Here is a 42,003-nt window from a genome sequence, read left to right on the forward strand (position 1 = left end):
AGGTATACGCCCTCAGGGAGGGCGCTATTGATACTATCTAAACGCGCTTCAATACCATCGATAACAGCCTTTGTATTCGCACCTGTCCGCTGCAAAATAATGCCAGCAACCACTTCGCCCAGAGCCTCGGTCTCACCTGACTCATTTTTTTCAGTCATTGTGACTGCACCCACTCGGATTTCATGGCCAAAACCTACCGATGCAACATCGCCAATTCGCACCGGAATTCCCTGACGTTGTATAATTGGTAGTTGACGAATAGCCTCCAGCCCAGCATCACCCGCTGGCAGCATACCTGCACCACGAACGACTAACTGATTATCACCCTGAGGCATAAACCAGCCACCAGCATTCAGGTTATTATCGGCCAATGTGCTAAAGACCTGCTCCATAGTCAGGTCATATTCTAGAAGGCGTACGGGATCAATTTGCACCTGGTACTGCAGAACTGGCCCACCGAAGGACAAGATTTCAGTGACTCCATCCACGGGCATCAACAGTAACTTGACCAGAAAATCATTCAATGTGCGTAAAGCAGCCGCATCGTACGCCGGATTATCTGAGCGCAATGTGTATTGGAATACCTCACCAAGGCCGGACGTATTAGGCCCCATTTCAGGTATTCCAAGCTGTTCAGGAATCATCTCGCGCGCTTCACTAAGCTTTTCAAATACTTGCTGGCGGGCAAAATAAATATCAGTACCGTCTGCAAAAACAACAGTTACCACCGACAAACCAGTGCGGGATAACGAACGCACCTCTGTCACTCCCGTTAAAGCGTACATTGATGATTCAAGCGGATAGGTAATCAACTGTTCAACTTCTTCGGCTGCCAGACCATTGGCCTGAGTGTTAACCGTCACCTGTACATTGGTTACGTCTGGAAATGCATCTAAATTTAGTCGAGGAATAGTAAAAATTACCCCGCCAATAAAAACACTCAACAGGATGAATACCATTAAGCGGAACTGAATCAGACGACTTAAAAGTGTAGAAAACATTGCTTAGCTCCTTAATGGTTGTGGGTATCGAAACCATCTTTTGCCAGTTCAGATGCGATAAAAAATGCACCTTTCATGACCAACCTGGCACCTGGTTCAATACCACTGACAAGATGAAGTCCACCTTGGCTCTCCAACACGGTAACCTCAACAGAACTAAACGTATTTTGTTCATTTTGCACGAATACGCGCCATTGATTACCCTCCTGACGGTGCAATGCTGCATTAGGTACGAGTACGCCCTGCTGTTCAGCAGACGGTAAATGAACTTCAGCAAACTGTCCGGCATGCCAATGAGTCGAACGGTTATCTACAGAAATAAGGATCTGCTCAGTTTGGGTCACAGACGACACGTAATGACCTCGGCTCAACACCTCTCCGGTTACCAACTCTCCATTCACGTTAACAACAACAGACTGCCCCGCTTCCAGGGGCAACCGGTGTCTTACCGGCAACTCTGCGGCCACCCACAGCGTTGATTCATCGTTAACCCGCAAAAGAGATGTTCCGCCTGATAGAGCCTGCCCGGCGGAGTACTGTAGTTGTTCCGGTGATAACTGCACTTTCCCGGCCATCGGTGATAACACCTGAACCTGACCAATACAGTCAGAACAACTAAGCAATGCAGTGATTTGTGCGTCCGTCATAAACACCGAGCGCAACACGGCACGCCGCCGCTCGGCCTCAATTCTGGCCTCTTCCCGAACTGTATCGCTGACTACGCCTTCTTCCATACGTTGAATGCGAGATAACTCCTGCGCTGCCAGTACGAAATCTGCCTGAGCGTCAGCAATCTCTCGCCCACCAATGGTCAAAAGCGCATCTCCGACAGCTACACTTTGGCCGATGCTTGCATCGTAATGGATAATTCGTACGTCCAGTTGTGGGGCAATCACAATACTGCGCGCCCGGTCATTCAAAAGTTGCCCGGGCACCGTTGTCTGCAGTGAAAACCCTGAACCCACTGCCTGTTCAACCTCAATCCCAGCAAGTCTTTGCTGCTCATTTGTCAATGTAACTTGGCCGCTTTGTTCATCGTCGTGATTATCATCATGTGCAACCGCAGCCCCAATAAAACACGCACTGATTATCGTGCTCAGCACAACGGCGAAGGTACATTTTGCTAAGATACACTGGACCACACGCCCCGCTATATAAGCAGTGCTTGATATGATTTTCATAAAAATATTTCCGGTAAGTATTTAGTACACAAATCCACCCGCTATATAAGCGAGTTCAAGTAATCCTAGATATAGAAGAAATAAAGTTATGCGATGGGAGGGCGAAATGAGGGATCAGGAAAGAGAGAACTGAAACGCACCGGTAACAGCACGACTCTAGAAGGCAGTAGCGCTATGTCTGTCGTTTGAGAATAATCAGTCATCATCGAGATACCGCCATGACACTGGCAGTCGAGACATAGCTCGTTAAAGTCTGAATCGCTTAATTCTGCTGAAATTGCAGTGGTTGCCTGAAGCTCAAGGTGTATATGGGAGGTTTGACTGTCATCATGTCGTTGTTCACTCAAATGCAACTGATGCACAGCCGTACCAGCCAAAGAAAGCTGAGCGAGCAATATCAGAGTCATTATTGATAAAAGTGCGTGACGCATGGAAAGTCCGGTTAAGCCTGAGCTAAAATTTAGGCTCAGTGTAGCAGATTATAACCGGTAATAATAGATGAATTACCACGCTAAAAGGCCATGCATAGTACACAGTAACTCTACATAGTTAACACATGGTCGGTTTGACAGAACACCCTGTTTTCAAATTGGGGGCTAACAAAACCATTCTAAATAATACGGGTTGCACGTTTGCCGGTATTTGCCGGCATAACGGGCGTGTGCAGAACAATGTGAAACATCTTTTCTCCGCTGATAAGAGACCTGATAAAAACATCGGCATTATACCTCTTTTAGTTCGAAAAAGAGGTAAAGAAGCCAGTGAAGTTGCCGATACTTTTAGAGTAACTGTGCTGATACTAAAGAAAGCCGGAATTTAAAAAATGTTTAATCTGGTTAAAATTTTGTAATCGAATGGTTGTTTCACCCGATAAATTCAGGTTGAATAGATAAGAAGCGACACATATTGTCGCAGAGTAATGAAAAAGGAATCGAAGTTTCCGTGACCTATAACTCCCGAACCGCTGCTAGCGCTGCTTACTACTTTTCCGCGATTTCGGCGGCCTTACTCGGTATTATCGGCTGCTTTTTCCACTTTGTGGTCACTGACCAGACCTTAATCGACATTATTCCGCTCCGTACACCGCTCGCAATTTTCTTCACAGCGGTTGCTTTTATTATCGCTGGCCGCGGCTACAATCTGCTCTTATTGTTGTTCGGTGTTGCCTTCATGCTGCTCGCCTCACTGTCGTTTTATAGCAACATCACCAGTGAATATTTTGGCATCGGCGACTTTTTCGGTTGGATCGTCGTCCTCGTAGCTATCCACTTATTTCTTTTAGGCTTGTCTCTAGCGCTTAGTTTAAAGCGGCCGCTAGTGCGCGCATTGTGGCGCTTTACCGGTTGGTTATCGTTAGCCTTAACGGGCGCGATTCTGGTTTATAGTTGGATACCGAATACCGCTAACTTATACGCGCCGGGCTCGGTCATATTCATTGCTGTTGCGCTCATGTTATTGCTCACCGGCATCATGATGTTGATTCGTTCGCATTGGTATCGGGAATCGCTGCATTTCGACTACAAGCTGCTTACACCTTCTGTTGTCGTCAGCTTAGTGACGATACTGGTGTGGTTTTCGCTTTCGGCTGCAGCCGTACGCGATGTGAACGAGCGCGGCCAAATTCTGCAAGAGCAAATTGCTGGCCAAATTAACAACCAACTATTGGAATTACGTGATGCCTTGAAGCGTGTTTCCAACCTCATGTACGCCGAAAATGCTGATGCATTTAGGCACGACGCACAATTGTTATTGCGTGATTTCCCTGCGGCTTTAGGGATTAGCGTACACAACCCAGACGGCGAATTTAGCTATTTCGTCAAAGCGAATGGCAACGTAATGGGAACCGACTTGTATACGCTAGCAGTGCCACCCACGCCTTGGCTGCAACGTATGCTGGGTCAAGAGGCGTATACGGTAACTGCTTCTTCGGTGTATGCAGAGCGTCCCATTTTATTCTTTACTGTTCCCATTCGTTCACAAAACGGCGCACCGCAAGCGACTATGGCAGTCGACCTACAGAAGCTGCTCGACTACACCCCAATTGAGTTTTTGCGCTCGTTTGAAGTGCATATTGAAATCGCTCAAAACTTTATTTTACCGGCGAACACCCCCGAATTTGCTTTATATACCCGCGATAGCTTCCATGCAGAGCACCCGTTCTCGATTCGTCACGCCTTCGAGATTATCGACGCACCCCTGACGTTTTACGTTACGTTGCGTGATACGGATGAGCTGTGGCGCAGCGCACGAGTGAACAAACTGGTCTTTCTCATTGGTGGCATTGTTTCCTTCCTATTGGTGATTATCATCGACGCCAACAACCGCCTCCGCCAAGAAGAAATAAAGCTCAAACAACTAGCCACCTATGACGGTGTGACCAACCTAATTCGCCGCGACGTGTTTGAACAAGAACTTGCTTTGCAATACAGCGTGGCGCGGGACGTCACGGCTAACTTTGTCCTGTTTATAGATCTCGATGGCTTTAAAGCGATTAACGACACCTTAGGCCTGAAGGCGGGTAACCAAATATTGCTCGAAACCGGTCAGCGCATAAAAGCTGAGCTGCCGAAAAACAGTATTGTGTCGCGCTTCAGTAGCGACGAGTTTGTGGTGATGGTGCCCAACGCCAATAAAGCCGTGGTGACGAAACTTAGCAGTACTTTGCAACAGCAACTACGCAAGCCTTATATGCTCGATGGTGTCGAAGTGATTGCGCCCGCCAGTATCGGTATTGCCCAAGCCATGCGCTTTGACGACAGCGCCGATGAGCTGATTCAACGAGCAGATATTGCCATGACCGAGGCGAAAAGCTCGGGTGGTAATAATGTCACGTGGTTCCGCAAAGACATGCTATTGAGTTACAACGAGCGCCTGAGTATGCGTACGCGAATTCAGCAGGGAATGAATAGCCAAGAATTTAGCGTGCATTACCAACCGATTGTCGGCACACAGTCGAATGTGATTTCCGGTTTTGAAGCGCTGGCGCGTTGGCCACAAGAGGACGGCAGTTTTATTCCACCGGGCGTGTTTATTCCAATTGCTGAACAAACCGGTCAAATTGTCGAGCTAACTGAACAAATTTTGGCGCGGGTAAGCGATGACATTCCGAAACTTGCGCAAATTGGCCAAGAAGAAAAAACCTACGTGTCGGTGAATATTTCACCCTTGTGCTTCACCCGTGGCATTGTCATGGATCTGTTAAAAGAAGTGCATGCCCAAGCCCAAGAGTCGAATGTGGTGTTACAGATTGAAGTCACCGAAAGTCTTTTCCTTGACGACAAGACCAGCGCCAAAGACACGCTTGAGGCACTCCGCGCCTTAGGTATCCAAGTCGCAATTGACGATTTTGGTATCGGTTATTCAAGTTTAAGTTTGCTTTATAAGCTGCCTGTTGATGTAATTAAGATCGATCGCGCGTTTATTAGCGACCTCACCCCAGGTACCGATGCCTTTAAAGTTGCTGACGCAGCAATTTCATTGGCACTGAACCTCAACAAGAAAGTTGTGGTCGAAGGGGTAGAAACAGAGGCACAATTAGCCTTCTGTCGCGAAAAACAGTGTCACGCCATGCAAGGGTATTATTTCTATCGCCCGAAAGCATTGGCCGAATTGATGAATTTACAACACAGGTAACCGAATCATGAGTAGTTTTTGGTCCCGCCTCTGGAAAGTTACGCTTTCCAGCGCCTTCGCCCTGTCTGCGAGTGTCCTCGTGGTGCTAGCGCTCGTGCAAAGTGTGACACCCGCCCATGCGCAAAGCAGCACTGACCCGCAATGGAACGTGATGCTCACCGGCAGCGAATTGCGCCTGTGTTCCAGTATGAATTCCGACTACTGCAGCAGCACCGACTGGATAAATGCCAATGAAATGCGTACCGCACGGTTGTTTCAATTAACCGATGTGCGCCGCCGCGAAGCATTGCGCCGCGCGGTGTGGCCGCGTGAACGCGATGAAGTACGCGAAGAATTGAGTGTAGTGCTCGAAGAAATGGTCGACTTCTTTGCTCGTGGCGTGGTGCCTGAGTATCGCCTCGTCGAACGTTTTCGCTCGCGCGCCTACCTTGATTTATTAATGCGCTTGTCGGAAGCCGAATATGATCGCGTGCTCGATAACTTGGAAATGCCGCGTTTAGAAGGCCTCGACGAACACGTCAATTTGGCAGCCAATGCGGATTACAGCGCCGAGTTCGTCACTCGTTTTGTGGCTATGGCGGAAGACCAACAGCAACGGAATGGGCGCGAAGGTAAACCGTTAATTCTGGTAGTGACCGCTGGTGAGCGCGATACATTCCGCAGCGTCGACTCGCACGTTGCCGCATTTAAACAAGCGGGAGCCGATGCGGTGTGGCTGCCGGCTGACGTCGCCGTCCGTGCTGCTCGTGAAGCCAATGAATGCCGGGCATTAGAGAGCTACCGTCGCCAGCTCAGCGGGAACTACGACCGTGATCGGGTGCATCCGAGTCGGCATGCCGAGCAACTTGCTTATTGTAGTAACGTGGCCCAGGCCGAGCAGCTGATTCAACAAGCTAGCGCAGTGTTTTTCACGGGTGGTAGCGCACAACGTTTGTTCCGTGCCCTACAAGGCAGCGCCGAGTTAGCGCTGCTGCAGACACGCTTTAGTGAAGGCAAGCTTGCTGTCGGTGGCGCTGGTGCAGGTGCACAAGCCATGGTAGCGACGAATATGCTCACCAATGGCCATAGCCGTGACGCCATTCGCAACGGCGCCTTTGCGGCAACTGCACCGATGCCAGGTTGCGACCTCGACAACACCTGCCCGCGCGGTTTAAACCCGAACAGCCTGACCTATGAGCCGCTTGGTGGTTTTGGCATGCTGCGCAACCTTATTGTCGACACAGATGTGTCACACCGTGGCCGCCAAGGTCGCCTGCTGCGCTTAGCCGCAAGCACCAACGCACCATTAGCGATTGGCCTCGACCGTGATACCGCTATGCTGATGAATTCGGCCAGTGGCGCGTTTGAATTAATTGGCCAAGACGGCGCCTTGTTCCTTGAAGGGGCGCAAGGCAATGACAGCATGCTTGCTGCGACATTCCATTACTTACGCTCAGGTAGCATGGGTCGCATTGAAAGTGGGCGCTTACATACCGCAGTGTTAGCCGCACAGCAACCACAGCGCCTCGAAAGTATTACCACCCGCTTTTTAGGTGACACCGGCGTGTATGACAACCTCGACAGTGTGTGTCGTGGCAGTCAGCAATTACGCTTGTTGCAGGAAACATTCGTGCTGCAAATGCTCGCCAGTGAAGACAGCGAAATTGAGCGCACAGCCGGCCGTTGCCAAGTTACCAATGGCGTGATCGGCGTTGCAATTCAAGCGCCGTAAAATTGTAACAAATTGTCATTTTTGCCAACTTGTTAGCGCAGCCCAAGCCGACTTTTGTTAGAGTTAAAACAAGTTAGAGTCGGTTTGGGAAAGGAACAAACTTTGGCCGTCAAAACCAGAACTACTGCGACAAGAACGACCGTGTTCAGCATGATTTTCGCCAGTGCGCTACTTGCGCCGCTGGCGTTTGCGCATGGGCAAACCCATTCCGAACTTACGCCTGAACTTGCGGCAGAACGTGCGGCCGAACCCGAGCACACTCAGTCCACCAACGACACGACTCTTGCGCAGTTTAACGACAGCCTGAAAGTATTCATTAACCAAATAAATGTGCGTGTGGCCATGGGTTATGGCGAGCGCTCGTCGATTATCCGTGGCACCGATCCGCTGTCGTTTTATGTGTTGCCGGACGTCAGCTACTACGGTGAAAAATTCTTCTTCGACAACGGCATGCTCGGTTACAGCATTAAACAGTCACGCCGCCACGAAGTGTCGATATTCACCAAGCTCAACACCGAGTTCAGCTACTTTACCGATAGCATTACCGGTTATTGGTTTGGGGATGCCTATAGCGGTGGTTTGTCGAGCACCAGCATGCAACCAAGCGGTGGTTGGGGTGACTTTACTGACGATGAAGAAATCTTGCCCGATGTCGACAATGTAGCCAAACGTGCATGGGCAATCGACGCCGGTATTCGCGTTGATTATTACCCAGCAGAGCGCACCCATGTGGGCCTTGCTGTGCAGCAGGACATCCGCAATAAACATAACGGTTATTCGGCCGCATTCATGGTGAGCCAAGGCGTGCCAACAGGGCTTGGCAACTTCCAAGTGAAAGGGGAGTTAACCTATAAGAGCGATAAGCTCGTTGATTATTATTACGGTATTTCGAGTCGTGATAACGTCGCACCGATTTATCACTATCGCGGTAAGGCCGTGATGCAACCGGCCATGTCGCTCCACTGGCAATACCCGTTGCGAGAGCGCTTAAGCTTAGTCAGCTCCGCCCGCGTCATGTGGCTTGGTGACGGTGTCGCCGATAGCCCATTGGTGACCAAAGACACCACCACCACATTTTTTCTGGGGGTGAGCTATGCGTTTTAATTACTTAGCTAGCCTGCTGCTCCTCTCTGGGGTATTTACTTTTACCGCGCCGACATCAGCGGCAATGCAGGAAACGAGTTCAGCAGAACCAACGACCCTTTCGCCTGACATTGACGAACAGTTGTTATGTACCGAACCGTTTTGCTTATGGGTACAACCGCAAGTGTGCGTCACTGAAAACGCACCCGCCGTGTGCGAGGAAACCGTGTCAGTGAGTTGGCGCAGTGAAACCCCGCTCAATGCTTGCTTAGCTTTCGACGAAAAAGTCTTGACTTGCTGGCGCCAAGAGGAAGTCGGCACGTGGCTTGGCGACCTAACTTGGTTCGGTGACGAAATTCTTGTCTTATTCACCGTTGAAGACAGCGAACTTAACGCCGCCGGTGAATGGCGCGAACGCCCAAGACGAACCGGTCGCAACAGCCGCCAACAGTTTTTAAATAGCGTCGAGATTCTGGCCAGCACAGAAATGCAGATTCAAAGCCTGTTTCCAAAAGCACGTCGCCGCCTTGGTAGCCCATGGAGTGTGTTTTAATGAGTACGCGTATTCTGATTGCCGAAGACGATACCCGTTTGGCAAACCTAATTAAGGACTACCTGACCCAGCAGGGTTATCAGGTGTTCTGGGAAGCGAATGGCAGTAAAGTCGTCGCCGCCGTGAAGAATGTGAACCCCGACCTGATTATTTTGGACGTGATGTTGCCTGGTCGCGACGGTTTTGAATTGTGCCGCCAGCTGCGACCACAATACCCGGGACCGATACTCATGTTCACCGCTCGCAAACACGACGTTGACCAGATTACCGGCCTTAGCATTGGTGCTGACGACTATGTAGTGAAACCGGTAGAGCCACAGGTACTGGTTGCCCGCATTGAAGCCTTACTGCGTCGTTTTCAGCCACGTGATAGCATGGAGAACAGCAAAGCGCTAGAGTTTGGTCGCTTAAAACTCAATGCTAAATCGCGGGCTGCGCGCTTTGCTGACGATGAAATTAAGCTCACCAGCCACGAGTTTGACCTTTTATGGTACCTCGCCCAACACGCCGGCGATTTAGTCACGCGGGAAACCATTCACTTCGACGTGATTGGCCGAGAGTATGACGGTGTCGACCGCACCGTTGATATGCGGGTGTCGAATATTCGCAAAAAAATGGCCGAATTCACCGGCCGCGACGACGCCATAAAAACCGTGTGGGGGCGTGGCTACGTGTTTGTTGCCGACGCTTGGGACTAACCCATGCGGCGTCTGGCGTTCCACTTTTACGGCTTTTTGTTACTTGCAGTGGTCGGCCTTGGCTGGACCATCGAGCAGCTGTGGAGCAGCCAACAAAACGACATGCCGGCGTGGGTTGAGCCCTTGGCCGAGTCGTTTGTGAACTTAAGCCAGTATATCGAGCGCCCCGAACAGCTTGAACAGGCGCTTGATTTGCCGGTGCAAGTAGTCAGTGCCGGACAAGTGCGCTGGCCGAGCGCGCAACAAAGTAAGTTTGCTGCGGGTGAGCCGGTGATTTTGTTTGGCGACAGCACCCAGCTGTATGTGTATATCCAACACCGCGACGATATTTGGCGCATTGGCCCAGTGATTGACGAGACCGAGTCGCCGACGTATGCCTACCATTTGCTGTTCTTTTTACTTCTCGCCGCCGTCACAACGGTCTGGCTATGGCCGTTGTCACGCGACCTCAAACGACTTGAGCATCATCTGCGCTATGTGTCTCAGCCGGACCAAAAGCCGTTAGAACTGTCGAAGCGTTCGCTGGTTTTTCCGTTAGCGTCGAGCTTTAACGCCATGCGCGAGCGCATTTGGTACTTACTCGGTATTCAGCGCGACCTGACCCATGCCGTGTCTCACGACTTACGCACGCCGTTAGCACGGATGAAATTTGCCTTAGCCTTGCCTGACTCGCCAGCCAAAACCGAAGCGCTGCAAGAAGACGTGGCCGAGATGGAAGAGATTGTCGACACCTTGCTTGACTACGCGCGCATGGAAGCCCAAGAAGAGCTGATGGAACGCGAAGACGTGGATGTGAGTGAGCTGTGTTTGCACGTGGTCGAGAAGTACCAACGCAATGCCACACAGAAAATAGAACTCGAATGCCCGGAGCATGCAGTTTTTCGCTGCGATGGCCATTACATTGAACGGGCGCTAAATAACTTATTACAGAATGCTAGTCGTTATGCGACCAGCTGTATTCGCGTTGTTGTGGCTTCGCCAAGTGTGCCGAACGGTGGCGGATTGACTATTCACGTGGATGATGATGGCCCAGGGATCCCCGCCAGTGAGCGGCAGAAAATCTTGAAGCCGTTTGTGCGTTTGGAAGAAAGTCGCTCGCGAGACAGCGGTGGTGCCGGTTTAGGGCTAACCATTGTCAGCCGCATTATGGAGTGGCATGGCGGGCGTATCGACATTAGCGATAGCCCGCTCGGTGGCGCTCGGTTTAGCTTAATCCTGCCCGAGCCACCGAAGATTTAAATCCCGTATTGCTGGCGATACTCGCGCACTTTCTCAAGCATGGCCTCTTGGCCCGGTTGCTCGCTTAAGTACTCGATAATGTCGCCAAGCGTCACAATAGCAATGACTTTGGCATTGTAGTCGCGCTCCACTTCCTGAATTGCACTGAGCTCGCCTTTGCCTTTTTCCTGCCGGTCTAACGCAATCAACACGCCCGCAAGGCTAGCGCCATTGGCTTCAACAATGTCCATCGACTCGCGAATGGCAGTGCCGGCGGTGATGACATCGTCAACCAACATAATCCGACCTTTGAGCTCGGAGCCGACTAGATTGCCGCCTTCGCCGTGAGTTTTGGCTTCTTTGCGGTTAAAGCAGTAGGGCACGTCTTTGCCATGGTGCTCGAACAGACTTACCGCCGCTGCCGTGGCAATCGGAATGCCTTTGTAGGCCGGCCCAAAAAGAACGTCGAACTCAATGCCCGAGTCTTGCAACGCTGCGGCGTAATAACGACCGAGTTTGGCCAAGTCTGCACCGGTATTAAATAAACCAGCGTTGAAAAAATACGGGCTAGTGCGGCCTGATTTTAAAGTGAACTCGCCGAATTTGAGGACGCCTTTACCCAAGGCAAATTCAATAAACTCGCGTTGATAAGCCTTCATGAATTCAAAGCCTCCTTTTGCAGGTCGTTAAGTTCACGAATGGCGTGCTTGGCGAGCTCGACCATGTCGTTCATTTCTTCAAAACTAAATGGCTCGGCTTCTGCCGTCCCTTGAATCTCGATGATTTTACCCGTGTCCGTCATCACCACGTTCATGTCGGTGTCGGCTTCCGAGTCTTCTGGGTAGTCTAAGTCGGCCACGGCTTCACCACGATAAATACCCACCGAAATGGCTGCCACCATGCACTTCAGCGGGTTCGACTTGACCATGTTGTTCTTGCGCAGGTAGTTAATCGCGTCGACCAAGGCCACACACGCACCCGTGATCGAGGCCGTGCGCGTGCCACCGTCGGCCTGAATAACGTCGCAGTCGACGGTAATGGTGTTCTCACCTAAGGCACTTAAGTCCACCGCGGCACGCAGTGAACGAGCGATTAAGCGCTGAATTTCCATCGTACGGCCACCTTGCTTACCACGCGCTGCTTCACGGTCAGAACGCGTATGCGTCGCCCGTGGTAGCATGCCGTATTCGGCAGTGACCCAACCTTGACCTTTGCCTTTCAAAAAGCGTGGAACCCCTTCTTGGACCGTGGCGTTACACAACACCTTGGTGTCACCGAACTCAATCAGCACACTCCCTTCCGCATGACGGGTGTAATTACGAGTAATGGTAACAGGGCGAATTTGTTGAGCAGTACGGCCACTTGGACGCATGGGAATTCCTCTTGCTTAGGTGGGTGAATCGGCTGGGGGCATAGTATAAGCGTTTTGGCGCATTTTCGCCACGAATGGTCGAGGCGGTATATGGGTGATTTCGCTGCGACCATTTCCCAGTAGACATTTCCCAGTAGCCATTTCCCTGCGGCCATTTCCCAGTAGCTCAGCGAAACGCTATACTAAGCGGACATTTTGCTGCTTCTGAATGCGAAATTGACAGCAAAATGGACCTTTTAATTGAGCACGACAAAAAGAGAGCCATTTTATGATTTACAGTATGACCGCCTACGCCCGTGAAGAAGTGAAAGCCGACTGGGGCACCGCCGTTTGGGAACTGCGCTCAGTGAACCAGCGCTACCTTGAAACCTACTTCCGCCTGCCAGAACAATTCCGTGGCGTCGAGCCCGTACTGCGCGAGCGCCTGCGCAAAGCCTTACAGCGCGGCAAAGTAGAATGCGGATTACGCTTTACCGCCAACCCTGGCGCAAGCAGCGAATTGAAGGTTAACGAAGCGCTAGCCACTGCCTTATTGCGCAGCGCTGAGTGGGTACAAAGCCAAGGCGCGAAAGCCTCAATTGACCCGATTGACGTACTGCGCTGGCCTGGTGTTCTGGAAGCCGCCGAAGCCGACATGGACGCCATTCAAGCTGAACTGATTGCCGGTTTCGACCGCGCCATGCAGGCGTTCATCGACGCCCGCGCCAGTGAAGGCGCCAACATGCGTGATTTAATCGAAGCCCGCCTCGACGGCATTTCTGACCAAGCCGCGTTTGTGCGCACCCGCATGCCAGAAGTACTCGAATGGCAGCGCGAGCGCCTGCGCAGCAAATTCGAAGAAGCACAAATGGAACTCGACTCCGAGCGCCTCGCCCAAGAAATGGTATTACTGGCACAAAAAACCGACGTCGCCGAAGAACTCGACCGCCTCGACAGCCACATTAAAGAAACCCGCAACGTCCTGCGCAAAGGTGGCGCCTGCGGCCGCCGCTTAGACTTCATGATGCAAGAATTCAACCGCGAAGCGAACACCCTCGGGTCGAAATCGATTAATGCGGACATTACCAATGCAGCGGTGGAAGTGAAGGTTCTGATAGAGCAGATGCGGGAGCAGATCCAAAACATCGAATAATGATTCCAGTTGTTTTTATTTGTTAAATATCCCTCTAAAATCAATAGCTTGGTAGATTTAATGGGTTGTAGTTGTTCGTTGTCGTTCGTGGCTGATAACTAAAAAGTGGTGGGTAAAGCGGTGGGTATGCTATAGTTCGCTTTAGTTGTGGTGGTGGGTAAATTGCCTTCACCAAAAATACTAAAGGAATCATAGCTTTGGCCAAGTTAACTGCTACTCAGGTAACAAAACTCGCGAAATCCCAGGTGGGTCGACACGCTGATGGTGGTGGGTTATATCTCGTGGTACCCACCACTACCTCTGGCGAGCCTGGCATTCCCTATTGGATGTTCCGTTATAGCGTCGGCAAAAAACGTCGTGAAATGACACTTGGCAAGCTGAATGACATTTCGCTGGCGCAAGCACGTGGCCTAGCAGCTCAGCAGAGCGTTTTAGTGAGTGAGGGGCAAAACCCAATTGCCCTGAAGCGTAAGGCTACCGAACAAGAGTTCGTTACCGTTGACGATCTGTTTGAAGATTGGCAGAAAACCAACGAGAAGCGCTTAAAGCACTCGAAAATTCCCGCACGTGTGTACCGCAAAGATATTCAGCCTCATATTGGTGATCTTCCTCTTGATCAAGTAACGGCTCGAGACATCCGTAAAATCATTACCTCGATCAATGACTCAGGGCGGCCAACCATCTCGAACGATGCGCTCATGTACTGCAAGCAGCTTTTCAATCACGGAATAAAGCTAGACGTCGTCGGGGGAAACCCGGCGAGCGCCTTTCAAGTGAGTGATGCAGGAGGTTTAGAGGCAAGTAGAGACAGAGCGCTCACACTTGATGAAATTAAGCACGTATTCAAAGTGTTTCGTGATAACCCGATGGTGTTCACCCGCGACAATTACTTAGCGTGTGCATTGTTGTTGCTGTTGGGGGTAAGGAAGTCTGAGCTGTGTGAGGCAAAGTGGGCAGAGTTCGACCTTGAAAAGGCTACATGGGAGCTTCCTAAAGAACGAAGCAAGTCGGGCGTAGGGTTTGTTATCCCACTACCTGAATTGGCCGTAGAGATGTTTAAAGAGCTTAAATTGCGGGCCTGTGGTTCCGAGTACGTGTTACCCAGCAGAAGACTCGCCAAGCAACCGCACATGGGTTCTGATACCTTAAACCGAGCCATCGCCAAAATGTTCGGCAAAGATCCCGGTAAGAAAAAGCAGCCGGAAAACCTTATGGGCGATATCGAGTACTTCCGAGTACACGATTTGCGACGCACCTGCCGTACCCTGTTGGCCAGTTTAGGCGTTCCCGGCCACGTGGCCGAGCGTTGCTTGAACCACAAGCTGAAGGGGGTAGAGGGGATTTATGATCGGCATGATTACTTTGAGGAGCGGAAGGGGGCTTTGGAGCTTATATCTAATCGATTAAAAATAGTATTTGTTAACTAAAATTCTCGCTTTGGTATAAATCGACGCTATTCTTCTGCTACGCGAAAGGTCAGACTTAACATTTCCTTCGAAATTTCCGCCAGTAATAGCCTCAAAAGATTCGACTTTGAAATTACTTAGCGTCATACGGTCGGAAGTTGACGAATTAGCACAGGCTATGCTTAAAAATTTATCGATACAGTTATTTTGGTGCATTAGCATAGTTCTTATTTTCTTTCCTAATATCAGCCTTTCAGTTTTGTCCATCTTCTTTGCTGACCAGTATAAAATCGAGTCGTCCATTATCTCTATTAAAGTGTTTCGCAACTCAATTTTTAAATTGAATTTCTTTTTGTTTGACTCTTTAATTTGCTCCATTGTAAAGTTTGAGACAAACCCCAATATAGAGCCCGTCACAACACCTATAAATACAGTGAGGACATAAGTTTCAGGGTTCATTGACTAGACCGTGTGTATTTTTCAGAGTTAAATTTAGATTCGTTCACATATGTAATAATGCGATCTTTAAAAAAGGCGAACTCCTCGTTACTAAATTTAATCTCTATTAAATTTAGTAACGTTTTTGAGTCAAAGTATCCATGTTTAACTATCCCTCCAAAAGCTTCAGACAAAAACGATGAGCCGTAGCTCTCTATGCCGTCATCTAAAATAATGGTTAGCTTTTCGCCTTTCTCCAGTTTCCGCAAGGCGGGTAATAAGTATTCCTCGCGAAACGCCTCTCCACTGGCATCCCCATCCGAATAGTATCTTCCCGCAGGGTCGACTGAGAATTCAGCACCAATATTTATTTTCATTGCGCTCACCAATCAAGGAACTGTTACTGACCAGATGATTAAAGTTCCGGGCAAACTCTGGTCGAAATCAACCGTCTTTATCGTTTGCACCCCAGACTCAACCGTGACTTTACATAACCCATGAGAACTGATAATCGAGAGATATCCGTTACCCCGCTGTTTGATAAATTGTAGCATGTCCTGTAAACCTTTACCTCTATCTCCCTTATTAGTCCGTGTTCTGCCGTATGATAGAGCGGCTCTTATCATCATTGAGTCAAAATCGTCTGAAAGGCGAAGCCTTCTCAAGTATCTCTTGAGGTACTCCCGAGCGTGAGAAGTAGGTAAGGTTGCAGGAATACCTACCCCCTGATCATAAAAGGAAACTTTTAGTTCTCGAGAGCGTTTATTGAAGGACGCGGTAAGATACCAATCCTTTTCATGGGTGCGTGTTTGTTCTTCAGGGTAAGCATGATGAGTTACGTTTAGTATTGCTTCTCCAATACCACTGTGAAGAAAGATCCATTTGTCGAGCTCCTTCTTCCCTATGAGCTCCTTTATACCTTTCTTCAGTTGGCGAGTCTTATCGTGCTCACCAATGGTTCCTTTAATATATCGCAAGATATTGTTATCTCCGGAGTTTTTCTCACAGTTAAACTTATCTTTTAAGGAAGGAAATATTTCAAAATAGCCGAGCGATGAAAACTGCTGGTAAATTAAAGGATCCCAGTGATGGACTGTAGGAATGAGGCGATGGTTCACTCTGCCGTCCCACTTTGATATTTCTGACGTTAATACTAAAGCGGCGGCTGATGATGCTTTTTTGATCTTATCAAATCGAATGCTTCTAAGTCTAAGTTTTGACTCTCTATTGCCTATCATCTCGACTAAGTATCGAATTGAATTTATATAAAGGGTTGTGACCTCAAAGTCAGTTGAGAAGTTTAATTTTTCGGGAAGCCATATAGTTAGATATCTTTTTTTTGTTTTTCTTATGTCGACTCCTTTTGAGCGAAAGTAATCTATTTTTTTTAAGGCCTTATTATTTTCTATTATCTTCTGATTACTTTTGTCCTTGATCTGAAATTTCTGCTCGAAAGAGCGTTGAGAACGATGAGATATATTTAATCTTACAATGCGAATCCTGAACTTAGGCGACTCTTTTTTCAACTTAGCCTCCAATATCCCGCAGCATCGTCAATATCAATCGCGAAAATTTAGAAGCAATAGTCGGATTTTCGAGAACTTCCATGGAAAGCTTCTCATGCTCAGTCATTGCATCCAGTACGCGGTCAGTTACACGCTGAGGGTATAGACCATGCATTATCTCATCCTCTGAGTGCCGCTCTATCTGAGCCATTACTTCTTCATCCCGTTTTATGCGTTTGGCTATGCCTTCTGCGAACTGTAACTTGTCCTCGTCACTGACCTCGGCACCAAATAAATCATTGAGCGTATCAATAATTTCCTGAAGCTTTTTCTTTTCTGGATCATGAGGTTTACCACTACCAACGGCTTTAATTGACGCTAGGTATTCCGTGTCACCTTCGCCGAGTTTAATCTGTTTCTCAGCCTTCTTAGTCATGCGGTAGTGGGTAAGGGTGAGTCCTGACACGTCAACGTCGTCTGAATCGTCCAGACGCTCGATACGCAGCAGTGGTAGCAAGTTTTTAGCGTACACACACAAAGCTTCAAGGTCGCTGTCGTTGTAGGGTACGATTTGGGATAGAAATTCGTACACTCGCACGTAACTGCCAAGATTCTTTTTGAATAGCTCGAGCTGGTCAACCATTTCTCCCGCAGCTTTTACTGAGTCTTCTGCCTTTGTTAGGCTGCTTTTATCGCAGTACTGCGCTGCTTGGGCTTTCATAGCCTTCGCATCACGTAGTGTTTCAACAGCATGATTGTAGCGTGACATAAAACGTTCTTTAGCAGGCTTGCAGTAGTATCCGAGCTTTGTAGCGTTAGCTTTCGGGTCAAAGAACGCAGTCGCAAAAGCCTTTACCTCGGTCCATTGGTAAATGTGTTCTTCATCTAGTTTACTCATGATGTCGAATAGAATGTGTGGATCTGTAACCGAGTCTAGTTCTGCGGAGGTGTAGTAGGGCTTAAAGGATTCAAGTATGTCCTCTTCACTGTTGAAGAAGTCGAGGATGAAAGTCTGGTCTTTACCGGGAAAAGTGCGGTTTAAGCGCGATAGCGTTTGCACACACTCAACACCTTGAAGCTTCTTGTCCACGTACATGGCGCAAAGCTTGGGCTGGTCAAACCCAGTCTGATACTTGTTGGCTACTATCATGACGTTGAAGTCATCGGTATCGAGTGCTTTGTCATGGGCGCGGCCATTGAGACCTGGGTTTAGTCTGGCACTGGTTTCTGTAAAAGTTTCTGCTATGTATTCGTCTTCCGGGACTTCGCCAGAGAACGCCACCAAGGCGTGCACATCCTGATAGCCTTTATCTTGGATGTATTTGCTCATAGCAAGTTGATAGCGCACTGCTTCTTGTCGGCTACTAGTCACCACCATGGCTTTGGCCTGGCCGCTTAACAGGTGACGGACGTTTTCACGAAAATGCTCAACGATGATTTCAACACGTTGGTTGATGTTGTAAGGATGCAATCGCACCCAACGCGCCAGCTTCATGCGCGCTTTCTTGCTGTCGACCTCTTCATTTTCGCCATCAGGGTGGGCAATCTTCCATGCGGTCGCATACGTAGTATAGTTTTTCAGTACATCAAGAATAAAGCCTTCTTCAATGGCCTGACGCATGGTGTAAACGTGAAAAGGTTTCGGCTTATTGTCGTCGCTTATTGGTGAATGCGGATCATCTGGACGACCAAACAACTCGAGGGTTTTGCCCTTGGGGGTTGCGGTAAACGCGTAGTAACTAATGCGCTCGTTCGGCATTCTAGCTTGCACGGCGGCATCTAAGAGGTCTTGAGCGCTGATGTCTTCGCCTTCTGGCCTGTCTGAGCCAAGCAGTGCTTTTAGCTTGCTGGCTGAGCTGCCTGTTTGTGACGAGTGCGCTTCGTCCGCAATGATTGCATAGTGGCCGGATTTGAGAGCAGGGTACTTGTCAATGGCATCATACAAAGCTGGGAAGGTCTGAATGGTGACTACAATGATGCGGGTTTGCTCTTGTAGAGCTTCAGCCAGTTGCTCAGATTTGCTTTTATTACCCACGTCACGGGTAATGGCGCGAATAACACCATCTGCGTGCTCAAACTGCCGAATGGTTTTTTGTAGTTGCGAATCAAGCACGGTGCGATCGGTAACGACAATAATTGAATTGAATAGCTTGCTGCCATCCTCTGCATACAGTGACGATAGCTGATGCGCAGCCCAAGCAATGGAGTTTGATTTGCCGGAGCCCGCACTGTGCTGAATCAAATATCGTTGACCAGGGCCTTCTTGCTTGGTGGTGCCAACCAGCTGGTTTACCACATCCCACTGATGATAACGCGGGAAGATCATGGTCTCTTTGCGTTCTATGCGCCCATCAAAGCCATCTTTTTCTTCAACCTGCAAGTGCATGAAGCGACCAATCACCTTAAGCCATGCATCTTTATTGAATAGGCGCTCCCACAGGTAACTGGTGGCGTAGCTGTTTTCATGCTCTGCTCTTGGGTTACCTTTGCCGCCGTCTAGCGTGCCTAGGTTGAAGGGTAGGAAAAAGGTGTCTTTACCGGCCAGCTTAGTTGTCATGGCAACTTCTTCTTGGCTAACAGCAAAATGCACCAAGGCACCGCGCTTAAACGTTAATAGCGGCTCGGGCATCCGGGTAATAGGGTCTTTGACTGGACGGTCTTTCTTATACTGGCGCTTGGCATGTTCAACGGTCTGTTTGAACTCGCTTTTAAGCTCAAGGGTTGCCGTTGGAATGCCGTTGACGAAAAGTACCAAATCGATGCGCGGGTTATAGTCACCGTCGCGAGCGTAAGGGGAGTAGGAGACTTCTTCGACTACGCGCAAACGATTGGCGTGATAACGACGCTCGGTATCGGGGTTCATGCCATGGTCAGGTCGAAAGGCACAGGCCTTAATAGTACCGCCAATGGCTTTAAATCCGTGTCTGAGCACATGCAAGGCACCATCACGAGCCATACCCTTAGTGGCAGCTTGAACTAAAAGCTTTTCAGGATCACCGGCGTTGAGCTTACAAAAGCGCTCCCAACGGTCCGGGTAGGCTTCTTTAACGAAAGCAATTAAGTCTTCGGTGTAAAGGGCATTTAACTTGTCGTACTGGCTGGCAGAGCCAACTAACCAACCGCTCTGCTCAAGACTGGCTAAAATATCCTTTTGAAACTGACGCTCTTTGGTGTCAGCCATGTTGCATCTCCGTTTGTACTAATTCTTTTTCTCCACTGTATCGGAACCTTGCGGCGGTTGCCAGTCGCGTACGTCAATTTTGCCGGTAACGGCTGCAGAGATTAGGGCGGAGCGGCGCTCTTTAAGTTTTTCTACTAATTTTATTGCTTCACCAGCGAGCTCAAGAAGTTTCCAATTCGCTTTAACCACTTTTTCCACTATTTGATGTTGTTCCTCCATTGGTGGGCATGGAAAAGGCATCTCCTTAATTGTTGACTGACCAATGTTTAGCATCGAGTCACTTGCCCCGGTAGCTGCAAGCTCGATTTGTTGCCGCGCCACCCCTGTGGTAAGAAAAAAGCATAAAAATTCTGGAAGAGCTTGGCTATTTAATCTTAAACGAAAGATTTTATCGCTAATCATTAGGTTTTCGTGATTTACCGATGGAACACCGACACTCCCTACTAGTTCGCGAGTATTGGCTCTTGATATCAAGAGGTCGCCCGCTCTCACTGATAATTCGTTTTTGAATGGAAGACCTGGGGGTAGTCGTTTGTTTTCCTCGTGAATAAATCTTCCATGCCTCACGCATCCTACCTTTAATACACCTAGTTCACTCTCATCAGAAACAGGCTCATTAAAGCATTGAGGACTCCAGCCTTGTTCGAATGAGTTAATCACATATTTAATTGGTAACGTGTGCCAATGTTCTGGTATTTGTCCAATCCACTCAACACCAGAATCTTTCATAGGTACATCAGGATTCAAGCCTTTGGTAACAGCATGACTGATAACTGCCTGACGCTTTTCTCTTAATAACTCTATCAACCGCTTTTGCTCGTAAATCAGCGCGTCAATTTTTGCCGTTTCGTAGTCGAGGAATTGCGCTATTTTTTGTTGCTCTGGATAGCTAGGAACACCAATTCTTTCTTGTAAATAGGCTTCGCTGTCTAAATTTTGGATGCCTGTAGTTTGCTTGATTGAGCAGTAGTTAACGTTGCTTGAGTAGAGAGCGTTAAAACAATAATTCAGGAACTCTGGTGAATGGCCCTTTCTGGGTCTCATCTTAGCAACGAAGTTTGAAGTCACAGCGTCGAAGTCATGTTGAAAAATAGCAACAGCGCCGACTAGTGTTTTATCGCCACCGCCAGATTTCTCGATTAATAAATCGCCACGTTTAATCAGGCGGTTAGCTCTTTCTGAGTAACTAACTGATCGGAACGTAAGTTTTTCAGTCGAGATAGAGTTCGCAGCTCTGTCGAAGTCTGCTATCCGAATACAAGCGACATCATACTTGCCATCAGGTTCACTTCCCCAAATGCCATTAATGCAACCATCCACTGTGCGCTTTAAGGATGCTTCGCGCCAGTCCTTTGGTATTTTGTTAGTAAGCCTACTGTTGGATTTCTTATACTCATGGTATGACTTCACGCTGACAGCTCCTCGATCATCTGTTTGATCCTGTCGGTGCATTCTTTAAGGTCAGCGTCAATTTCCTCAAGCGGGCGAGGAGGCTCGAATACATAAAAGTGACGGTTAAATGGAATTTCAAAGCCTACAATGCCAACCTCGCCATCTTGCTCATCACGCTTACTTTCATCTATCCAAGCATCAGGGACATGTGGTTTAACTTCTCGTTCAAAGTACTTCTGAACACATTCGCTTAATGGAACGTTTTCGTAATCGCGCAGGGTATTATCAGCCTCCGGGGTGCCTTTATTGTCGGTGCAAACATCGGCACTATTGTCGCGTTCACTTAATGCGTTCAATACTGCTTTTTGTTGAGCAGCAGTTAACTTGAGTTCTACCTGTTTTAGTGTTTTGTTCATGGCATCGGTGAATTGCTCTCGATTGATGAACAAATGCTCTGGGTCGATGTTTGCTAGCGCACGGTGAAGTTTTTTGATGTCACTCTCACTGAGTTTTTGCAGCGCTTTTTCATCAAGTAAGCGTTCAAGCCGTTCACTGCTTGTTTGGAAATTCAAACGAAGCGGGCGCTCGATCGTAATGCGACGATAGCCAAAGGTTTCGTTAGTAAATACCTTGCTGTTATCGTTTTCCGCTATGTTGCCATATAGACGCACGAGCTTGTTGATGTGCTCGTCAGTCAGGTATTTACGCTTGCTACCCAACGACTTTCGCATCTTGGCGAAATCGTTGCTGCCATCGATTAGTTGCAGCTTGCCTTTGCGCTCAGGCTTTTTGTTATTGGAGAGAATCCAAATATAGGTGCTGATACCGGTATTGAAGAACATATCGGTCGGCAGGGCTACGATTGCTTCTACCAGGTCATTCTGCAGTAAGTAACGGCGTATCTCAGACTCGCCACTGCCCGCAGAGCCGGTAAATAGGGGGCTGCCGTTTAGCACGATGCCAATTCTGGAGCCGCCTTCTTTGGGATCTCGCATTTTGCTGACTAAATGCAACAAGAAAAGTAACGAGCCGTCTGACACACGCGGCAAGCCAGGGCCAAAGCGACCACCAAAGCCTTTCGCCTTATGCTCATCGTTGACCACGCGCTGTGACGCTTTCCAGTCTACGCCAAATGGCGGGTTGGCCAGCATGTAGCGGAACCGTTCTCGTGGTAACTGATCGTTTGAAAGCGTATTGCCTAGCTTAATGTTGTCGACCTCTTGACCCTTTATCATCATATCGGCTTTACAGATAGCGTAAGACTCGGGGTTAAGCTCTTGACCAAATAGCTTTACGGTTACTTTTTCGCTAATTGACTGAATGTACTCGTCGCTTTCAGACAAGAACCCGCCGGTGCCCGCTGTTGGATCGTAGATAGTAATAATGCTGTTCGGTGTTAATACGTCTTCCTGACCTGTCATGAGCAACGATGTGGCGGCATGTACGCAATCACGAGGAGTAAAGTGCTCACCGGCCGTTTCATTTGAGCTTTCAGCAAACTTGCGGATGAGCTCTTCAAAGATAAGACCCATACCAAAATTCGAAACAGTGCTAGGGGACAGATCTATTTTCGTACCGAAGCGCTGGGTAACCTGATACAGCAAGTCAGCTTCGGCAAGTCTCAGTACAAACTCTTCGAAGTTGAAGTGCTCGAAAATCTCACGAGCCGACTCGCTAAATGACTGCACATACGAAATCAAGTCTTCCGCAGTTTGTGTGTCGGAGAGCGTTTCGAGGCTTAAAGATGACGAATTAAAAAATTGATGTCCGGACTCACGAATGAGCAGCTTCTCGCGCACCGCGTCAGGTTTGGTTTTATGAAGCTCAGCAGCGTCGAGAACTTTTTGTTTGGTTGGAGCCAAAACGCACTCAAGACGACGCAGCAGGGTAAAGGGTAGGATAATGCGCCCATATTGAGACTGTTTGAAATTTCCGCGCAGAAGATCCGCTACTGACCAGATAAAGGAAGCGGTTTGAGAGTAGGTTTCAGTATTCAAAGGTACGTTCCTCGGGCTTGGCAAGGGCGCATATCAAGTAAGCATCCCAACTAAATGTTCTAGACTCCAATCTTAAGTTACCCAGACAAATACTTCACTTACTAATTGAAATAGGCTCGATATACTGCTTTAGTGGTGCAAACAAGTTTTAGTCTTGAAGGGAGAGCTTAATGATTAATCCGAATGAAAAAACTATCACTTTCGATTTTTACAGCATAGGCCTCGCGGCGGAATCTCAGTTTGATTTTTTCGGCTTTTTAAATGCAATTGTTCAAAGAGGCGGCTATGGTCAGGCTTGGGAGGATGGCCCATACGCTTATGAACTCAGAGACGTAGCAGTTGTAAATGGAATTGTTCGAGGTGAGTTTGCCAAATTCCGGCGAAATCTTTTACCCCATATAGGCCAACCTGGTGGAGCAGAGAGGCAGATCGATTTGCAGGAAAAAGAGGCTCTTATCGAGAAAAACTATTTTTCGTACAGGCCTGCAGATAATCTTTTGACATATCAATTAAACGGGCATGCGAGTCGTGAAGCCAAATTTGCGGAATATTTAAGCACAGTAGTCGGCGAAGCAATAGTCTTCAACCCACTGATCCAGGCTAACGCGATTCAGCGTTTGCTCACTGGTCAATTAACGCCGACCGCCTTACACTTAACATTCTCTCGTCCGACAAACCGTGAAATGTACCCGGAAGATGAATTTGGCTGCCGTTTATTAGACTTGCTTGATGAAGTTGGTGGAGCAAATATTTCCTTGAAAATCACTAGCCATAAAACAGCAGCAGATGTAGAACGCCGTAGTCTAGAGGAGAGGGCAAAAAGTTTTGCTTCTGCGTTTGCAAGGTCACCAATAATTAGGACTGCAAAGGTTACTGCAGTTCGTGACGGAGTGGATCACCCTATTGACTTAATTGCGGACAGAATTCGGTCACGCCAAAATGTAGCAATGGGAAGTCGGTATCCAATCCGGACAGCGGTGTTTGCTGCGATGGAAGCTGCATTTGTTGAACAAAGAGATGCTTTATATGAAGTTATTGGGGAACCGGGCAACAGAATTGACTAAGTGGCTGCTTTCTTTTTTGGCTGGCACATTAGCTTTTTACAGCTTCGATACATTTGATGACATTCGGCTCACGGCAACAACACTAGTGGCTTTGTCGGGCACCTTAACCGGATTCATCTTAACTGCTTTATCAATGCTTGTCGGTATAGCGGACAGGCCTTTCATTTTGAAGTTGCGGCAAACCCGTCATTACTCTGTTCTGGTGAAAGGAGCATTTACTTCAGCGGCACTCTGGTTAGTAGTGGTAGTGTTTGGACTCTTAGGACACCTCACTACCGATAAAACACAGCAAATCATCCTATCTATAGCAGTCCTCTCAATGGTCCATGCCTTATGGTTTTTTGTAGCATTGGGAATAAAGTTCCGTCGAGTGCTCGTTAGGGTCGCTCGAATTTGAGTTTAGGGTTCAATAAAAGGAATGATGCCATCGAGCAACCAACTTTGAGTTTAATGATGCAGTTGTCGCTAATTTTACTTGAGTCCGCTGAGAAGTGTTTCGGTGCAAGGATGACTTGTACGCATTACATATGCTCTGACTGAGCTTTACTTGGGGGGCAATTCCGCTCCGCAATCCGTGCCCGTATCCAATCATCAACCTCCTCTTCAACCCAGGCTCGGCTACGGCCAATAGCCGTTACAGGCTTCGGGAACATGTTCTCTACCACGAGCTTGTAAATACTGGTTCTGCTGAGGGTCGTCTTTCTCTTTACTTCGTCCAACTTAATCAGGCGCATGACGGTAATCCTTCGAATTAGCTTCTGTCATGCGATGGCGCGGAGCTGTAATTTTTTATCGTTGTGAGCCTCTCAAGATGCTTGTCACATCAATGAGTGCTTTGGTCACTCATTTAGCGCTTTTAGTGGCATAAGCCGCTAAGTGAGAAACAACTTTGCCAGAATCTGAAACTCATACGGATTCAAGGGTTTCAGGATGAAGAAAATTATTTTTACAGGCTGCGTTCAGGCCATGCGCAAGCGCTCAGTGCTAGTGACAAGCCATCAATTTTCAAACCTATATCACCCAGTGTGCATTCACGATTAAGAGGGATTTGTATGCACACCCAAACTACTAACAAGCAACAGCCCCGGTGGGCCTATGTTTGATATCCACCAAGAACTGTTTGCTGCAAAGTCAGCACCGGGCATTGTTGAAGTGATTCGCTTGTCGAATGTTTCACACATTAAGGCGTCAGGTAACTATGTCGATTTCGAACTGCTGAATGGGCACGTTTTTCATCGCATGACGCTCACTCGCTTAAAGGAGCAATTGCCTGCACATTTCATTCAAGTTCACCGAAGCTTCATCATCAACCTCGCTCATCTACAGCGACTACAAAGTGAATTGGGTCGATACACCGAATGTGTTCTTACAGGAGGAAAGACGGTCCCTATCGGCAAGCAATATCGCAAGATGCTCTTAGACCTGCTGCGAATTGATCAAAGTGATCACGTCGACTAACCCACGAATAAGCCTACCTACCATCAAAAACCAACATCTCGTCACTATTTGTTCGTGTCGAGACTCTTCTATGAAACGCTAGACCCTAACCACTAGAAAAGGGACTTGAGTATGAAAATAGTCTACGAGTCAGAGCCTACAGCTTTTGATGAAATAAAGGCGTTGCTAGCAAAGCGTGAGTCGTTCGAGGTCAAAAGCCTCAGCGTGAACGATACGGTACGCATCGTTGAGCAGCAGATTGATAAACTTGGCATGAAGTCACGTGTATTTACCGCAGGGCGCAAAGCCGCGATGCTCGCATCGTTCTGGGGACCGACCGCTGTTGCAGGTCTTGCATCGGCAGCCGCGATGGGAATCCATAACTTAGCTACGTGGAGCCCAGATTATGAGATCGCGCGTAACATCGTGACTAAAACGGTTACCGTAAAGTACAAGCGAAAGATGAAATCGGTTGAGGTCAACAAAATGCCAGAGGAGCAAGCGCCGTCATAAGACGGCGTTTTTCATTCGAAAACTTTTCAAACCTATATCACTGGAATGAATCTTCAACCGAAAGGATCATTCCATGAGCAACCAAGAAAACAATTCCCCAAAGCCACCTAAAAACTACGTCACCACACGACGCCTTACCGAGCAGGAGCTCTTTCATCGCGCCAGCGAATTATTGGAAGATAAGCTTGCTCGAGGACAGGCGTTTTGTAATCCCAATACCGTAAAGGACTTTCTTCGCTTCAAACTCGCGCATAGCGAACGCGAGGTGTTTGCGGTGATGTTGCTGGATAGCCAGCATCAACTCATTGAGTTTCGTGAACTGTTCTACGGAACCATCAATGCAGCGCCGGTTTATCCGCGTGAGATCATCAAAGCCGTCGTTGAAACGAACGCAGCAGCCGTGATCTTTGCTCACAATCATCCATCTGGTGTAGCTGAGCCTTCCGACGCAGACAAGCGTGTTACTGACCGCCTGAAAACCGCACTCGATACCATTGATGTGCAAACCCTTGATCACATCGTCGTCGGCAAAGACACCGTCTCTTTTGCTGAACGTGGCTTACTGTAATTCAAAGGAGGATAGCAATGAGTGCATTGAATCCAGTAACCCAGAAGTGGATCGTTATCGGCATTAAAGCTGCTGTAGCTGCGTTGGCATTAATACCGGCACTACGAAAGCCACAGCGCAATGACTTACTCCGAGGGCCGAAACAAACAGAATCACCGTTTCGTTCGATGCCGAGTCAGTTTAGCCTCGTGTTTATGACCAGCAATGACCGGGCGAATGTGGGCATTGAACTCGAGTATGGGTTAGCTAACAGTTACTTCGTCGACAAGGATAAGATTCAAAGCCTTGCTCGCTACTACCGGGCCTATGCCGTTGCGATTCATTGCAACGATGAACTACACCAAACCCAAGGGCCGTTATCGCGCCAGCAAGTGATCAATCAAATTGCTGATGCGTTGCGTGAAATCGACGTCAAAATCATCCCCGATGTCAGGGCATGTTAAATCCACCCATTCTAAGTTCCCAAATTGTACTTTTGGGAACATTGGAAGCCTTTAAAAACGGGAACTGAGGGGCTGAACAGGCTCTGAAGTTCCTTTTTTTTCGTCTGACAACAAATAAGGAACATAGCCATGAGTGAAGTTCATGCTGTGAAGAATCTTGATACCGTGAAGCTCGTCAGCCACTTACTCGAGCGCACCTATGGCCAACAAATTGCCGATGTGTGGAACCTAGGCCTAAACCTTGCACTTCGAATTAGTGATTTGCTCTCAATTCGCTTTGAGGACATTCATTCCGACCGCGTTGTGCTCACCGAAGGTAAAACCGGCAAACTGGCGACAATCAAACTCAACGACAAAGCTCGTGAAATCATTGAGCGCCGACGGGCCGAATACCCCGACCATGTTTACCTGTTCCAATCGCACCGTAACCGCTGGTCATTACGCAAGGAACCGAGACCACTGAGCCGCCGATATGTTTCACTCGCTATTTCAATGATAGGCGAGGAGGTCGGGCTCGCGTTGGGTACGCACTCCATGCGAAAAACGAGGGGTTACCATTTGTACAAAAACACGAACGACCTTGCTCGAGTAATGAAGATGCTGCGCCACAGTTCAGAGGCCGTGACACTGCGTTATATCGGCATTACCCAAGAGGATGTCGATCGGGACTTTGTTGAGTTGGAGCTTTGAGGGGCGAGCCCCTCATTTTTGCTCAGATATCAATCCCAATTTTGGTTTCGATTTGAGCTTCGATTATCGCTTTGACTGCGGTGTAGATGTCAACTTCACTTTCGGGAGTTTCAATGGTTAAGATTAGGGAATATCGTGTTGTTTCATCGTACATTTTCAGAGGCGCTCGAGTCTTCCACCAACCTGCTGTTGGAATTATAGCGATCTGGTTACGTTCAGCCAGTTCTGCTGCTGTTCCGGTCCATACGTCTTTGGCTATTGACCCGTGTGCTCGATTCTTAGAGCCGATTAGCCAATCCCCGTTATCATTTTGGACTTGGAATTCCGGAGGTCTTTCGGCGCCATTATTTATTCTCATAACTAAATCATCAGCTCCCTCTAAAGAGCGCTTAAGATCAAAAATAAGGTTATGGCTTTGGTATGAGTACTTGCTTGAGAACGCCCTATTTGAAGGGTTTGGCTCGATAAAGTATGAAAGTGTAACTGTCAATTTAACTGGTAGAGCCCCTAGGTCTTGCAAAATCTCCTTTGGCCAAGGTAGGTCGTGTGTGACGAGCTCATTCAATCCGGGAGCGCTAGTACCTTTTTTAAAAGGCTTTATTTCATCTTCAATGATGACCGACACTCTCTGGCTGGCACTATCTAGCGCGACTTCAAGATTAGGGATTCCATAACCCACTCTCCGCATCAATTTTGCAGCCATTTGCTTTGACGTTAGGCCCCCTTGAATTTGAGCTTTAAGCGCGTCCGTCCATTGAGCAGAATGAATCATTAACCCACGGACAGTTTCAGGTCGTAAGTCTGGGTAACGAGAGTATATTTGCGCGGCAAAATTTGCCGCCAGAGCTGTTGCAGCGCTCGTTGCCCAGAGCGTGGTGAACAATCGATTTTGAATGTCATGATCGGTCGTTAATAAAGACAGAGACGGATGACTAAATCCACCAAACGGACTGACTGCAACATTACCACCTTCAAAAACCACATCCGGCTTGATAGGTTTTTTATCTTCCCATGCAGTCGATGTTGAAGAGTATGGCGAGATCTCGCCGGATTTCGCGAGCGGTGCCCCTTGGTTTGGATCGGTTAGGTTAACCTTCGTTGTATACGCCCCGACCGTAAGAGCATTCCATGACTGACCGGGATCATGTATCAACTGCGAATCAAGGCAATCAGGATACTGATGAAAATCTGCTGGTTGAAGGCTTGAGTTGCCCCCTGCGACAATAAATAGACGTTTAGGGTCTTGTTCTCCAAGTCTATTGAAACATAGTTCATCGATGGCAGCTGACCAGGCCGATGGGCGACCCTTGTCTCGAGTATCTGTTGCGGAGATAGCCATTGTGAAGACTCTGTTCACATTCGGCTTTGCTGTCTCGGGCGCGGTTGTTGCCTCTATCGTTATAGCCCCATATGCCTGATTGTTATTGTCCCCGCCTTTATTAATGATTTTTACCGACTCGATAGAATGGCCAATTTCAACAGGCTGCTGTGATTCTAGGGCAGTTTGCAAATCTCCATAAAGTGCTAACCCAGACATATTTGTGCCGTGACCATCACTATCAGTGGCTCCAAACGCTTGGTTCACTGTAAATAAGTTCTCTTTATCAGAGTAAGGACCAATAAGTGGATGGCCAATATTAACCCCAGTATCGAGAATAGTAATTTGAGGGTGTTCTTCATCTCGAGTGTCGACGAGGCGAGTCTTTAATTCAGTCGTCCACTCTCGCTGCTCCTCGATGGTTAACTCATCGAAAAACTCGGCAGTTTCTTTTGGTTTCTTCAGTTCAGCAATACAATTAAGTAAATGAACACTGGAACTTAATTTGTGAGCGGAGGCGGTCACATAGACGACTGTTCGCTCACGAAAATTTATCTGATGTGGTGATACATGCAGTTCCATTTGAGCTGCTAATTTTTTGAATTCTCGTTCCGGTGTTCCATTTCCCTTCACTAACCAAACTTCCCAGACGACTTGCTCGTGTGCATTTTCAGGAAATAGCTCACGCGAATCAGTCCACAAGGTTTGCAGCGTGGCGCGTTTGATAGCCTCAATACTTTCTATCACATCTCGGTGGGATGGGGACTCCGTTTCAATGTTCGCCGCATATTCTTGTAATTTTTTCTGAAAAAAAGTTAGTTTGCCTTCAGGCACAAACACAGTTGCGTAGTATTTGCTATCTATCAACTGGATGTTAAGAAGCTCAATTTTTTGAGTGGCATTCTCAAGGCTATTAAAGACAAGTTCAAATCCCTCGAAGCTTTCAAAGGTGATCTGGATACCGATGCGCTCAATGTCATTTTTATGTGCATCAATTGATATTTCGTTTGCGAGAGAAGTTAACTCCGCTAACTGGCCCGTAAGGTTAATCGTGTGTAGTAGGGGATTGATAGCTGGTAATGATTTGTCAGCGCCACTTCCACCGCCCTTTCTCTTTAGGGGGGATCGGACTCCGTTATTTCCGATAAAAAAATGAGGCTTACGATCCTTGTCTGCCATTTTTGCTACCTACCTTGTCGTTCCGAGCGTGAAACTTGTATGCGCTCTTTAATTGCTCTGTCGAGCCAAGTGGCCCTGAATTTAGGTACGTCACTAATCAGCATCTCTTTGACGACATCGTCCGCGATTACTTTGACATCTGCCGCACTCAGTCCACAAGCTTTTTTAGCGTAAGCTTGCCAAGCCAGACGAGTTGGAGCGTAAGGTTTTAATCTTCGCACTAGTAGCTTTTCGATACTCGATACGGAGGGTAGCTGATAATTAATTACGTCATCGAAGCGTCTAAAAAGAGCCCGGTCCAGCAGTTCGCTATAATTCGTGGCGCAAATTATCAAGCTGGTTGACGTATCCTGTTCGATCATCGTCAACAAGCTATTTAATACACGGCGGGCTTCACCTACATCATTTCCAGACGCTCGGTCTGCACCTAACGCATCGAACTCATCGAAGAAATAAACGCCTCGTACACTTTCGATTGAGTCAAATATTTGTCGAAGCTTGAGTGACGTTTCACCCATAAACTTGGTGATCACTGCGTCGAGCCGAACTTCGAACAACGGATAACCTAGCTCACCAGCAAGGGCCGCCGCCGTATAGGTTTTACCGGTTCCGGGAGGGCCTACAAGGAGAAGCTTGCGTCTTGCATTCAGTCCGTGACTGCGAAGGTGGTTTATATGTGAAACTTCTTTAATGACGCGATCAAGCTGTGCTCTAGCGTCGTCCGCAAGAATGAGGTCATTAAGCTTGGTCGAGGGGCTTGATATGTTCAGGAGTCCGGATGAATCGCGTTGACCTTTGGAAATCGATACAATTTGCTGCTCTTGTTTTGCCTTATTCGCCAACTCGCGTAGCTCCGCTGCCAGTTTAACATGCCCAATTTTTGCCTCGTGCGCAGCTACTTGAAGTGCGACAGAACGGAAGCGTTCAGAGTCACCTGAGATGTGTGCATGAAATAGGGCCTTTAACTGAGCAGAGCTAGCCATCTGTAACGTCCTTGGAGTTCAACGGTCTTTCGATTTTATAGCACGATAAGTATACATGAGAAACCATGAACGAGCACAATTTGGTTCGAGTACAATGTACTGAATTATTATCATGATTGTTTGGTACAAACTAAACCTGCTCGGTTTAACTGTAAAGCCGAGCAGGTGACCATGTTAGATTTGACTCACACCAAACGACCGATACCGATTCCCATAGGTCTTGGTCTTTGCTTTTGCGAGGTAGCTGGCGCGGTAGAATACGTCTTGAAATACCTGCGCAAAGTCTGGGCTTCCCTCCTGTAGATGGTAAAGCGGATTCTCCGGAAAATTTACTGTCCCGATGGCATTCCAATGTTCGAGTTTTAATGCGTAAGCCCAAGCGGTGTTAATCATACCTGCAAGACCTTTATCGAAGCTCTGGAAATTGCCAAGCTGAAAATAGGTGTCGCGGTTAACAAACAGCAACATGTGATAATGACCATTTGATTCATCTGTCTCCTCTCTACACCAAATGTACCGCAGACGTGTGTCGTGGACTCTGGCGCCATTAGCGCGCCTTTGTCGGCAGTCTACGTTAATACAGTAGCGAAGCTTTTCGATGAATCTGGTTATTACCGAATTATCGTCATCACACTGATAAAACCTTGGGAACAGTAAATCTATGCGAACTACGAGTGTCCGAGGGTGGTCGTTCAATGCTCCATTCATTACCGACAAGTTAGCATCCAGGTATTCAACGATAAGGGGACCTTGTGATTGATTACAAGCAAATCCCTTGTAGGTTGGTTCGTAGTGAAGGTTTAAATTGCGATTGGCTGCCAAACGTTTGTTCATTGGATCTTCCTATGCTGTATTTGAGTTTCATAGGAAGCTGCACACCTGTAAAAATTTATTAGTTATCTTGGATTGGCTTAGACCAATCCGCATTACCTAGCTTGTCCTCTTCTATTAGCTTCAATTACTTATGACTGCTGACTTAACTGATTTGTATATATTACCTAAACCGACATGCGCTGCTGATAAACAGCCAATGTGGCTCGGTGATCCTATTCGGGATGCTCGCGTTTTAAGGCAATGGTGATTTCGAAGTTAAATGCAACGCAGAGGGTTTTTCGTGAGCTCTGAATCTGATGGCGAACCAGATGACCTGTAGGAACCTTGCCTTTTGAGACTTTAAGAAAACCTAACTGAAAGACGTAGTCAGTGTGGCCTATTTAAAAAGAGGCTTATAATTTCGCTCGACCTCGGTACAATACCCGTTTAAACCCTCTAGATACAGTAGCTCACGAGCTTTTAAGAGTGCGTTTTAAAATGCGTTTTCATGGTGTTTTGTGGTTTTTTATGGTTGTTTTGAATGTTTTCATTGAGTTTTTTAGTAGTGTTAATTATATTTTTTGCCTAACAATGCATATTGCCACTGCCTTTTTTCTGGTTGTGTTTTGACCATGGCAGTTTTGTGGACGCGGGCACATTGAAGAGTTTCTGAGGAATTATTAATGGCGGTAAGAAGTCCGGCAATCGATTTTGCTAATCGGCACTTGCCGAAAGGTAAAGCGAAGGTTCATTTGATGTACGCGGAGCTCTTTAATAGAGGTATTTTACCCCCTACGATTGAGCCGCCCACTATCGAGGAAAAACGACAGTTAATCAGTACCTGGTTACGTGGAGTGTATCGTAAACAGGACGGGAGTGAACAATTACTCTCGAAGCTTGAAAGAATTTTAGAGGTACCTAATTTTCAGGATGCCGATCTGCGCTGGATCGATGAACTAGACACATCGATGTTATACACTTCTTGGCTGATTCTTGTAAGAACTAGTGTTATCGTTAATATGAACGGATCGTTTACTATTAATAGCTTTTCGCCTCGTGATTGGCGAGATGAGCAAGATGCAATATTTGGGGACGGGCTCGTTCTTAATCCGGATTACATCAGCTTGGGGTTGGATCAAACTCCTTCAAGCAAGGAGAAGATTCGCCAGTGCTTATGGGAATTTTTTATCACCTCGTGCCAAAAAACTGATGTTAAGAAGCAAGTTTTGAGAAATCTAAACATCAGAGTTCAGACGGCGAAATCTAGCCAATGGTTTACATTCGCGAAAGGGGACTCCGAGGAAAAGCTCGACTGGCTCTGGTCCTACCTAAAAAAGGAACTTTCGCTTCCTTACTTGATAAGCGAACGAATGCTGGCTTTCAAGTGGGAAAGAATATTTGCAGAATTTGAGCTTCTTGATCGATCCCACAACGTCAAATTGGCGGAGTATGAGAAGGCGAAGAAGGCCTACAAGAATTCTGTGCGGGTCAAGTCAGATGGCAAGAAGGCGCGTATTAATCTGACTTTGGATCTTGAAGCCAAAAACCTACTAACAGAAATGGCGGGTGGGCCCAGGCTGCAAAGCCAACTTATTGAGAAGCTAATCTACCAAGAAGCAGCGAACCGTGGTTTATCTAAGTGATCTAGTTATGGACAGAGAATTGGTGAGTCGGTAGGAATAATTTCAAGTTGAGCCAGTATCTTCAAGAATGCTATTAATTTTCTGTGTACTTTACTTGTATACCCAAGTCCAAAATATTGAATAACGGTCCTGAGTCTAGGATAAGAACCGGCAAACGAAGAAAGCTCCACCATCACTCGTTTCGCTTCTTATCCATCACGGAAAGAATCCGCCAACGAAAACAGTCACCGACATTGCCGCCTCGCTGGGTGTAGCCTAGTATTGTTAAGCTGTTCAGATACTCATGGACTTGAGAATTGTCGAAGAAATCAAATAACATCGACACCAGAACTTGTCATGTCAATACTCTCCGTGTTGTTGAACATGAATGTCTGTGCCCAGAAATATCCCTTGCTCCTCTGCCGCGGCTTTAGTAATCTCAAACATTAGTAACAAAGCACGCCGACGGAATTATGGCGAGCGATTATTGAGCCAGCTCAGTAGTTTCCTCAAGGAAGAGCCCTCCTCATAAGTTTTTCTTCGCCTGTTTGAATTCTCGTTTCGCTGCATTGCCGCCGTATTTTTGTGCTTGTTTACAAGTTTTTCCTACCTGTCAGGGTTCTAGGGTAAATAAGGGGACGATAGCAGATAGGTTTAAAGAACAATAAAGTGTGCATGCTGGTGTATTAAAGATCAGAGGCATGCTCATTAATACAATGTTATGGACACAGAGAGATTTGGGTGATGACGAAAGTTAAAGGACGCTCCAAAGCCTACAGGTTCACTCATGCAATTCTAAAGTGGTGGCACGGAGGCGAGTCTGGCCGACAGAGTATCCGAAAAGGTACTGGGGTCTATGATCCTTCTGAAGGCTTCGATAAGCCCGACAGCCCAGACTTCCATTGGACAGCTCGTTTTGTTCGCGCACCAGTAAAACTGATTTGTAAGCATTTCGGATCGGTATTTGTCGGCTTAATTGTAGGTATTACGCTATTGATAATTGCACAGCGTTGGTTTAGCTAATCTATAACCAAGCGCAGCACTAAACAGCCTTCGGCTGTCGGACGCTCGCAAGCTCGCATTGATGTGCGCGGCGTGAGCCTCAATAAAACGGAGCAACAAATTGGCTGTTTTAAATTTCAAAGAGATACCTGAAGCTCACAATGCAAGTGGAATGCAAGATACATTTGAACTGTTTGCTCGCGATTTTCTCTCTTTTATGGGTTATAAGATCATAACCGATCCAGACAGAGGTGCTGATGGTGGAGTTGATTTAATTGTTGAAGAAAAGCGTACTGGTGTAGGTGGCGAAACCATAATCAGATGGCTTGTAAGCTGCAAGCACAAGGCGTTTAGTGGAAATTCTGTTTCACCAACTGACGATGCCAATATTCGAGATAGAGTCGAGGCAAATGAGTGCCAGGGTTTTATTGGCTTCTATTCAACCCTCGCTAGCACAGGACTATCAACAAATCTTGAGGGAATGAAAGGTAAGATCGAGTATCAAGTCTTTGATAGAGAAAAAATCGAGGGCCAGCTACTTCACTCAGCCAAAGGCCTTGAAATAGCCGAAAGGTACTTTCCTGAATCACTTTCTGAGTGGAAAACAGAAAATCCACAACCGGCAAAAATATTCGTTGAGAAGCCAAGCTTGAAATGCAAAGTATGCGAGAAAGAGCTTTTCGACCAAGACGATAACGGGGTAATAACGCTTTGGTCGAGAATGCGAACTGATTATGAAAATGAGAAGGAGCATTTCGACCATGTATTCTGGACGTGCAGAGGGCACTGTGATTCTGCGCTTTCTGCTTATATAAGAAAACAAAACAACAACTTGGTAGATGGATGGGAAGATATTTCTGATGTCATGATGCCCACAATATATATTAAGTGGGTTATGAGCATCATGAATGAACAACGCTCTGGTGTGGTCTATTCGGATGAAGCTTTTGAAGGCCTGAAGGAGTTTCTTCTTCAAGTGTTTCCATATGTATCTCGCCACCTCACTAACAAAGAGTTAGATAGAGTCAAATCTCTTGGTATGATTCCATCGTACTTGGGAGGCCTAGGGCATGAAGGCTAACAAGGCCGTTAACTACAAAATAAGAGTCTGACATGGAAGAACAACCAATATTAGAACCAGGAATACACGACTTTGAGTTAAGTGAGATTGGAAATCATTTTCTGAAAGATTTTGTGGGATCAGAGACGCGGGCTCCACTGATAGCCAATCTCCAAACATACGTAAAATATTTATCTGGCTTAGGTGCTTCGATTGAATTGTGGATAGATGGCTCTTTTACAACCAATAAACTAAATCCGAATGACATTGATTTAGTTGTATTTTCGCCCGAGACAGAGCTAGATGCATTGCCCCCTGAAAAGCAGAAGATGTTTCAAGCCTTAACAGATAGGGCATCAGTCAAGCAGCATTTTGGGTTGGATGTGCTTTTTTGTGTGGCAGAAGATCACGACATGCGAAGTTACTGGCGTGGTTGGTATGGCTTCGATAGAAATGAACGCCCTAAAGGAATTGCTCGGGTTATGGTGGTAGCATGAGTGATAAAATCAATCAAAGAGTAAAGCAGGTTAAGGAGCTTTTAGAGCAGGCCAAACAAAAGGCAAATGAAGGTAGTTTTGCTTATAAATTGACTGCGAACTCCCTCCAATGCCACGTAAACGAATTAGCTCAGATAGAACTCACATCGAAACTGAGCCCAGCGTTCGAAATGTTAGATTTTCGAATAAAAGCCCCTAGTTTGAAAACAGGTAGTGCTCCACTTTCGTTGGTTTCTAAGTTAACAGAAGAGGTTCGTAAGACCCTCGGCTATGCTGCGCTTCGATTGCTGCAAGGCGGTATGAATCGGAAAAGGGTGCCAAAAGATTTATATACGGAATTGGATTTGCGATTGGAAGGGATTTTGCCTGGCTCTTCCAGATTTATAGTTTCGGCAGCAGCGAATCGAGACCTGCTCAATGATGGATTGAGTAAAGGAGCAATAGAGCGAGTGTTTTCTGTCTTAGCATCTTCAGGAGAAGGACAAGCTTTTCTTAATTCTGTTAATGACCTAGGTCCGTCCGGATCAAAGAGTCTACGTGAGTTTCTGAAGGTCATTCGCTCTTATGATGCAGAACTTGAATTTACATGGACATATGCGGGTGAAGAGATTTGGCGTTGGAACGGCAATAGAGAAGTTATGGACTCAGTAACTTCCGCACTTGAGGTCACTGAAATTGTCGAAGAAGAGAAAGTCATGCTTCACGGAAAAATTGAGCTCCTGAGTAAGCGTGAAAAAATAGATCTGAGGTCTCACGAGGGTAATCTGATAAGGGTGCTTTACCCCAAGCGCTTACTCCCGATCGTCAGTGAGCTCCATCTTGAGCAAGAGGTAACGCTCCACTGCCAAGTCACTGAAACTGAGAACCCTATTACAGGTGAGTCTTCAATATTCTACGAACTATTAGAGATGAAACGTTAACAAATAGTTGAATGCCACCCACTAGATATGAAAGTGGCTCGAGGGGCCTTGCTCACTTAGCTGCGTCGCATGGACAGCACAAACCCCTTACCCAAACCAAGTGGTGGGTAAACTGGTGGGTAAAGTTTCATTTCCGGCTCATCTCGACCATCCAAACTCAACAATATCAATTATTTATAAATTTCAACCAATATTAAGATCCAGAATATTGAGTGATCTTTATAAGATAATGGCTACAAAAGCTAACAATACTCACCTGTCTTTTGTTAACTGATTGATTTATTGCACTTATTTTAAAAAAATTAATACCTTTAACTTATGAGAATCAAACTCTTTATAAAATATAGATCTAAATGGCAGTTAACTTCAGAAAACACGCGACAATTGAAATCCTCTATGATATCATTAAAAAAGAATAAAGTTGTCTGGGGTTAACTATATGAAAAATAAAAGGTTACTTTCTTTGTTTAGTGGTTGTGGAGGTATGGACCTTGGTTTTGAGGGTGGCTTTAAAGTTCCCAAGGAAGCTGTCAATCCTAGAATTCATAAAAATGGGTGGAAAGCGCTAGATGACGAGTGGGTCTATTTGGAACCTACATCATTCGAAACCGTTTTTTCTAATGATATTCTTCCGAACGCAGAAGCCGCATGGAAAGGCTACTTTGGAGAAGAGCGAGGCTTGCAGGCAGCGAGTATTTTCCGCAATGAGAGTATTGTAGATCTGGTAAAACGGGCAACTATGGGAGAAAAGATATTCCCCTCTAATGTCGATATAGTTACGGGTGGTTTCCCATGCCAAGATTTCAGTGTCGCAGGTAAAAGAAACGGCTTTCATTCGCACAAGAATCATCTAAATAAAGCCGTATCTACTGATGAGCTAGAAGAAACACGTGGTAAACTTTATGTTTGGATGCGGAAAGTTATTGAAATTACAAAGCCGAAAGTTTTCATTGCTGAAAACGTCAAAGGTTTGATTAGCTTAGGTGAAGCCAAAAGGATAATCGAGAAGGACTTTTCATCAATCGATGAGAATGGTTTTTTAGTAGTCCCTGCAAGAGTTTTAAATGCCGCAGATTATGGCGTGGCACAGAAAAGAGAAAGAATAATTTTTATTGGGTTAAATAAGAGTTATTTAAAGCCCGGAGTAGAGGAAGCGATAAATACAGGTGAAGTAGATATTTATCCGCAAGTAACTCATTCAAAAGAGGGAATAGATTTGATGCCGTACACTAAAGTAAAACATTACTTTAGGGGATTGCAAGAACCTGAAGAGAGTGAAGATCCTGCGCAGCAAAAGTACTCCAAAGCCCGCTATTGTCCTGGCTCCCAAGGCCAGATAGAAGTCGACATTGAAGGGTTATCACCGACAATAAGAGCAGAACATCATGGGAATATTGAATATCGCCGACTAGCTTCAGATAAAGGAGGACGATATATTAATGAGTTACTTCGAGGAAAGTTAGAGCGTCGTTTAACTGTAAGGGAGTGTGCAAGAATACAGACGTTTCCTGATGAATTTAAATTTGTGAGGAATAAGACAAAGGACGAAAATTACCCTTTGTCTGCATCTGGAGCATATAAAGTCATCGGAAACGCTGTGCCCCCACTTTTAGCGTTTAATATTGCAAAAAGATTGGAGTTAATTTGGCACGATATATTTTCTGAAGGCAGAGCGTAACAATGGTCCAAGATAATAGGCGTTGTTATTATTGATTTGTTTTTTTAATAGTTTATACCATGACCTTACTTTGCCGTTTTGGGAGATTTCCGCCGTTGGTATCTCCCAGTACTCAGTTAACAGTTCCAAGTCGAGATTATTTAAACAATCGATGAGGCTCTGAAAAACAAGTTCGTCAGACAAGAAGCACATCATCTTAGGGACTTTTTCCCCAATTTCGGCGACATAAACCTTTCCGCCCGCAGTAAATCGGTCTCTAAGACAGTGATCTGTAACAGAGTAACGAGATACCATATAGGCTGAGGCGCGATAATATTTTGACCTTGATTTATTTCCAAATAACTCTGGAAATAAAACCAATATCTCGGTTGTAATTCTAGTTTGAAGAGAGCTATCTAATGAATCAAATGCTTTGACGAAAGATGATTGTTGCTCATCTATTTCTTCCGATTCTGGCAGCCACCATACATCTTCACCGGGATTTGCTTGAGACTTTAAATACGACCTAAAAACTGAAAACTTATTTTCTAACCCTGAAACTTGCTCATAACTGACTCCGATTTTATTGAATATCGAACCCCCGTCTGGAGTGTCCATATTAATTGTATATCTTGGACTATGTGTTATCTTGATGTTGTCAGCACACTCCTCAAAACGCCGCCATTTAAACTCTGGACGAGTTCCACCAAACATTCCAAACAAGATAAATATGTCCTCAAGCCCCTCTATTTTCGTGGTCTCCATTATGCTTCCGCCCATGCTGCTCCATCGCTGTGAAGAAGTAGTTTTTACTTCTAATCCGAAAGTTCGGCCGTTTACTTTAAATGTAATATCAGGGAATTTATGGCCCGATATTAAAACGATTTCTTGAATGTTGTGTTTCGAACTGATGGAAATGAGTGCGTTCTCAACGACTGGCTCAAGGCTTATGCCTGTTTTGCCTTCCGTTTTTTTATTTAATGGTCCGTTAAGCAGTGAAACTAGATCAGATAATATGTCAAATGGCAAAATTACATCTCTCCAAATTTTCTGGATAAAAGCTTTTAATGAATCCAGGCTAACGAATTTAGGGTGAGGCTGGTTCGATTGGGTAGCTATAGAGTTTACGAGAGTTCACTATGTTTTTTATGAACAAATGCAAAATACAAAGCTAAAATAGATGCGATATCGACAATAACCCATGATTCTGCATATTTCGGTGATTCCGAACAGCGATTCCGGAGTTATCCGATCACCTGTTAGCCGTTCTTTTTCATAATCCTCTTTTTACGCTAAGTGATCAGATTAGTCTAGCTTTCTCATAGATTCTCCTGTCAGTTCTATTCGGTGGCTGTTGTGCAATAATCCGTCAAGTAAGGCGTCAGCAATGGTCGGACTGGGTATCAACTTGTACCATTCGCTGGTGGGATTTGGCTAGCGATGATGGTGCTTGATTGGTGATAGCGTATTTCCATGACATCAAGCGAGGGTGTTCAATATTCTGTGTCAGCCAAGTTTTCATAGGTCTATGTGATCATCCAGTCGGCCTTCGAAGTGGATGCTCAGTTGCGACAGCGTTAGGTTCCAGTTTTGAACTGGGTGTGACCAGCGCTCAGACGCTTTTAACATACCAGCGTAAAGCAGCTTGAGCAAGCTGTTCTCGTTCGTAAAGCCACCTTTGGTTTTGGTCAGCTTGCGAAACTGGCGGTGCACAGCCTCAACGGCGTTGGTCGTGTAAATGGCAGTGCGCACGTAGTCTGGGTATTTGAAGTACGCTGATAACGTCAGCCATTTGCTGCGCCAGGACTTTATCACGATGGGATACTTGTCACCCCATTTGGCTTCTAAGTCGTCTAGGGCGCTCTCTGCAGCGCTGAGTGTCACTGCCTTGTACACGCACTTTAAGTCGGCCATGAAGGCTTTCTGGTTCTTACTGGCGACGTATTTCAGCGAGTTACTAATTTGGTGAATGATGCAGTGCTGGACTTCAGTTTTCGGAAAGATACTTTCGACGGCTTCAGGGAAGCCTTTTAAGCCATCGACGCAGGCGATAAGAATATCTTGGACACCTCGGTTATGTAGGTCGGTGAGTACGCTAAGCCAGTGGTGCGCGCCTTCTGACTCGGACAGGTAAAGGCCGAGCAGCTCTTTTTTACCTTCAACATTGAGGCCGAGAATGGTGTACACCGATTTACTGATGAAGCGCCCATTCTCTTTGATTTTATAGTGAATAGCATCGAGCCAGACGATGGGATAAACAGCTTCTAGTTGCCGCTCACGCCAAGCCTGAAGCTCTGGCAGTAGCTTATCGGTGACCGCATTGATGGTGCCGTTCGACACATTAATTCCGTACAAATCTTCGATGTGCATGCGGATATCTTGATAGCTGGTACCCAGCGAAAACAGCGCAATAATTTTACGCTCGAGCTCATCGGTTAAATGCGTCTGGTGCTTTTTCACGAGCTGAGGCTCAAAGTGCATGTTTCGGATGAATCCGAACACTCATTTCGGTTCAATCCGATCACCCATTTCGGTTTAAACCGATCACCTGTTTCGGTTTAAACCGATCACCCATTTCGGTTTAAACCGATCACCTGTTTCGGTTTAAACCGATCACCTGTTTCGGTTTTATCCGATCACTTTTAGCCTTTTTCCGAAATCGCTGTTCGGATTCCCGTAATCGGTGATCGGAATACCGAAATTCCGTTCTTTTTCTAACTAAATCAACTGGTAAGC

Annotated in this window: 35 protein-coding genes and 2 pseudogenes (1 of these 37 cut by a window edge); 20 read left to right on the forward strand and 17 right to left on the reverse strand. The window is 46.8% G+C overall.

The annotated features are described in order from the left end of the window. Both CWE06_RS09900 and CWE06_RS09905 read right to left on the reverse strand, forming a co-directional pair. Positions 1 to 1,001 carry the 5' portion of an efflux RND transporter permease subunit gene (locus CWE06_RS09900; RefSeq protein ID WP_126793649.1) on the reverse strand. 2,128 nt of this gene lie to the left of the window's left edge, so 1,001 of the gene's 3,129 nt are visible here — the first part of the coding sequence; the start codon lies at positions 999 to 1,001; its stop codon lies beyond the left edge, outside the window. An 11-nt stretch (positions 1,002 to 1,012) separates the two neighbouring features. Next, on the reverse strand, positions 1,013 to 2,182 hold the full coding sequence (locus CWE06_RS09905) for an efflux RND transporter periplasmic adaptor subunit (protein ID WP_126793651.1): 1,170 nt from the start codon (positions 2,180 to 2,182) through the stop codon (positions 1,013 to 1,015). A gap of 556 nt (positions 2,183 to 2,738) precedes the next feature. Here CWE06_RS09905 and CWE06_RS09910 point away from each other — a divergent pair. The 7 genes from CWE06_RS09910 to CWE06_RS09940 all read left to right on the forward strand — a co-directional run bounded on the left by CWE06_RS09910 (position 2,739) and on the right by CWE06_RS09940 (position 11,099). Next, positions 2,739 to 3,002: a hypothetical protein gene (locus tag CWE06_RS09910; RefSeq protein ID WP_126793653.1), complete on the forward strand. Its 264-nt coding sequence runs from the start codon at positions 2,739 to 2,741 to the stop codon at positions 3,000 to 3,002. Between the two features lie 122 nt (positions 3,003 to 3,124). Further along, on the forward strand, positions 3,125 to 5,815 hold the full coding sequence (locus CWE06_RS09915; RefSeq protein WP_126793655.1) for a putative bifunctional diguanylate cyclase/phosphodiesterase: 2,691 nt from the start codon (positions 3,125 to 3,127) through the stop codon (positions 5,813 to 5,815). 7 nt (positions 5,816 to 5,822) lie between these two features. Next, on the forward strand, positions 5,823 to 7,526 hold the full coding sequence (locus CWE06_RS09920) for a type 1 glutamine amidotransferase family protein (RefSeq protein WP_126793657.1): 1,704 nt from the start codon (positions 5,823 to 5,825) through the stop codon (positions 7,524 to 7,526). Positions 7,527 to 7,676: 150 nt separating this feature from the next. After that, positions 7,677 to 8,630, forward strand: coding sequence for a MipA/OmpV family protein (locus CWE06_RS09925; protein WP_241972541.1), 954 nt, complete (start codon positions 7,677 to 7,679; stop codon positions 8,628 to 8,630). Then, positions 8,620 to 9,162 carry a DUF3019 domain-containing protein gene (locus CWE06_RS09930; protein WP_126793661.1) on the forward strand — a complete coding sequence of 181 codons (543 nt, stop codon included), beginning with the start codon at positions 8,620 to 8,622 and terminating at the stop codon, positions 9,160 to 9,162. The genes CWE06_RS09925 and CWE06_RS09930 overlap by 11 nt, the downstream gene beginning before the upstream one ends. Further along, on the forward strand, positions 9,162 to 9,860 hold the full coding sequence (locus tag CWE06_RS09935) for a response regulator (RefSeq protein ID WP_198679086.1): 699 nt from the start codon (positions 9,162 to 9,164) through the stop codon (positions 9,858 to 9,860). Before CWE06_RS09930 ends, CWE06_RS09935 begins: the two co-directional genes overlap by 1 nt. A gap of 3 nt (positions 9,861 to 9,863) precedes the next feature. Beyond that, the gene (locus CWE06_RS09940; RefSeq protein ID WP_126793665.1) at positions 9,864 to 11,099 is read left to right on the forward strand and encodes an ATP-binding protein; all 1,236 of its coding nucleotides are present in this window, start codon (positions 9,864 to 9,866) and stop codon (positions 11,097 to 11,099) included. Here the strand turns inward: CWE06_RS09940 and pyrE are convergent. Both pyrE and rph read right to left on the reverse strand, forming a co-directional pair. Then, a complete protein-coding gene (gene pyrE, locus CWE06_RS09945; RefSeq protein ID WP_126793666.1) occupies positions 11,096 to 11,737 on the reverse strand; it encodes an orotate phosphoribosyltransferase in 642 nt (213 codons plus the stop codon). The genes CWE06_RS09940 and pyrE overlap by 4 nt on opposite strands. Then, complete coding sequence (gene rph / locus CWE06_RS09950) at positions 11,734 to 12,450, reverse strand: ribonuclease PH (RefSeq protein WP_126793668.1); 717 nt, start codon at positions 12,448 to 12,450, stop codon at positions 11,734 to 11,736. Before rph ends, pyrE begins: the two co-directional genes overlap by 4 nt. A gap of 268 nt (positions 12,451 to 12,718) precedes the next feature. On the opposite strand from rph, the gene CWE06_RS09955 reads away from it, so the two are divergent. Beyond that, positions 12,719 to 13,582 (forward strand): YicC/YloC family endoribonuclease, encoded by an 864-nt coding sequence (locus CWE06_RS09955; protein WP_126793670.1) that lies wholly within the window; start codon positions 12,719 to 12,721, stop codon positions 13,580 to 13,582. A 197-nt stretch (positions 13,583 to 13,779) separates the two neighbouring features. Beyond that, positions 13,780 to 15,009, forward strand: coding sequence for a tyrosine-type recombinase/integrase (locus CWE06_RS09960; RefSeq protein ID WP_126793671.1), 1,230 nt, complete (start codon positions 13,780 to 13,782; stop codon positions 15,007 to 15,009). On the opposite strand, the gene CWE06_RS09965 is transcribed toward CWE06_RS09960, so the two are convergent. The 6 genes from CWE06_RS09965 to CWE06_RS09990 are packed head-to-tail and all read right to left on the reverse strand — an operon-like array spanning position 14,986 to position 23,501. Then, on the reverse strand, positions 14,986 to 15,447 hold the full coding sequence (locus CWE06_RS09965; RefSeq protein ID WP_126793673.1) for a hypothetical protein: 462 nt from the start codon (positions 15,445 to 15,447) through the stop codon (positions 14,986 to 14,988). The genes CWE06_RS09960 and CWE06_RS09965 overlap by 24 nt on opposite strands. Continuing rightward, complete coding sequence (locus tag CWE06_RS09970; RefSeq protein WP_126793675.1) at positions 15,444 to 15,803, reverse strand: STAS-like domain-containing protein; 360 nt, start codon at positions 15,801 to 15,803, stop codon at positions 15,444 to 15,446. The genes CWE06_RS09965 and CWE06_RS09970 overlap by 4 nt, the downstream gene beginning before the upstream one ends. Before the next feature lie 12 nt (positions 15,804 to 15,815). After that, the gene (locus tag CWE06_RS09975) at positions 15,816 to 16,952 is read right to left on the reverse strand and encodes a hypothetical protein (protein WP_126793677.1); all 1,137 of its coding nucleotides are present in this window, start codon (positions 16,950 to 16,952) and stop codon (positions 15,816 to 15,818) included. A gap of 1 nt (position 16,953) precedes the next feature. Then, positions 16,954 to 20,112 (reverse strand): type I restriction endonuclease subunit R, encoded by a 3,159-nt coding sequence (locus CWE06_RS09980; RefSeq protein WP_126793679.1) that lies wholly within the window; start codon positions 20,110 to 20,112, stop codon positions 16,954 to 16,956. A gap of 18 nt (positions 20,113 to 20,130) precedes the next feature. Further along, positions 20,131 to 21,522: a restriction endonuclease subunit S gene (locus tag CWE06_RS09985; RefSeq protein WP_198679087.1), complete on the reverse strand. Its 1,392-nt coding sequence runs from the start codon at positions 21,520 to 21,522 to the stop codon at positions 20,131 to 20,133. Beyond that, the gene (locus tag CWE06_RS09990; RefSeq protein WP_126793683.1) at positions 21,519 to 23,501 is read right to left on the reverse strand and encodes a type I restriction-modification system subunit M; all 1,983 of its coding nucleotides are present in this window, start codon (positions 23,499 to 23,501) and stop codon (positions 21,519 to 21,521) included. The genes CWE06_RS09985 and CWE06_RS09990 overlap by 4 nt, the downstream gene beginning before the upstream one ends. 170 nt (positions 23,502 to 23,671) lie before the next feature. On the opposite strand from CWE06_RS09990, the gene CWE06_RS09995 reads away from it, so the two are divergent. Further along, positions 23,672 to 24,565 carry a DUF6731 family protein gene (locus tag CWE06_RS09995; RefSeq protein WP_126793685.1) on the forward strand — a complete coding sequence of 298 codons (894 nt, stop codon included), beginning with the start codon at positions 23,672 to 23,674 and terminating at the stop codon, positions 24,563 to 24,565. Positions 24,566 to 25,086: 521 nt separating this feature from the next. Here the strand turns inward: CWE06_RS09995 and CWE06_RS10000 are convergent. Then, complete coding sequence (locus CWE06_RS10000) at positions 25,087 to 25,299, reverse strand: AlpA family phage regulatory protein (protein ID WP_126793687.1); 213 nt, start codon at positions 25,297 to 25,299, stop codon at positions 25,087 to 25,089. A gap of 361 nt (positions 25,300 to 25,660) precedes the next feature. Between CWE06_RS10000 and CWE06_RS10005 the strand changes: the two genes are divergently transcribed. The 5 genes from CWE06_RS10005 (at position 25,661) to CWE06_RS10025 (ending at position 28,216) form a co-directional block, all read left to right on the forward strand. Next, the gene (locus tag CWE06_RS10005) at positions 25,661 to 26,023 is read left to right on the forward strand and encodes a LytR/AlgR family response regulator transcription factor (protein WP_126793689.1); all 363 of its coding nucleotides are present in this window, start codon (positions 25,661 to 25,663) and stop codon (positions 26,021 to 26,023) included. Between the two features lie 111 nt (positions 26,024 to 26,134). Continuing rightward, positions 26,135 to 26,515: a hypothetical protein gene (locus CWE06_RS10010; RefSeq protein WP_126793691.1), complete on the forward strand. Its 381-nt coding sequence runs from the start codon at positions 26,135 to 26,137 to the stop codon at positions 26,513 to 26,515. 73 nt (positions 26,516 to 26,588) lie between these two features. After that, positions 26,589 to 27,083 carry a RadC family protein gene (gene radC, locus CWE06_RS10015; protein WP_126793693.1) on the forward strand — a complete coding sequence of 165 codons (495 nt, stop codon included), beginning with the start codon at positions 26,589 to 26,591 and terminating at the stop codon, positions 27,081 to 27,083. 17 nt (positions 27,084 to 27,100) lie between these two features. Beyond that, positions 27,101 to 27,526 (forward strand): hypothetical protein, encoded by a 426-nt coding sequence (locus tag CWE06_RS10020; RefSeq protein WP_126793695.1) that lies wholly within the window; start codon positions 27,101 to 27,103, stop codon positions 27,524 to 27,526. Positions 27,527 to 27,655: 129 nt separating this feature from the next. Beyond that, positions 27,656 to 28,216 (forward strand): tyrosine-type recombinase/integrase, encoded by a 561-nt coding sequence (locus CWE06_RS10025; RefSeq protein ID WP_126793697.1) that lies wholly within the window; start codon positions 27,656 to 27,658, stop codon positions 28,214 to 28,216. 22 nt (positions 28,217 to 28,238) lie between these two features. Here CWE06_RS10025 and CWE06_RS10030 read toward each other — a convergent pair whose 3' ends face one another. From CWE06_RS10030 to CWE06_RS10040, 3 genes are all read right to left on the reverse strand, one after another. Then, positions 28,239 to 30,713, reverse strand: coding sequence for a S8 family peptidase (locus CWE06_RS10030; RefSeq protein ID WP_126793699.1), 2,475 nt, complete (start codon positions 30,711 to 30,713; stop codon positions 28,239 to 28,241). A gap of 5 nt (positions 30,714 to 30,718) precedes the next feature. Continuing rightward, positions 30,719 to 31,696, reverse strand: coding sequence for an AAA family ATPase (locus tag CWE06_RS10035; protein ID WP_126793701.1), 978 nt, complete (start codon positions 31,694 to 31,696; stop codon positions 30,719 to 30,721). 174 nt (positions 31,697 to 31,870) lie between these two features. After that, on the reverse strand, positions 31,871 to 32,530 hold the full coding sequence (locus tag CWE06_RS10040) for an inovirus Gp2 family protein (RefSeq protein WP_126793703.1): 660 nt from the start codon (positions 32,528 to 32,530) through the stop codon (positions 31,871 to 31,873). Positions 32,531 to 33,192: 662 nt separating this feature from the next. On the opposite strand from CWE06_RS10040, the gene CWE06_RS10045 reads away from it, so the two are divergent. From CWE06_RS10045 to CWE06_RS10065, 5 genes are all read left to right on the forward strand, one after another. Further along, complete coding sequence (locus CWE06_RS10045; RefSeq protein ID WP_126793705.1) at positions 33,193 to 34,152, forward strand: hypothetical protein; 960 nt, start codon at positions 33,193 to 33,195, stop codon at positions 34,150 to 34,152. 1,102 nt (positions 34,153 to 35,254) lie between these two features. After that, positions 35,255 to 36,214: a restriction endonuclease gene (locus CWE06_RS10050; protein ID WP_126793707.1), complete on the forward strand. Its 960-nt coding sequence runs from the start codon at positions 35,255 to 35,257 to the stop codon at positions 36,212 to 36,214. Between the two features lie 32 nt (positions 36,215 to 36,246). Next, a complete protein-coding gene (locus CWE06_RS10055) occupies positions 36,247 to 36,690 on the forward strand; it encodes a DUF6932 family protein (protein WP_126793709.1) in 444 nt (147 codons plus the stop codon). Further along, positions 36,687 to 37,610, forward strand: a complete 924-nt coding sequence (locus tag CWE06_RS10060) for a hypothetical protein (protein ID WP_126793711.1) — start codon at positions 36,687 to 36,689, stop codon at positions 37,608 to 37,610. The genes CWE06_RS10055 and CWE06_RS10060 overlap by 4 nt, the downstream gene beginning before the upstream one ends. 439 nt (positions 37,611 to 38,049) lie before the next feature. Further along, positions 38,050 to 39,288, forward strand: a complete 1,239-nt coding sequence (locus CWE06_RS10065) for a DNA cytosine methyltransferase (RefSeq protein WP_126793713.1) — start codon at positions 38,050 to 38,052, stop codon at positions 39,286 to 39,288. Here the strand turns inward: CWE06_RS10065 and CWE06_RS10070 are convergent. The 3 genes and pseudogenes from CWE06_RS10070 to CWE06_RS10080 all read right to left on the reverse strand — a co-directional run. Beyond that, positions 39,250 to 40,296, reverse strand: a complete 1,047-nt coding sequence (locus CWE06_RS10070) for a hypothetical protein (RefSeq protein WP_126793715.1) — start codon at positions 40,294 to 40,296, stop codon at positions 39,250 to 39,252. The genes CWE06_RS10065 and CWE06_RS10070 overlap by 39 nt on opposite strands. A gap of 276 nt (positions 40,297 to 40,572) precedes the next feature. Next, positions 40,573 to 40,680: pseudogene (locus tag CWE06_RS12655) on the reverse strand (ATP-binding protein); the annotation flags it as partial. A 105-nt stretch (positions 40,681 to 40,785) separates the two neighbouring features. After that, a pseudogene (locus CWE06_RS10080) lies at positions 40,786 to 41,745 on the reverse strand (IS256 family transposase); the annotation flags it as partial. Between the last annotated feature and the right edge of the window lie 258 nt (positions 41,746 to 42,003).

The organism is Aliidiomarina haloalkalitolerans (genome assembly GCF_003987315.1).
In the GTDB taxonomy this organism is placed as follows: Bacteria; Pseudomonadota; Gammaproteobacteria; order Enterobacterales; family Alteromonadaceae; genus Aliidiomarina; species Aliidiomarina haloalkalitolerans.

What these genes read in the sequence shown, in the direction of transcription:
- CWE06_RS09905 (WP_126793651.1), bottom strand. Translation starts at nt 2,182, where the DNA reads ATGAAAATCATATCAAGCACTGCTTATATAGCGGGGCGTGTGGTCCAG.
- CWE06_RS09910 (WP_126793653.1), top strand. Translation starts at nt 2,739, where the DNA reads ATGGTCGGTTTGACAGAACACCCTGTTTTCAAATTGGGGGCTAACAAA.
- CWE06_RS09920 (WP_126793657.1), top strand. Translation starts at nt 5,823, where the DNA reads ATGAGTAGTTTTTGGTCCCGCCTCTGGAAAGTTACGCTTTCCAGCGCC.
- CWE06_RS09925 (WP_241972541.1), top strand. Translation starts at nt 7,677, where the DNA reads ATGATTTTCGCCAGTGCGCTACTTGCGCCGCTGGCGTTTGCGCATGGG.
- CWE06_RS09930 (WP_126793661.1), top strand. Translation starts at nt 8,620, where the DNA reads ATGCGTTTTAATTACTTAGCTAGCCTGCTGCTCCTCTCTGGGGTATTT.
- CWE06_RS09935 (WP_198679086.1), top strand. Translation starts at nt 9,162, where the DNA reads ATGAGTACGCGTATTCTGATTGCCGAAGACGATACCCGTTTGGCAAAC.
- CWE06_RS09940 (WP_126793665.1), top strand. Translation starts at nt 9,864, where the DNA reads ATGCGGCGTCTGGCGTTCCACTTTTACGGCTTTTTGTTACTTGCAGTG.
- pyrE (WP_126793666.1), bottom strand. Translation starts at nt 11,737, where the DNA reads ATGAAGGCTTATCAACGCGAGTTTATTGAATTTGCCTTGGGTAAAGGC.
- rph (WP_126793668.1), bottom strand. Translation starts at nt 12,450, where the DNA reads ATGCGTCCAAGTGGCCGTACTGCTCAACAAATTCGCCCTGTTACCATT.
- CWE06_RS09955 (WP_126793670.1), top strand. Translation starts at nt 12,719, where the DNA reads ATGATTTACAGTATGACCGCCTACGCCCGTGAAGAAGTGAAAGCCGAC.
- CWE06_RS09965 (WP_126793673.1), bottom strand. Translation starts at nt 15,447, where the DNA reads ATGAACCCTGAAACTTATGTCCTCACTGTATTTATAGGTGTTGTGACG.
- CWE06_RS09970 (WP_126793675.1), bottom strand. Translation starts at nt 15,803, where the DNA reads ATGAAAATAAATATTGGTGCTGAATTCTCAGTCGACCCTGCGGGAAGA.
- CWE06_RS09980 (WP_126793679.1), bottom strand. Translation starts at nt 20,112, where the DNA reads ATGGCTGACACCAAAGAGCGTCAGTTTCAAAAGGATATTTTAGCCAGT.
- CWE06_RS09995 (WP_126793685.1), top strand. Translation starts at nt 23,672, where the DNA reads ATGATTAATCCGAATGAAAAAACTATCACTTTCGATTTTTACAGCATA.
- CWE06_RS10000 (WP_126793687.1), bottom strand. Translation starts at nt 25,299, where the DNA reads ATGCGCCTGATTAAGTTGGACGAAGTAAAGAGAAAGACGACCCTCAGC.
- CWE06_RS10005 (WP_126793689.1), top strand. Translation starts at nt 25,661, where the DNA reads ATGTTTGATATCCACCAAGAACTGTTTGCTGCAAAGTCAGCACCGGGC.
- CWE06_RS10010 (WP_126793691.1), top strand. Translation starts at nt 26,135, where the DNA reads ATGAAAATAGTCTACGAGTCAGAGCCTACAGCTTTTGATGAAATAAAG.
- radC (WP_126793693.1), top strand. Translation starts at nt 26,589, where the DNA reads ATGAGCAACCAAGAAAACAATTCCCCAAAGCCACCTAAAAACTACGTC.
- CWE06_RS10020 (WP_126793695.1), top strand. Translation starts at nt 27,101, where the DNA reads ATGAGTGCATTGAATCCAGTAACCCAGAAGTGGATCGTTATCGGCATT.
- CWE06_RS10025 (WP_126793697.1), top strand. Translation starts at nt 27,656, where the DNA reads ATGAGTGAAGTTCATGCTGTGAAGAATCTTGATACCGTGAAGCTCGTC.
- CWE06_RS10030 (WP_126793699.1), bottom strand. Translation starts at nt 30,713, where the DNA reads ATGGCAGACAAGGATCGTAAGCCTCATTTTTTTATCGGAAATAACGGA.
- CWE06_RS10035 (WP_126793701.1), bottom strand. Translation starts at nt 31,696, where the DNA reads ATGGCTAGCTCTGCTCAGTTAAAGGCCCTATTTCATGCACACATCTCA.
- CWE06_RS10040 (WP_126793703.1), bottom strand. Translation starts at nt 32,530, where the DNA reads ATGAACAAACGTTTGGCAGCCAATCGCAATTTAAACCTTCACTACGAA.
- CWE06_RS10045 (WP_126793705.1), top strand. Translation starts at nt 33,193, where the DNA reads ATGGCGGTAAGAAGTCCGGCAATCGATTTTGCTAATCGGCACTTGCCG.
- CWE06_RS10055 (WP_126793709.1), top strand. Translation starts at nt 36,247, where the DNA reads ATGGAAGAACAACCAATATTAGAACCAGGAATACACGACTTTGAGTTA.
- CWE06_RS10060 (WP_126793711.1), top strand. Translation starts at nt 36,687, where the DNA reads ATGAGTGATAAAATCAATCAAAGAGTAAAGCAGGTTAAGGAGCTTTTA.
- CWE06_RS10065 (WP_126793713.1), top strand. Translation starts at nt 38,050, where the DNA reads ATGAAAAATAAAAGGTTACTTTCTTTGTTTAGTGGTTGTGGAGGTATG.